Raw genomic sequence first — 57671 nt, 5'->3', positions numbered from 1 at the left:
ATGTTCCTTCTTAAGCAAAGGTCCTGTTTCTATGTACGGACTATTATTACCTTTTTTAATCGCATTTGGTGTAGTTTTTAAATACAGAGATTTAAAATCTAAATGGAAGCCACTTCTTTTAATGTTGATTGTGGCATTTCTAGTTTCCGCTTCCTGGAGTCTATATGTTTACTTTTTTGATACCCATGCTGTATCCAGGATCACAGAAAAGGAAACCGGCAGATGGCTTGATTACCATACACGACCAATCTATTATTACTGGAGCTTTGTGATACAGACAGGTATCTGGACGATTCCTGCGTTTGTAGGTTTGTTATATCCTTATTTAAAGAACAGGGTATTTAACAAGAAGGGATATAAATTCACATTATGGTGGACACTCGCCTCGGTAGTACTCTTATCAATTATTCCTGAAAAGAAAGCGAGATATCTTCTACCTGTTTTAATACCGCTAGCTTTGAATACAGGTTTTTACATTGAATACCTTTTCAGAAGGTTTGATATGATGCCGAAAAAGGAAAGATTGATAGTCTATTTTAATTTTTCTTTGATCGCCGTAATTGGGCTTATTTTCCCATTTTTAGGTTACTATTTTTTTAAGGATCAATTTACTGAAATATGGCCATGGTTTCTGTTAACTTCAGTTTGCCTTGTTTCTATTGGGATATTGATCTTCTATTACCTAAAAAAGAAAAAGATCAAACCAGTTTTTTATCTAACTGTATGGTTTGTGATCTGCGTTATTTTCTTCGGATTACCCATTGTCAAGAAACTGGAGTTAAACCCGTCCTACAAAAGTATTTCTGAAGTTGATATGTATCTAGAGAAAGATCCTATGCCGTTACGAGAATTTAGTGGTTTCACACCGGAATTTGTCTGGGAGTATGGTGAACCAATTGAAGCAATTAAAAATGGAGAAGATTATAATATTCCACAAAGTGAAAAGTTTCTGCTACTTGCCACAGAAGCCGATACTCCAGAAGTAAAATCAATTTTTTCAGAATATACAATTGAAAAGATCGATGAGATCAATATGAACGCAAACCCAAATAATCATCGAGACAGATTATTCAGAAATTTATTTTTAATAAGTAAGCAATAAGCCTAAAAAATATATACAATGATCAACTATCCCATTAAATTCAAGCCAATTCTTCAGGAAAAGATATGGGGAGGAAATAAGTTAAGAGATATCCTGAACAAGGAAACAGATAAGGAAAATGTTGGTGAAAGCTGGGAGATCTCTGGAGTAAAGGATTTTATTTCAGAGGTGCACAATGGAAGTGAGGCGGGTAAAAGCCTTAAAGAACTTATTGCGGAATATCAGGCTGATCTTGTTGGAGAAAAGATCTATGGCCAGTTTGGGGAAGATTTTCCGTTGCTTATTAAATTCATCGATGCGAAAACCGATCTTTCGGTACAACTGCACCCAAATGATGAGCTGGCAAAACAAAGACATAATTCTTTCGGCAAAACCGAAATGTGGTATGTGATGCAAGCTGATAAAGGTTCTGAACTGAACATTGGATTTAAGAAGAATACCGATAAAAAGGAATATTTAGATCATCTTGAGAATGGGAAGATTCTTGATCTCCTAAATTTTGAAGAAGTGGAAAGAGGAGATTCCGTTTTTATAAATACTGGTAAGGTTCATGCAATTGGAGGAGGAGTTCTGCTTGCAGAGATTCAGCAAACTTCCGATATTACTTACAGGATCTATGATTGGGATAGGGTAGATGCAGAAGGAAATTCCAGAGAATTACATACGGCATTAGCTATTGATGCGATAGATTTTGAAAAGAAGGATGATTATAAACTGGAATACGATCAAAAAGAAAATGAATCTTCAGAAATAGCTTCCTGTGAATATTTTACCACTAATTATTTTCCGGTAAATGGTAAACTAGATAAGGATTATACCAAACTGGATTGCTTCGTAATATACATGTGTGTAGATGGAGTAGCTAAAATATCCATAGATGGTAATTCGGAGATAATTAAAAGAGGAGAAACTTTACTAATTCCGGCAAAGACCGCAGAAGTAAATATTGAAGCAGAAAACGCGGAACTTCTGGAGGTTTATATAAAGTGATCCAGAAGTTCCGGTATTCAATTTTAAAATTTCAGTATTGAATCTATTTTTTTCAATTCAGCTTCACTGAAGCTGATATTATTGATGGCTTCAATGTTATCTTCTAATTGGGAAACTCTGCTTACACCTACCAGAACAGAAGTGACTCTATGATCTTTTAAAAGCCAGGCTACAGCCATTTGAGCCAAACTTTGCCCACGATCTTCAGCTATAGCGTTTAATTGTTTTATTTGGTCAACTACCTCCTCAGTGATTTGAGATTTATCCAAATAACTTCCTTCGGTAGCTGCTCTTGAATCTTCTGGAATACCACCAAGATATTTTGAGGTGAGGATTCCCTGTTCCAAAGGTGAAAAAACGATACTTCCAATTCCAATATGTTCAAGAGTATCCAATAATCCATCTTCTACCCAACGATCCATCATATTATATCTTGGCTGATGAATAAGAAAAGGTGTTCCCAGCTCTTTTAAGATCTTAGAAGCTTTCTGGGTATCTTCAGCGCTATATTGTGAAATACCAACGTAAAGAGCCTTTCCCTGTCTTACTATCTGATCTAAAGCGCCCATAGTTTCCTCTAGTGGTGTTTCAGGATCCGGACGATGATGATAAAATATATCGACATAATCCAGTCCCATGCGTTCAAGAGATTGATCTAGACTGGCAATTAGATATTTTCTGGAGCCAAAGTTTCCATAAGGTCCCGGCCACATATCCCAACCTGCCTTTGTGGAAATGATCAACTCATCTCTGTATTTCTTGAAATCTTCTTTAAAGATCTTTCCGAAATTCTTTTCTGCAGTACCATAAGGTGGCCCGTAATTATTTGCCAGATCAAAATGAGTTATTCCATTGTCAAAGCCTGTTCTGAGCAAGTTCCGAGCATTTTCAAAATTATCATTATCCCCGAAGTTATGCCATAATCCCAGTGACAGAAGAGGAAGTTTTATTCCGCTTTTACCGCATCTGCGATATTGCATTTTCTCATATCTGTTTTCGTTGGCTATATATGGTTTCATATTTAAATTTTAGAAAGGCAATTTAATAAATCTGATTTACAGTTAAGGTTTAACTTTAAATGAAAAAAGGCATTACAACTATTGTTATAATGCCTTCAGATAATTTATGAGATAGTTCTAGTTCCTACTAAAACTAAGGCTTGCTGTATCTCCATTTTCATCCATTTCGAGAATTAAATTGATCTCTGAACTGGTCGCGGAAATAACATCATAGTTTCTGGTTAATTCACCTAACTTACTATTTGAAGTGAAGAAAATATTGAAGTCAACATCATCATAAGAATCAAATTCACTGCCTGAATCATTATTGATTCTCCAGGTTCCTTCAGTTTGATCTATCGTTGATGTAGCTGAAAGGTTGTTATCTTCTTCAAATACAAAGGAATAATCTTCGTAGGTCGCTGTTTTGTCTGAACCGTTTAAGGTAAAGTTAGTGACCTGCCATTCGCCATTTTTTACAATAACGTTTAATTCCTGGGCTTCAGCGGTAGAAAGGTCGATATCATCCATATCTGCATCACAGGAAAGTAGGGTTAAAACTGTGAAAAAGGCCAAGACAATTTTAAATCTTTTCATAGGGTATAGGATCTTTTTGTTTGGTTTAATGGGAACGTAAAGTTAAAAATCCTATTGTGTTTATTTAAGGAAATTTTAAGAATTAACATTTAAATTTACAGCTATTACTTTTTGAAGACATTTGTAATACGCTAAATATCAGACTTCATAAGGGTTCTAAGGATTTTTATCGTTAATTTTATTTAAATATGGAATTGAGAAATAAATTCCAATTCTAATGGATGAACTTCTATAATAATTAGAATACGCTATTATGAACTTAAAATCGATATTTAAAATACTTGTCTTTTTAAGCATTTTAGGTTGCAAGGAATCTAAGCCTGAAAATGATCAAGTAAATGATTCTCCCAACAATTCTACATTAAACATAATTGGAAATTATGTTTCAGATTCATACAATAAAAGGGATGAGGGGTATGATTGGCTAGCCATAAATATCCAACAGGTTTCATCTGAAAATTACCAGCTAAAAGTCCGATCCAGAGCGGATAAAAAAAGGCCAACCTGTTTGATGGATCTTTCAATCAACAAAGTTTCAGAAGGGGAATATTCAGGAATACTTCAGGGTAAAAAAATCATGGTCGATTTTTCTAAGGATAGCCTCAGAATTTATCCTGAAAATAAATCTGGAGAAGCGGTCTTATCTTTTTATTGTTCCGGAGGAGCTACCGTGGCCGGTTCATATTCAAAAATTACATCTGAAATTGATCCAGATCAGGTTGATAAGACTTTATATCACAAAAATTTGATGCTTCAAAATATAGGGTTCATCATTAAAAGTATTCAGGATGAAAAAGAAAAGGTTTTACAAATTCAGCCATATGGGCTTTCTATAAATAATGATTTGGTGAGCCATTCATTTAAGGGTAGAATTAAAAATGCTGAAATTGAAGATCTCAACTCCGATGGATATCCAGAAATTCTTGTTTATATAGTAACACCAGATAATTTTGGAAAGGTGATTGGTTATTCTGTAAATAATGGAAAATCCATGAGTATGATATACTTACCAGAAATTCAGGACAATGCTGATTTTAAAAATGATTATCAGGGTTTTGATGATTTTGCAATCGCAGAAACGAGTTTGATAAGAAGATTTCCGGTTTATAATAATTCAATTAAAACCGATACGATCAAACAGATCGTTTACAAATTAAAAGATGGCGAAAATAGTAGAAAATTTGAAATTGAATCCGTAGATATTTATAGTTTGAAATAACCGAGGATTCAAGTTTAACAAGGGTTTATATAAGTTTGAACGATTCTTTTATAATTTCACCAAAAAAATTTCGCGATCTTTTTAATAAAGATCTTTTGAAGGAATTGGTGGAATCATGAAGTTGATCAAAGTATTAAAAACCAGCAATGGTTACGAAGTAAAAACATTACTTACCTATAAGTTTTTTGGAAAACAATTTTTTTCTCGAGAACAGACTTTTGTAAAATCTGAGGAAGAAGAATATTGGACTGTTCCTGGTACCGGTTCAAAAGTTTCCATGGAAAAGCAACTGCGATTGGAAAAGTGGCTAAAAGATCATAGGAAATTTATTGAAAAAAAATAATCACATATTTCAATCTTTAATCTCATATTTAAACAACTGATTTACAGTTTTTTTTATTCTCCTGCAGAATTAATTCCTCACACCAGGTTCTTATATAATTATCCCATCATTATGAAACCTCAAGCTAAAAGAGAAAATGATTTAAGATTGTTTTTTTCTTAATAAGTTCGATTCTTATAACATTTATATCAATTGTATAAATTCCGCATGTAATTACCATTCAGTTAATTGAATCATAGTTTGGTTAATTATTTTTAAGCTTACAATCGCTAAAATTTGTTTAAAATTCCCCTAATTGTTTAGACTCGCGATTTATTTCCAATAACTTAGTACAGATTAACCAATCAAAAACTAATTAAAATGAGTAAAAAGAAAAATTTTGCCCGCTTCGGAATGGCGGCTAAGGGAGCTGTTTATTGTTTAATTGGCGTGCTAACTGCCTTAGCAGCCTTTGGAGAAGGAGGTCAAAAAGCAGGAGGTAAGGGAGCCATGCAATATTTAGCTCAGCAGTCTTATGGGCAGATCATGCTCGTAATTCTAGGTTTAGGCCTTTTAGGATACGTATTCTGGCGTATGTACCAGGTTTTTGCTAATCCTAAGGGTTTTGACGATGATGCTAAAGGTTATGGTAAGAGAGTTGCTTTTTTTATTAGTGGTCTTATCTATGCAGGATTTTCCTTTTATGCATTAAAACTTGCTTTTGGAAGTAGCTCAGGAAGTTCTGGAGGTATGATGGGTTCTTTAATGTCAGGTTCTAATGGTGATACCATTGCTATTATCATCGGAATAGGAATGGCTATTAAAGCCATTTACGACCTTTATAGAGCTTACTCTAATAAATTTAGAGAAGAGGTTGAAGAAGCAGGAATGGACAGAAAGGAACAGAAAACTTTAATTAATGCTGGTAAAGTTGGTCATACAGCCAGAGGTGCAGTTATTGGTTTGATGGCATATCTCACTTTAAGATCAGGTCTTTCAAGTGGTAATAAGATCAGTACTACTACAGATGCATTTAGTTATATCCAAAGTGAATTTGGTTCTGTGGTGTTGGGAATTGTAGCGATAGGATTTGTTGCTTATGGCGTGTATATGCTGATTAAAGCGAAATATCCTGCAATTAGTGTTGCAAGCCTCAGGTAAATAACAATTAATTCATAAATAAAAAAGCCTGTTAATCAATCGATTAACAGGCTTTTTTAGTCGGGGTGGCAGGATTCGAACCTGCGGCCTCCTGCTCCCAAAGCAGGCGCGATAACCGGGCTACGCTACACCCCGAATAATTATTAATGTTTTTAGTCTTTTCCGTTCCAAATTACTTAAAAAAGCAGCCGGGAAGCGGAGGAAATTTATCCCGATTCTTCACGCTGAAAAAGAGAATAAAAAACCGCAGACTAAAAATCTAGCGGAGAGACCGGGATTCGAACCCGGGCATCCAAGAAGGATGACAGCTTAGCAGGCTGCTGCATTACCACTCTGCCACCTCTCCGTTATTTAAGAACTTCGCAAGTATTTTTGCGGTTGCAAATGTAACTTTTACTTATAAACCATCCAAACCTTTTATTTCTTTTTTGCTCTAAAATCTGGAATTTTCGGTAGGTGTTTTTTTATCAAACTTATCTTCAGAACTATAGGATTAGAAAATATTAAATTATTTTTTTGAATATTTTCAAATTCAAATTTTAAAAACCTGTTATTTGATATAATATGGTTGATTTTATGATAAATTGGTTTACTCTAAATTCGTACACCTAATCTTATTCCTCCCCAGGTTTCTTTTCCACCAGTAGTATACTCTTTTGAAATTTGAGTTCTGGTATATTCGAAATAGAAGCCGCCAGTTTTCAAAGTTATACCAAAATCAATCCTTGATTTTATTTTCTCTATATCTGAAGAGTCTATAACGTAAATGCTTTTTTTATTAAATAATCCACCTTGAAGACTCGCATCAAATGCTACAGCATATAATTTAGGATTAGCGTACAGGTAGATTTGAAATTTAGAATTTCTACTTTTTAAAGACGATGGAGTTTTTATAAGACCAATCATACCTGAAAGTCCTGCAGATAAATCTGTATAAAGGCTGCCTAGTCTAAAACCCGTATCAGAATTTATCAATAGAAAATCTTGAAAATTTATAATTTGCTTTTCGTAATTGATCTCGTAATTCAAGAGAAGATCATTAGTAATTTGATTCTTCCATCCAATAGGTTCCAGATTATCTATGATCCTATGAACGAAGCTCTGACCTTCTTTCCCTAGGGCAATTGGACCTAAAACACCAATTAAAAATGAAGAATAGAATCTTGATTTTTTCTGAAAATTATCATTTATCTGAAATGATTTTATATATAATGCCGCGGCAAATGGTTGATCACCAAACTGTATTTTATCATTCCCAATCACGCTCGGTGTAAAGGTCAAATGTTCAATACTTAATCCATATTTTTTCTCACTGTTTTTATTAAAAAAAAGAATATTCAATGGGTTTCTTTTAAAGGTTGGGTGGACAACTTCTAGAGTAATTCCCTGGGTATAACCATGATCTGAATCGGTAAAGACATCATTATCATAATTCAATCTAATATATTTTTCAGAAGGGAAATCTCTATAAATTGTTGTATTCGAGAATTTCTGAGCATTTAAAGATTCAGATAGAAATAGGGATAGTATAAATGAAATTATAAATCCGATTTTTCCTGATTTAATTTTTTTCAAATGATTAAGCTGTTTGTTCTTTTTGAAGAACTCTATGTAGACTGTGCACTGCTTTCTCATGATTTCTTACGAATGGATTTTTCTTATCCCATACATAACCAGCTAAAACTGCGCAAATCTGCTCTTTAACCTGCGGGCTGGGATCTGGATGAAAAAAGATATCCTGTAGTTTACCAGAATACCATTCTTTTACATAGGTTGAAAACACATTTACGCCTTTCTTAATGTATTCCGAATATTCGCTATCCCAATGCACCTCTTCACCATTTATTTCTCTCAATGCAAGCTTAGCCGCTAACAATCCAGATTCGGAGGCAAATGCCACTCCAGAAGAAAAAACAGGATCAAGAAATTCTGCAGAATTACCAGTTAATACAAATCCTTCACCATGAAGATATTTTACGTTTTTAGATATATTATTGATCTTAACAGGCTTGAATTTAAAGGAGTAATTGTCAAACCTATTTTTGTAGTATTCGGTTTGCCTCAACATTTCCTTGAAACCTAACTCAATATTTTCATCAAACTGTTCAAACCAGCTATTTGGACCAACAAAACCAAGACTTGAATCACCATTAGAAAAAGGTATGTACCAGAACCAGGTTTCGGTATTAATGATCTCAAAGGTTATCTGATTCCCTTCAATTCCCTTAGGTCGTGAGTTTTCTTCAATATGTGTGAAAATTGAAGAATGATCATAAATTTTTGGAGGTGCCTCAAGATCTAAATGTCTTGCCAGAACACGTCCAGATCCACTGGAATCTATAATGAAATTAGTAGAAATTTCCTTTTCAACACCATCTTTATCCTTTGTAATAATGGTCCAGAGTTCGTCTGTGTGCTCAACTGAAGTCACTTCGGTTTCAAATCTTATATCTACACCTCGTTGTGTAAGATCATCAGTTAAAACCTTATCAAAATCGGCTCTGGGAACCTGCCAGGTCCAATCCCAGCCATCCCCGAATTTTTTACTGAAATCAAATTCAGCTACTTCTTTATTTTTAATAAACCGCGCACCAAACTTTTTCTGATAATCCTGTTTTTGAAGAATATCGAGAAAACCTGCCTCTTCAAAATTATCCATGCATTTTGGAATAAGACTTTCCCCGATAGTAAATCGTGGAAATTTCTGTTTTTCAAGAATTAAAGCAGAAATATTATTCAGCTGGAGATATCCGGCAGCGATGCTACCTGAAGGACCAGCACCAATAATTACAATGTCGCGATTTTCTTTTTTCATCTGTAGACAAACTTAAAGAAAACTAGTTATTGAATCGCAAGTCTAAATTAAAAAAGCCCCGATTGATGATCAGGGCTTCCTGAGATATAAGCAAATGATTAGTCTATAATTTCTGATGGTGGTTAATTATAGTATACTTTATACAAAGTTTCTAACATTCAGTAAATTATGACCAATCGATTTCAAATGTAGGCTTAAGAACTGTAATTATTAGACATACTGAAGATTGCTAACTATTATTTAAAATTTGAAATTATTAATTAAGAATAAATTCAACTTCTCTTAAAATTAACGCTAAATCAATGGAAAACCTGTTAGTATCTTCTAATATCATATTCTAACTTCTTCAGTCTTTTCTATTAATTATGCTACATTTGTTAAAAGATTTAACAGTGGTCCCGAACCTATAATTTCTAGCAGAAAAGTATATGCTGAACTTAAATAATGCACTCAATTTTGATGATTTTTACAAGGTTCTTTTTGAAAATGAAAAGATTGAACTTGGGAAGGAATCAGAATCTAGAATTACTGAAAGTTTTGAATTTCTAAAAGACTTTTCCAGAAATAAGATCATATACGGAGTAAACACCGGTTTTGGTCCCATGGCTCAGTATAAGATTAATGATGAAGATAAGATCAAACTACAATTGAATCTAATTCGAAGTCATGCTTCTGGTGCTGGCGATTTGATGCAGCCAGATTATGTGAAAGCTCTTATGTTGGCCAGGTTGAATACTTTATGTCTTGGAAAATCTGGAATTCATAAATCTGTTGCTTTAAGCCTAATTGAGTTGATCAATAACAATATTACTCCGGTAATTTTTGAGCACGGTGGAGTAGGAGCTTCCGGAGATCTGGTGCAGTTGGCTCATCTCGCTTTAGTCCTGGTTGGGGAAGGTGAAGTGATTTATAAAGGAAAGCGTAGGGATACAGTAAGTGTTTTTCAGGAATTGGGAATCAAGCCCGCCGAGATTAAGATAAGAGAAGGTTTGGCTGTTATGAACGGGACATCAGCGATGACCGGAATCGGGATCGTAAATCTAATCTATTCAAAACGTCTTTTAAAATGGGCGGTATTTTGTAGTTCTGTGATAAATGAAATCGTTCAGGCTTATGACGATCACCTTTCAGAAGAATTGAATTCAGCAAAACTTCATCCCGGTCAGCAGAAAATTGCGAAGGTAATGAGAAAACATCTTTCCGATTCAAAGCTTACCCGCGACCGTAATGATCATTTATATTCCAATGGAGCTGATAAGAATACATTTTTCAAGGAAAAAGTTCAGGAATATTACAGTTTAAGATGTGTCCCACAGATACTCGGGCCGGTATCAGATACTTTAGATCATTCTCTCAAAATTCTTCTAGAAGAAGTAAATTCAGCTAATGATAATCCAATAATTGATGTGAAAACAGAACATGTATATCACGGTGGAAACTTTCATGGGGATTATGTTTCCCTTGAAATGGATAAGCTTCGCCTGGCAATCACCAAAACTTCTATGCTTGCTGAAAGACAATTAAATTACCTATTGAATGCAAAGCTGAATGATATTCTTCCACCCTTCGTTAATATGGGAACTTTAGGTTTGAATTTTGGAATGCAGGGAGCGCAATTCACAGCGGTTTCAACCACTGCTGAGAACCAGATGCTTTCAAATTCGATGTATGTTCATAGTATCCCGAATAATAATGATAATCAGGATATTGTGAGTATGGGTGCGAACTCAGCGAATATGACCAAAAAGGTGATCGAAAATAGTTTTGAAGTTCTTTCTACAGAACTTGCAACTATCATCCAGGCTTTATATTATCTGGATTTTGATGACAAATTATCTTCCGCGACTAAGCAGAGACTGGAGGAATTGCGCAAGATCATTCCGCAGGTCCAGGAAGACAGACCTTTATATAAGGAAATAAGCGAACTGAAAGAATATTTAAGAAATAACGAGGCATACTAATTATGAAGTACGCATTAGTAACGGGAGGTTCAAGAGGAATTGGAAAAGCGGTTTGCTTAAAACTTGCAGAAGAATTAGGTTGTAATATTCTTTTAAATTACAATTCAAACACAAAGGCTGCGGAAGAGACGAAGAAGGAAATTGAAAAATATGGAGTTACCTGTGATATTTTAAAATTTGATGTTTCCGATAATAAATCAGTTAAGGAAGCTGTTGAAAAATGGAAAGCAGATCATCCCGAAGCAAAAATCGATATTCTGGTAAATAACGCAGGCATTACTAAAGATGGTCTTTTCATTTTTACAAATGAGGAATCATGGAATTCTGTGATCGACACTAGTCTGAAGGGTTTTTATAACGTTACACAAGCAGTTCTAAAAGACATGCTTCGCGCGAGGTATGGGCGAGTGATCAATATCGTATCGCTTTCCGGTTTAAAAGGTAATCCCGGCCAGGTGAATTATTCTGCTGCCAAGGGCGCTATGATCTCGGCTACCAAAGCTCTTGCTCAGGAGATAGGTAAAAGAAAAGTTACGGTGAATGCCGTCGCTCCTGGTTTTATTCAGTCAGATATGACCAGGGATTTTGATGAGAATGAGCTAAAAAAGCATATTCCTTTAAATCGATTTGGTGAGGCTGAAGAAGTGGCCAACCTGGTAAGTTTTCTGGCTTCAGAGAAATCATCTTATATCACCGGTGAAGTGATCAATATTAACGGAGGATTATATTCATAGATCTATGGCAACATGGAAGGGAAAATCGCGAGGTACACTTTTAGGCTTCAAGATCTATGTGCAAATTATCAAAAAGGCCGGGCTTTATTCAGCATATTTCGTACTTCTTTTTGTAGCACTATATTTCATTTTCTTTTCCTTTACATCTACCAAAAGCACTTATTATCTTTTTAAAAAACGGTTAGGTTATTACCCAATTCGTGCAGCATTTAATGTGTATCGCAGTTATTTTACCTTCGGGAGAATTCAACTGGACAGGATAGCCATCACGAGTGGGTTAAAACATAAGTTTACTTTTGAATTTGATGGAGTAGAACATATCGAGGAGCTTCTTAATCAGAAAAAAGGAGGGATTTTGTTAACGGCACATATTGGCAATTTTAACCTTGCAAAACATTTTTTTGAAGAGCGACATTCAGATGCTATTGTAAATCTTGTTGTTACAGACTTCGAACATCGCCAGATCAAAAATTATTTGGAATCAGTAACCGGGACGTCAGAAGTGAAAATCATAGTTCTGAAAGATGATCTTAGCCATATTTTCTTTATGAAAGAAGCCCTGGCCAATAATGAATTACTTGTTTTTGCAGCCGACCGGTATTTAAAACATTCCAAAACATACAAATCAGAGTTTTTAGGAGAACAGGTTAAGTTTCCGCAAGGACCCTTCAAACTTGCAAGTAGAAACCAGATCCCGGTGTTGTTCGTTCATTTAATGAGAGAAAAGAATTTTCATTATCATTTTTATGCCAGGCCATATAAACCTTCTGAGTTCACTGCTCAGGAAATATTAAAATCTTATCTTGACGATCTTGAAAATATGGTAAAAAAATATCCTCATCAGTGGTACAATTACTACGATTACTGGAACGACTTTAGTTAATTATGGCAGAAAACCTATTGCATCATCCTATTACCTCTCATGAGGAGATCATTAACCTTATTCCGCAGAAAGAACCTTTTGTATTGGTGGATACGCTTTATGAATATACTAACCTTACCGGAGTTACAGGTTTTACGGTGCCGGCAGGACATGTACTTTTGGATGAAAATAAACTTGCTGAAAGCGGATTAATTGAACATATGGCACAAAGTATGTCTTTGCATCGTGGGTATCAGGGTTCGTTAAGCGGACAAACAAAACCTAAAACAGGATTTATTGGAGTTATAAAAACGGTAGAAATTTTTGGATTACCAGAAGTAGGTGAGAAATTAAAAACTTATGTAGAGATCCTCCATGAGATCATGAATGTGACTTCAGTTTCCGCCAGAACCGAAAATGAATTGGGGCAGGTGATTGCCACTTCAGAAATGAAAACTGTTACCGTAGAATGAGTAAATCTGCGTTGAAATCAACCATCAAATTAAAAGTTCGTTTCCACGAGTGCGATCCCTTGCAGATCGTATGGCACGGGAACTATTTTAAATATTTTGAGGAAGGCAGAGAGGAATTCAGCAAGAAACATGGAATTTCCTACTTAGATGCAAAAAAGAATGGATTCGCCACGCCTATCGTCAAAACTTCATGCGAACACAAATTTCCACTGAAGTATGGAGATGAATTTGAAGTTGAAACTACTTTTATCAATTCTGAAGCTGCCAAAATTATCTTCCATTATAAGATCTTCAATTCAGGAAAATTAATTTGTACAGGAGAGACCATCCAGGTATTTACTGATAATAATTCTGAATTGGTCCTTAACAATCCATCGTTTTTCTTAGATTGGAAAAAGAAAATGGGATTGATTAAATGAGCATGAACTATCTTCTAGGCGATTCAATAATTTCTCCTTTAGGATTTACTACCGAAGAAAATCTTAAGGCTATTCGTAATTCTGAATCGGCATTAAAACTTCAAAATAACTCAAGGTTTTTTGAAGATGGATATTATGCGAGTCTTTTTGATAATGAAATAATTGATGAAAAATTCAATACGATAGGAAATCCTTTTTCCTATACCAAATTGGAGAAATTAATGATCCTGTCTGTCAATCAAGTGCTGGATCAATACCCAAATCTAGATTTATCTGAAACCGGTCTCGTAGTTTCTACGACTAAAGGAAATATTGATCAACTGGAAAAAGAACAATTTTCACCAGATCGAATTTTTCTCTGGAAAATGGCGCAAGTGATCGCTGATTTCTTTGGAATCAATAAAAAACCGGATGTAGTTTCCAACGCTTGCATTTCAGGTGCACTTGCAATTAAAACAGCGAACGATCTTATTGCCGCTGGAAGATTTAAATACGCGATCGTAGCCGGAGGAGATCTGGTTTCAGATTTTGTTCTTTCAGGATTTCAGTCATTTCAGGCAATAAGCGATCAACCTTGCAGACCTTTTTCCAGCGACAGAAAAGGAGTGAGTCTGGGAGAAGCTGCTGCAGCAGTTTTAGTTGGACCTTCAGCATTAGAATCCGGAGAAAAAGTGGAATATATTGATGCCGTTACGGCCAACGATGCAAACCATATTTCCGGTCCCAGTAGAACAGGCGAGGGCCTGTTTCAAAGTATTTCCAGATTATTGAATAGAAATAAAATTGAGGCAAAAGAGATAAATTATCTATCAGCTCATGGTACTGCCACGATCTATAATGATGAAATGGAAGCCATTGCTTTTAATCGTGCTGAATTAAGTCATGTTCCGGTAAATAGTTTAAAAGGATTTTACGGGCATACTTTGGGAACTTCAGCCTTAATCGAAACTGTTATCACCAAACATAGTCTGCTGAATAATGAATTATATACCTCGCTTAATTATACCGATTCCGGAGTTTCACAGGAATTGAATATCATTAGGGAAAATAAATCCGAAGAACTGGAAATTGCTCTAAAAACTGCTTCCGGCTTTGGAGGCTGTAACCTGGCAATGCTTTTGAAAAAAGATAGATAATGAAGCAGAAGCTATTCATAAAAAAATCAGTTATTATTCGAGAATCAAAGGTTTTCAGAAATAAGAAACTTGTATTTAGAAATAATGAAGATTTAAGTCTATCCAAATTTTTGAAAAGTATTTATAAAGACCAGGAGCTTAAATATCCCAAATTCTTCAAAATGGATGCCCTTTCAAAATTGGGTTATTTAGGTGTAGAGATATTGACTTCAGGGAATATTCAGGATAAAGAAACGGCGCTTGTCTTTGCCAATTCAGCTTCCAGCCTTGAGACGGATTCTGCTTATGCAGATTCCATGAAAGAATTTCCATCGCCTTCACTTTTTGTTTATACTTTACCGAATATAATGCTGGGAGAAATCAGCATCAGGCATCAGCTTAGATCTGAAAACATTTTTCTTGTTTCCGAAGAATTTGATGGAAGCCTTTTTATAGATTATTCCAGGACTTTATTTCAACAGGGAAAAGTGGAAAACGTGCTTTGTGGTTGGGTTAACTTGCACAATAATGAATATGATGTATTTTTGTGGGAGATTGCCCTTAGCGGCGGAACCGATTTTAACGAAGAGGAGCTAAAGAAATTATACTTACCTACACATGAGTGACCTGCATACCGAATTAAAAAAAAGCATTATCGAACAACTTAACCTTGAAGATATGGAGGTGAGTGAAATTGAGAATGATGAACATCTTTTTGGAGATGGTTTAGGTCTTGATAGTATCGATGCGCTTGAACTTATAGTGCTTCTTGAGAAGGATTACGGCATTAAATTAACCGATCCTAATCAGGGCAAAGAGATCTTTAATTCTATTAATACCATGGCCGATTTTATAGAGAAAAACAGGACCAGGTAATATATGAGAGGCGTTGCCATAACCGGGATGGGAATTATTTCTGCTATTGGTAGGAATCTGGAACAAACCCATTCGGCTCTTAAAAATGGGAATGACGGAATTTCTTTACCTGAAATTCTTAAGACCAACCATACCAATTTACCGGTAGGCGAGATCAAATTATCAAATTCTGAATTATCTGCTACTCTGGAATTACCAGAAAGTCATTCTTATACTCGAGCATCTCTACTTGCTGTTTTTGCGATAAAGGAGCTACTTAAAAATTCCGGCTTTGATCATTTTCCTGAAAACACCGGTTTTATTTCGGGAACCAGTGTTGGCGGTATAGATAAAACAGAACAACATTTCAACGATTACCAGGACGGTCCTGAATATCGAAAATATATCCAGGCCCAACATCCGGGTTTTACTACTGAAAAAATAGCAGAATATTTTGGGCTGAAGGGGATGGTCACAACCATAAGTACAGCATGCTCGTCTTCTGCTAATGCCATAATGATGGGAGCTCAGTTAATTGAATCTGGTAAATTAAAGCGAGTGATTGTTGGAGGAAGTGATTGCCTTACAAAATTTACCTTGAACGGATTCAATTCTCTAAAGATCCTTTCTCAAAACAAGAATCGTCCATTTGATAATGATCGTGACGGGCTTAATCTTGGAGAAGCTGCTGGGTATTTATTGCTTGAAGCTGATGAATACACAAAGGAAAAGAAGATCTTAGGTCGTGTGATAGGTTATGGGAATGCAAATGATGCATTTCATCAAACGGCATCTTCGGAAAATGGAGAAGGTGCTTTTAAAGCAATTTCTAAAGCTTTAAAGAAAGCCAATATTTCGATGAGTGAAATAGATTATATCAATGCTCATGGCACCGGTACAAATAATAACGATCTTTCCGAAAGTGTGGCATTAAAAAGAGTTTTTAATGAAACTTTGCCTGAATTCAGTTCGACCAAAGCTTTTACCGGGCATACTCTCGGAGCTGCCGGAGCAGTAGAAGCGATTTTCAGTTTGCTTTCTATCCTGAATGGAGAAATCTATCCGAACCTGAATTTTCATTCAGAAATGAGCGAGACAGGTTTAAAACCAGTAACTAACTTTCAAAATAGAAAAATTAAAACGGTGCTTTCAAATTCCTTTGGATTTGGAGGAAATTGTACCTCTCTAATCTTTCAGAAGGATGAGTAGAATCTATATCAACGGCATATCATCCATTTCTTCTCAGTCTGAAAACATTTTTAAAGGAGAAGAACCTCAGGTTTATAATGAAAATATTTTACCTGCATTAGATCAAGATTATAAGTCTGTCATAAAGCCAATGATGCTCAGGCGGATGTCCAAAGCGGTTAAAATGGGTCTTTTTTGCTCAAAAAAGGTTTTGCAAGAAGCCGGGATTGAAATGCCAGATGTTATCCTAGTCGGGACCGGGCAGGGATGTATGCAGGACACCGAAAAGTTTATGACTAGCATGCTGGATTCAGAAGAAGGTCTGTTGAGTCCAACTTCTTTCATCCAGTCAACCCATAACACTGTTGGTGGACAGATCGCACTGGATTTGAATTGTAAGGGCCACAATATGACTTTTACGCAGAATTCAGTTTCTTTTGAAAGTGCATTAATAGATGCTTTACTTCAGGTAAAGGAAGAAGATGTTCAGAATATTCTGGTGGGTGGCGTAGATGAAACATCCCCTGAATTTACAGGCTTTCAGAAGCTTGACGGTCAGATAAAATCTGAAGATATTAGAAATACTGATCTTTTTAAATCTGAATCTCTTGGAACGATCATTTCAGAAACTGCAGCTTTCTTTTCCTTAGGTACAGAGAGATCTTCAGCTCCGTACGCTGAACTGAAAGATGTGGAGATCATAAATTCGATGGAGGTTTCAGAAATGGAAGCATACGTAACTAAGTTTCTGCAAAAAAATGATCTTTCAGTTTCAGAAATTGATGTGATCATGTTAGGTAAGAATGGAGATATACGCTTCGATAATTATTATGAAGAATTGCAAAAAGGTATATTTTCTGGGAAATTGCAAGTTGGATTTAAACATCTTGTAGGAGAAAATAATGCTGTTTCATCTTATGCATTCTGGCTGGCTTCAAAGATTCTGAAAGAAAAAAATATTCCTGAAATATTTAAATTGAATACTTTAAATTGCGATAATCCCAGAAATATCCTGATCTACAATCAGTATCTGGGAAAAAATCACGGATTAATTCTTTTACAAAGCCTTTGATCTTTAAACTGATTAAAATCTCTTTTGCAATTGCTGTACTCGCAGCGATCCTGCTTTTCTATTTTCAATTATGGCCTTTCTGGCCAGTTCTTTTGATCATATTGGTTTACGCTATTTTGATTCTTATTCTTTCTACGAATGTTCAGCTTAATTTTTTTGTAAAAGCTTATAATAAAAACCCTGATTTTTCTCAGAATGTGATTTCTCTAAGCTTTGATGACGGGCCAGATGAAAACACTTTGAAAATTCTTGATATATTAGATCAGTATGATGCAAAAGCAGTTTTCTTTTGTATTGGCAGAAAGATCAAAGAACATCCTGAAATATTTAAAGAGGTTATAAATAGAGGTCATATCGTAGGTAACCATACTTTTTCACACACTCGAAAAATGGGTTTCCTCGGAAGCCGTACGATTCTTAATGAGATCAAAAAATGCGATGAGATCGCTGATGAAATAGGAGAAGTGAAAATGAATTTATTTCGGCCGCCTTTTGGGATCATAAACCCTAAAACTCAACGAGCATTGAGCAAGACAGGACATAAGGTGATTGGCTGGAATATCAGACCCTATGACGCCATCACTAAATCTCCAGAAAAGATTTTGCAGAGAATCACAAAAAAGATTAATAGGGGAGACGTGATACTTTTACACGATAATATGCCTAATACGGCGCCTATATTGGAACAGTTATTGGTTATTTTAAAGCAACGAAAAATCGGCATTGTTAGAGCCGATAAATTATTTGATATTCATGCGTATAATTAAACTTTGCATATTCCTTTTCAGCATTAACATGCTGGCTCAGAATGGTACTTTAAATAATTCCGAAAAGCAGGCTTTTAAGGCCAGTGTCATCCAAAAATCGAACGATATTAATAGTTTCTCTGCTGAATTTTCTCAGAAGAAACACATGAAAACCATGGATGGTAGTCCCGAAAGTGAAGGCAAGGTGTATTATAAATCTCCAAATACATTAAAATGGGAATATACAAGCCCTTATGATTATCAGCTGCTTTTTAAGGATTCAAAATTATTTATTGTAGAAGAAGGCCAACTTTCAGAAGTCGATCTTACTTCCAATAAGCTTTTTGATAAAATGGGAGAGCTGGTAGCCGGAAGCGTGAACGGCAAGATCCTGATGGCCGATAAGGATTTCGATATAACTTATCATCATGCCGGTGAAAATGTGAAAGCACTTATTATTCCCAAAGATGATAGTCTTCGAGGTATGTTCAAGGAAATCTGGATCAATTTTAATCCGGAGCTTCTTATTAGATCTGTGAGACTTATAGATCCATCTGGAGATTATACCGAGATCTCAATGAAGAATATCAAAATTAATCAGCCGATTCCTTCTTCAGTTTTTCAAAACTAAACTATCTTGCTCTTTCTAAATTTTATTTATGATTTTGGAAGGTTTTTATGAGGTATCAAATACCGCGCTGGCGGGGGATGATGCTATTACTACTTTAAAGGTAAATAAGGATCACGATATTTACAGAGGCCATTTTCCGGGCAGACCCGTTACGCCAGGTGTTGTTCTCATGCAACTTTTCAAAGAAGATGCTGAAAGGATCTTCGATAAAAAACTTCAACTGGTTAGAGCCGATAACGTAAAATTTACCGCTGTTTTTGATCCTACTCAGGATAATGAACTTATTCTTGAATCAAATCTTACCGAAACAGGTGAATTCATAAAACTTAGGGGAGTGGCGAAGAATAAGAACGGTATCGTTTTAAAGATCAGCTCCCTATTTAAAGCCTGCTAATTCTTTGTTCTTGTTATGTTTCTCGCTGAATAAATAATACTTTTGCAGTAAATGATTTCAGAGTGAAAAAAGAGCCGGTTTTTCAAAGAAGATTTGAAGATCTTAAATGTTGCGTGATTGTACCTACCTACAATAATGCGCATTCTCTTGATAGTTTTTTAGCCGATCTGAAATTGTATACGAATCACATTATCATTATTAATGATGGTTCAACCGACGCGACTGCTGAAATTCTTGAGCAGCATCCTAAATTTCATCATAAACTTCATGCTGAAAACAAAGGAAAAGGGATGGCTCTAAAAACTGGTTTTCGCTATGCCGATGAATTAGGATATGATTATGCCATTACCATAGATTCTGACGGTCAACATTATCCAGATGATCTTGATGTTTTTCTCACAGAATTGGAATCGAAGAAAGAGGAGGATGCTGAATTATTACTGGTTGGTGACCGAAATATGGGGCGTGATGGTATTCCAGGAAAAAGCAGTAAAGGTAACCGCTTTTCAAATTTCTGGTTTCTCGTTGTTACGGGAATAGAGCTTTATGATACCCAAAGTGGATACAGACTTTACCCGGTAAAACTGATCAATTCTCTTAAACTAATCACCTGGAAATTCGAACTGGAAATTGAGGTATTGGTAAAAGCAGCCTGGAAAAAAGCAGAAGTCAGGAATATTCCTATTAAAGTGCTTTACCAGGAAGGGGAAAGAGTTACTCATTTCAGGCCTTTCTGGGATATAGTAAGAATTGTTTTGCTTTATATGTGGTTCGTGTTGGTAAGTTTCTTTTACATCCATCCAAGAAATAAATACCAGGATTTTAAGAATAAAGGTTTCAAAAGATTCTGGAGAGAAGATATTATTAAAAGTCAGGAACCACCACATAAAAAGGCAGCTGCTATTGCTTTAGGTATTTTCGTTGGTATCTCACCATTCTGGGGAATCCATACTTTACTGGTTTTTACGCTGGCCGCTGTTTTTAGATTAAATAAGGTTATAGCCTTCTTATTCTCCAATATAAGCATACCGCCTTTAATACCTTTTATAATTTACGCCAGCTATCAGGCTGGATCATTGATCACAGGAAAGGGTTTCGATTGGGATCTTAAACTTCATAAATTCGATTCTGGTACCGATGTTTTTATGGGCCTATGGCAATACATTATGGGAAGTTTCGCCCTGGCGATTGTCATGGCAATTAGTCTTTGGATTGTATTTTATTTTTTATTTTCGGTCTTTAACCAAAAGCAGGTGGTCAAACCTTAATGCACAAAGCTTTCTACAATATTTTCAGTTATCTGAAAAACCATAAGATCATCGGTTTTTCCATACTGCTTGCGTATACCATTTTCATTTCATTTTTTGCCTGGAATATCAATCTTGAGGAGGATATTACAAAGCTTATTCCATCTGGGGAAAAGCAGCAATTGCTAAAGAAGATCTTGAAGGAAACTGATTTTTCAGATAAGCTCATAGTTAGTATTTCTGCGGAATCTGAAGAAGTAAACCCCGATTCTCTCGTGCTTTATGCGAATGAATTTACTGATATTCTTGAAGAAGATTATGCAGATTATATCCTTGAGATTAAAGGGAAAGTTCCAGAAAAAGACATCAAGCAGATCTATAATTTCGTTTATGGAAATCTCCCCATTTTTCTGGATGAATCAGATTATTCAGAAATTGAAAACAGACTTTACCGTGATAGTATTAATGATCGTATAGCCTCCGGATACAGACAATTGATGTCACCAACAGGCTTTGTTACCAAGGATTACTTTTTGAGTGACCCTTTGAATTTTACTAATCTGGGGCTTGCTAAACTTCAGGAATTACAAGTAGGCGATAATTTTAGTATTTATAAGAACTACCTGGTTACGAAGGATAAGAAAAATATCATTCTATTCCTGGATCCCAAATTTCCTGCTTCTGAAACTAATCAGAACCAGATATTTATAGATTCACTTCAAATTACTGTTGACGGATTGAACCAAAGTTATTCAACTGTAAAGGCTAGTTACTTTGGAGGTGTTTTGTATTCTTTGGCCAATGCAAATCGAATCAAAAGTGATATTCAGCTTACTATGGGAATCGCAATAAGTCTGTTATTACTTTTACTGATATTTTTTTACCGTAAGATTTACGTTCCGTTATTATTATTCCTTCCCAGCATGCTGGCCGGAGTGTCAGCGATCGCAGTGCTTAGCATTTTCAAAGAAAGTGTTTCAGCGATTTCTTTAGGAATTGGTGCTATTCTTTTGGGTGTCACCCTGGATTATGCGTTGCATATTTTAACGCATTTCAGAAATAACCGGAATGTAAAGCATTTGTATCGCGATATTACCAAGCCTGTTTTGATGAGCAGTATCACAACGGCCATTGCTTTTTTGTGTCTTATCTTTGTGCAAAGCGAGGCTCTTAACGATCTTGGGATTTTTGCTGCAATAAGTGTTTTATTATCCTCAGTTTTTGCCCTCACTTTAATTCCTGTTTTTTATAATCCGGGAACTGAAAAAGCTGAGAAGAGTACTTTTCTGGATAAAATTGCTTCTGTTGATTATTCCAAGCTTAGACCTTTGGTAATTGGGGTGGTCGCTGTGTTTATCGTGTCGATATTCTTTTTCAATAAGGTTGAATTCAATAATGACCTTTCTAAATTGAATTATAAGCCTTCTGAAATAAAAAAGCTGGAAAAAGAGCTTGAAGCCCTTGCCGGTAGATCGGGCAAAAGTGTTTATATGGTTGCATACGGAAACACTGTAGATGAGGCCTTACAACAGAATTCTAAGTTGTATCAGCGCCTTCAGGTATACGAAAATGATGGTCTCATTAAGAATTTCAGTAGTATTGGCGGAGTGATCCATTCTACGACTACTCAGGCAGAAAAGATCGAAAACTGGGACTCTTTTTGGTTAGAATCAAGAAAGGATAGCACAAAGGCAGACCTGATAAGTGTCTCTTCGGAATATGGTTTTAGGCCTGAAACTTTCGATAAATTCTACGATCAACTAAACACAGATTTCAAAACTATCGGACTCAACGATTATAAAAACGCTGGTTCATTATACCTCGACGATTTTATTTCTGATGGAGAAGAACTCGCTACCGTTACTAGCACTGTTAGCTTGGAGGAGGAGAAATCTGACGAATTCATATCGAATTTCGAGGATGAAACTGGGGTGTTCGCTTTAGATCGAAAAGCTATGAACCAGAGTTTCCTGGGAAATCTAAGAGCAGATTTTAATAAACTGATCATGATCTCTGTCCTGGCGGTTTTTATCGTTTTATTGATTTCTTATCGAAACCTGGAAATTAGCCTTTTCACTCTATTGCCAATTGCTATAACCTGGATCTGTGCGTTGGGAATCATGGCAATGCTGGATATTGAATTCAATATTCTGAATATTATCATCTCAACGTTCATTTTTGGATTAGGCCTGGACTACAGTATTTTTATTACCAATGCCTGTCTGAACGAATATGAAACCGGAAATTATGAATTGAAAACTTACCAGACCTCGATTCTAATTTCAGTGATCACAACTTTATTAGGAATGGGAGCTTTAATATTTGCTCAGCATCCGGCTTTGAGATCTGTTTCGGTCGTTTCAATAATCGGAGTTATAACTGCGGTTGCTGTGAGTTTTGTTATTCAGAGAGCGATTTTCAGGAAATTGATATTGAATAGAACTAATAGCGGTAAGGCGCCGTTATATTTGAGAAAACTTGGGGATTATAAAGGAAGGATTAGTCAGAGTGAAAGTGAAAAACTATATCGTAAAAGAGCCGTTATGGATAATTTTCGATATAAATCATCTTATTCTTTGGTGAAAAAAAGATTTAGAATTGTAAGGGAGAAAAATCTAAGAATAAGCAGGTATATTGAGGATGGGGAAAGTATTACGGTGATCAATTCAGGTTACGGAATTATTCCTCTATTCTTATCTTATAAATTTGAAACTTCTAAGATCCATGCTTTTGAATCTGATATGGATTCTATGAATATCGCTAAAAGCACTGGTAGAAGCAGGACTTCAGAAATCAAGTTCTATAATGAACTGGAAAATCTTCCGGAAACCAAAGTTTATGTGATCCATGGAAATTTCGAACAGGAAAAAATGCTAAAAGACATTATCCAGAGAAAAGCAGAGAAGGTGATCTTTATAGATTCTGATTTCCCGAACAGGTGGCTGCTTGATCTTAATTTCGAGATTATTTACCGTCAAAATAATATAATGGTCTTTAGAAAAGCTGAATAGATGAATAATAGGTTTCTTCTAATATTATTTCTTTTTGCCAGCCTGGCTTCTTGCGGCGTAAAAAAAGCCATGCAACAAAGGCCAGATATTTCAGGAATCGAAAAGATCGATACTACGCGATTTCAACATAGCGAGACCTTTTATAGCCTTGGTAAAAATAAGCTTTATCAAAATAAGCAGGGTATCTGGGAACTTTATTTAGAAGGTGATGCTCTGGAGCGAGGGGTCGCTAACGGAAATCTTACCAGAGAGCTTATCCATCATCAGGAAATCGCTTTTATGAATAAGCTTCAGGAAATGGTGCCTTCAGAAAATTATCGTGGGTTTTTGAAATCTGTCGTTTCCTGGTTCAATAGAAAAATGTATTTGCATGTCCCTGAAGAGTATAAACAGGAGATTTACGGTGTTTCTCGCTATGGCTTAGAGCGTTATGATGAATTTGCTCCAGGATACGTTAGGATGCTTTATTTTCACGGAGCTCATGATATTGGGCATGCCTTACAAGATCTAATGCTCGTTGGCTGTACATCCTTTGCTGCATGGGATTCGAAAACCGAAGATGGAGAATTGCTTCTTGGGCGAAATTTTGATTTTTATGCCGGAGACGAATTTGGGGAACAGAAGATTGCCGCCTTTGTAAATCCGGATTCCGGAAATAAATTCATGATGTATACCTGGGGCGGAATGATAGGTGCGGTAAGCGGAATGAATGAAAAAGGGATCACTGTCACGATTAATGCCGGAAAATCGAAAATGCCATTTATGGCTAAAACTCCAATTAGTTTACTGGCTCGTGAAATTCTGCAATATGCATCTACTACAACTGAAGCTATAGAAATCGCTAGAAAACGAGAGGTTTTTGTTTCTGAATCTATTATGGTTGGAAGCGGTGATGAAAAGAAAGCAATTCTTATAGAGGTTTCACCAGCAAATTTTGGGGTTTATGAAGTTGAAAATTCAGATCAGCTGATTTGTAGCAATCATTTCCAAAGTGAGCCGTACCTTGATGATAAAAGAAATTTAAAGGCGATTGAAGAAAGCCATTCTAAATATCGCTATGATAGAATGTCAGAACTGGTTTCTGAAACAGAAAAGCTTGATCCAGAAAAAGCAGTTTCTATTCTTAGAAATACAGAAGGGATAAAAGAGGACAAAATTGGTTATGGCAATGAAAAGGCGATAAATCAGTTGCTTGCACATCACGGTATTATATTTAAACCTGAAAAACGAAAGGTATGGGTTTCTTCAAATCCCTACCAAATGGGCGAATTTGTTGCCTACGATCTGGATGAAGTCTTTAAAAAGTTTGAAAATGGACTGGTTTCAAATTCGGTCGCAGATGACGAATTGAATATTCCGGAAAGTGAATTTCTTCAGACAGACTCTTTCAGGAAGTATGAAGAATTCAGAAAATTGGAGATTGAAGTAAATGAACAGTTTTCTAAAGAAGAAATCGTTGAAAAAGAAAAAGCAGAAAGGCTGGTTCAATTAAATCCAGATTTCTGGGAAGCATGGTTTCTCGCCGGGAAGATTTTTTATCAACATGAGGATTATAAGAATGCGATCATTCATTTCAAACAGGCCAGGAGGAGAGAGGTAACCACCGTTCCAGATCTGGAGTTATTAAATAAAATGATCAAAAAAAGCTACCGTAAATTATAATATGAGCGAATTATATTTCCATAATTTCGAATATTTAAAAGCTGCGCAATGGGAATTGCTAAAAAAACAGCTGGAATATAGTGCTGCCAATTCTCTTTATTATCAGCGATTGTTTGAAGAGAAGTCAATATATATTAATGACATAAAATCATTTGAAGACCTTCATCAAATACCCATCACCTCGAAAGAAGACCTGCAAGGTAGTAATGAGGATTTCATAGCAGTTCCAGAAGAAGATATTATTGATTATGTGACTACTTCTGGTACACTTGGTAGTCCGGTGAATTTTGCCCTGAATAATGCCGATCTTGACCGACTAGCTGAAAATGAATTTCGTTCATTTAAGCTGACTGGATTAACAAAAGCAGATAAAGTTCAGATCACTACCACGCTGGATAGAAGGTTTATGGCGGGTTTAGCTTACTTCTTAGGTTTAAGAAAATTAGGCGCAGGAATTATTAGAACGGGTAGTGGTTTGCCACAATTGCAATGGGAAAGTATTGAGAGGTTTAAACCTAATTACCTGGTAGCTGTACCTTCATTCCTAATTAAAATGATCCAGTTTGCTGAAGATAATAATATCGATTTCAGGAACTCCTCAATCAAGGCTGCAATATGTATTGGAGAACCCTTAAGAGATCAGGATTTTGATCTTAATGCACTGGGCAGAAAGATCACTGAGAAATGGGATATTGAACTTTTCTCAACTTACGCTTCAACCGAAATGTCTACGGCATTTACTGAATGTACTGAGCATAAAGGGAATCATGTTTTATCCGATCTTATTTATATAGAAGTTTTAAACGAAAATGGTAAGCAGGTGAAGCCTGGGCAAACCGGGGAATTAGTAGTCACTCCTTTAGGAACCGAGACTATGCCATTATTGCGATTTGCTACAGGTGATATGCTTACTTATTACGAAGGAACCTGTACTTGTGGTAGGAATACCATCAGGTTGAGTCCTGTAATAGGTAGAAAACAACAAAAGATCAAGTTGAAAGGCACTAGTCTTTATCCGCAGCATATCATAGAAGTCCTGAATTCTTATGGCAAGATGGACTCTTTCGTGATCGAAGCTCGATTGGATGATCTTAGGAATGATCAGGTTCAGGTTCTAGTCCCGGATTCATTTACTGAAATTGAAGAATTAAAGGATTATTTCAGGTCTAATCTAAATGTGAGCCTCGATATAAAAAGAATTGGTTTGGATGAATTACGAAAACTTAGGTTTTCTAAAGCAAGCAGGAAACCACAGGTTTTTAGAGATCTTAGATAATTAAACCTTCTTACAGCTTATAATGATCTTCTCATCATAGATGTTTGTGGTAAAGAAAATATATTCACTACCACCATCTTTGATCTTGAACTTTTTTCGAATATTTTCAACTGAATCAGGGAAATTACGAATAGTTATATTCGCTTTTTTATTTTTAAAGTATCGCTTTAATTCTGACGGTTTAAATTGCTTTATTTCAATAATTTTAAAAATTCTTCCAGGAAATTTTTTTAGATCTCTTGATGTGTATAAATGAGAATGCTGATGAAGCTTCTTGGTGTTTGTTTTAACAGCTATAGAATCAAAAAGTCCGCTTTTCATTATAGCAGCATTTGGCTCATATAAATAAGTTTCCGGTAGGCTAAATTCTGTGGGATCATCAGTCAAATAATCATCTCCTGAAAATTCCTGAATTCCATCTTTTTCAAAATTAATGGTTTTGATAAGAGGTTCATCGCTGTAATTCTTCCCTAGTATCCACAACAGTTCTTTCACTTCGTTTCTAACCGCAACTATGTGAACTTCTTTTATGTGTTGTAATTCATTTATTCCCGCAGTAACATCAAGAATAGGAGAGCTTTTCACCATCAAATTACCTGACTTACTAAAAATCAAATCCAGGTTTTCAGGAATATTCGGTTCGCAATCCTCAAATTTAAAAACTTTTCCGCCGGCATCATCTCTTCTAGCCGGATCGGCGTAGGCCCAGTCGAATCTTCTAGTACTTTTCTTCAGTATTTGTAAACCATCACCACTATTCACCGAAATATTCTTCGTCTTAAGCTCTTTAAAATTATGTTCGGCGACTAGTGCTAGGTCACTATTCAGCTCACAATAGGTGAAATCTTTGAAATTCTGAGAAAGGTAATAAGTGTCAATTCCCATTCCGCCGGTTAGATCTATTCCATTATCGCCTTCGACAAGAGATGCCTTATATTTTGCGGTAATTTCAGAAGATGTCTGCTCAAGATTAAGTTTTGGCGGATAGAGGATATTCGGATTCTTATAAAATTCTGGAAATTTCTTCTCTGCAACCTTTAGGCCTTTGATCTGTATTGCGATTTCCTGTATGCTTATTTTGTGAAACGGACTTCCCTTGAGAATAAGCGATGGCAAATCCTTTTTACGATTATCCCTGATGAATTTTGAAACTTCAGGATCAAGGAGTGCCTTATTCAGCATACTATTGATTTTAAAGGTCTCTGGTAAGTCTTTTTACGATCTTATATTCGCTTAGAGTCTCTTTAGCGATAACTTTAAGGGCTGTGTAAAAAGGTACAGCCACAACCATTCCTGTAATTCCGAACATAAGTCCAGCTATTAAAATGATCAGGAAGATCTCCAATGGATGGGATTTCACACTGGCACCGAATATCATTGGCTGAGAGATAAAATTATCAATCAACTGGCAAATACCGTATCCAAGCATTACATAGATCAATCTTGGCAGAATGACGCTGCTAAAGTCGGCACCAAGGAAGCTTGATATTACAAATAATGCCATTAGTATTCCTGCAAGTAATGGTCCCAGATAAGGCACAAGGTTTAGAAATGCGCAGATAAAGGCGATTGCGATGGGATTATTGATCTCGAATACTGATAGCAGAATCGTATATAAAACGAACAAGACTGCGATCTGCATGGTTAAACCAACGAAATATCTTGATAGGAGAACTTTAATTTTGTTGAAAACTCTCTGGAATTTCTGCTCTTCTCCTCGGTTAGCAAAAACCAAGATACTATTCAGCATTAATTTGCTGTCCTTTAAAAAGAAGAAGGAAATGAATAATATAGAAAATACAGCAACCAATGTAGCACCCAGAATACCGAATACATTATTCAGAAATTGTGGTATCAGGCTTACATCAAAGTTTCTAATAAACTCGCTTCTTTTAAGGCCTTCAATGATATTGATCTCTTCAACTCCAAGGTAATTGTTCACCTGCTGGTTCAAGTCGTTCAAATCGCTCTTAAAAGCCTCGATATCTATCTGTCCCAGGTATTTACTCTGCTCAATGATGATTGGAACAAAAACGAATATCACTCCAACAAAAATAGCAAGGACCATCACGAGCACTGTGATTACGGCGATCTGGTTTGGAAAGCGAAGTTTGTTCCGAAGAAAAATCACAATTGGTCTTCCAATAAGTGCGATCACTCCCGCTACCGCTACATAAACGATAACAGATTGTACTTCCCATAAAAAATAGAGCAGAAGTACGATACCAATCATGATACCTGTCGCTCTTAGAATTCCATTTGCAAAATCGTGTGCTTTCACAGCGTAAATATATTATTTCTTATCAAACTTGTTGAATGCTTTAGTAATTTCATATAACGCGATTCCAACAGACTGTGCCACATTCATACTACTATTTTCGCCAAACATTTCGATATGATAATAATCTTCACATAGACCAAGCACCTCTTCACTAATTCCATGTCTTTCATTTCCAGCGACTAGCAAAATTTTATTCTCATTTTCTAAAACAAAATTTTCTATAGATTGACTTGTAGAAGTAATTTCAATGGCAACAGTTCTATAACCTTGATTTTTTAATTTATTTACGCATTCTACGGAATCTTCTTCAAACTCGAAGTTTACGGTATTATGAGTGTTTCTAGCAGTTCTTTTAAGTCGGTTACTTTTTAAGTTGGGTTCACTTCCGCAGAAAATTATTTTCTGAATTCCAAAAGCATCGGCTAGTCTCAACATGCTACCTAAATTTGCTTCACCAATTATATTGTCCAGTAAGAGGAGGATGGGAAATTCTTTTTTTTGAAAGTTGGATTCGTTGTGTGTAAGTTGATCTATCAATTCTCGAAGGCGTATTTGATAATATTTGCACCCATTTTAAGGGCTTTAAGTCTATCTTCCTCAGGATCATTATGAACTTCAGCACTTTCCCAGCCATCACCAAGATCACTTTCAAAAGTAAACAATAGGATCAGTCTGTCCTTTTCAAAGATTCCAAATGCCTGCGGAGGTTGGGCATCATGTTCATGAATTTTTGGAAGTCCATTTGGAAATTTATAGGCAATTGAAAATACCGGGTGATTAGAAGCTATTTCAGTTAATTCCTTATCTGGAAAAAGTTTTTTGATCTCCTTTCTTACATATTCATTCATTCCATAATTATCATCAATATGTAGAAAGCCGCCACTAAGCAAATAGTTTCTAAGATTCTCAATTTCATCAGGACTAAAGATCACATTTCCATGACCCGTCATATGCACAAAAGGGTATTGAAAGATATCAGTACTACCAGGTTCCACAGTTTGTGGCTTCGTATCTATTCTGGTATTAATATTTGAATTACAGAATTTAATTAAGTTAGGTAATGCTGTTGGATTTGAATACCAATCGCCACCTCCATTATATTTGAGTACCGCAATTTCCTGTGCATGAATTACGAATCCAATAATCAAAAAAAATAAAAATAATGGAAGCTTGAAATGGTTCATTATAATTCCTGGTTTTTCATTGCAACGGTGTGACAGGCTACGATTGCCGCCGTTTCTGTCCTTAAGCGACTATCACCTAAACTAATTTGATCCCATTTATTTTTCAAAGCTAATTCAATTTCTTCCGGGCTAAAATCACCTTCCGGGCCAATTAAAATATTAACTTTTTGCGATGAATATACTTTCTTTTGAAGATATGGTTTTTCCGCTACATCTTCACAGTGAGCGATCATTTTAGCGCCTTCCAGGTCACGATCCATTAATTCATTGAAGTTAACCGGTTCATTTAATACTGGAAAACTTAAATGAAGCGATTGTTTCATAGCACTTAGCAACACTCTTTCGTAACGCTCTAATTTCACTACTTTTCTTTCACTGTGATCACAAATTACCGGTGTGATCTCGTGAACTCCTATTTCCATAGCTTTTTCCAGAAACCATTCATATCTATCGTTCATCTTGGTAGGAGCAACGATCATATGCAGATAATAGGGCGGAGGGGCTTGCTTCTCAAACGATAATATCTTAACTACACATTGCTTAATATCTGCCTGAATGATCTCCGCGGAAAATAATAATCCTTTCCCATTAGTGATATTTAATAAATCACCTTCTTTTTTTCGAAGAACCTTGACAATATGTTTGCTCTCATCTCTGGGAAAAGTAACCAGTTCATCTTTTTCAGAAATATTAGGATTAAAGAATAACTGCATATTAAATTTTATATCTGGATTGGGCGGTAACAGAAAAGTCTGCAAAATCTTCCTTCAGAAATTTATGATATCCTGCAATTCCGATCATCGCCGCATTGTCTGTTGTATATTCAAATTTAGGAATAAAACATTTCCAGCCCCATTTTGTTTCAGCATCTCTAAGCGCCTGCCTAATCCCGCTATTTGCCGAAACACCGCCCCCAATAGCAACCTGGTTGATACCGGTTTCTTTTACAGCTTTCTTGAGTTTATCTACCAATATACCAATGATTGTATATTGAATGGAAGCACAGATGTCCTTGAGATTCTTTTCAATAAAATCAGGATCTTTTTTAGTTTCTCTCTGAACGAAATAAAGCACTGCGGTTTTGAACCCACTAAAACTGAAATTTAAACCATCAACCTTCGGTTTTGGAAATTTGAAGGCTTTTGGATCTCCTTCTTTGGCATATTTATCTATAAGCGGTCCTCCTGGATATGGAAGGCCAAGGATTTTTGCGCTTTTATCAAAAGCTTCTCCTACGGCATCATCCATAGTTTCACCAATGACTTCCATTTCAAAATAATCTGAAACCTTTACAATTTGCGTGTGACCTCCGCTAATGGTCATTGCTAAAAAAGGAAATTCAGGTTTGTCAAATCCGTCTTCCTCTATGAAGTGAGCCAGTATGTGTGCCTGCATATGGTTTACTTCTATTAAAGGAATGTCTAATCCCATAGCTAAAGACTTGGCGAAAGAAGTTCCTACCAGCAAAGAACCCATCAATCCGGGACCACGTGTAAAGGCAATTGCAGAAACATCTTTTTTATCGATATTTGCCTTCGCAAGTGCCTGATGGATCACAGGAACAATGTTTTGTTGATGTGCTCTTGAGGCTAATTCGGGAACTACTCCTCCATATTGTTGATGAACTGCCTGAGTTGCAACAATATTAGAAAGGATTTTTCCGTTGCAAAGTACAGCAGCAGCTGTATCATCACAGGAAGATTCAATAGCAAGAATGTTGATTTTTTGATCTGGCATCAGAAATTATTGGACTTAGAAGTTGTAAATTAGACGCAAAGTTAAAACATAATAACGTATCAAAAAATTCTGGAAAATACTAACTAAAACGCTGGTTGCCCTCGTTTTGTTATTCATAATTTTATTGATAGTGTTTTCTATTCCTGCAGTTCAAACTTCTGTAGCTAAAAGACTTACTGATTCCTTGCGTGAGAAGAATGATGTAAACCTATCTATTGGTCGTGTCTCTATTGGCTATTTCGGAAATATTAAACTTAACGAGATCTATGTTGAAGATCATCATGCAGATACCTTATTAACTGCAAGAGAGATTAGATCTTCCATTATAAGTTTCACCAATCTTATTAACAATTCACCCAATCTAGGCGATACCCGTATTGATGGCCTTAACATGCATATGCGGAGATATAAGAACGAGGATAAAGATAATCTCGGAATTCTTATTGAAAAGCTTAGAAAAGAACCTACAGGAGATTCCTCTCATTTTGAACTTCATGCTGAAAATGTTCAGATACTGAATAGCAGGTATAGTTATATCGACGAAAACCTGGACAAACAGGATGTTGTGGTGGTTGATAACCTCAGCATTTTTGCAAATGAATTACAGATAGATGATGAGAATATAGATATTGATATAGGTAGTTTAAAAGGTTATGAGCATCGCGGAATTGAAATTGACAACCTTGCCACTCAATTTCATTACGACCCAAATAAAATGAATCTGGTAAATATGACCTTGCAAACTCCAGGTTCATTAGTAGATGCAGATCTTTATTTTACCTATGAACTTTCAGACTTTTCAGATTTTGAGAACCTGGTGCAGGTGGAGGCAAATTTCAGAGAAAGTATCTTATCGAGTAATGATCTAAAGGCCTTCTATGATGGCTTTGGCGATGATCAACTCCTGAAATTTCAAACTAAACTTACTGGTACTTTAAATGATTTTCATCTGGCAGATTTCCGGTTACAGGGATTTGATAGAACAGAGATCTACGGCGAATTTCAGGTGAAAGGTTCATTTTCAGACAATCCCGATGATTTTAGTTTCGATGGAAGTTATTCAGATTTCAATACCAACTATTACGATATGGTAAACTTTCTTCCTGGCGCTTTGTTAGGAAAATTACCTGAAAATCTTCGTGATTTTGGAAGTGTGAATATGAAAGGTAATACCTATGTGACCAAAACTTCCCTGGACGCCGATGTTTATTTGAGTAGTCAGTTAGGATCTGCAAATGCCGATTTTGTATTGAAAAATTTTAATAGCTCTTCGAGGTCTAACTATAAAGGAAAATTAGTCTTCAAGAACTTCAATCTTGGAAAGCTGATCAATAATCCACAATTTGGTAAAACTAGTTTTAATATTGATTTTGATGGTGGTGGTTTTGATCGTGAACATCTGAATACCCAATTAAAGGGTTCCATTTCTAAACTTACGTTCAATAATTATACATATTCTGATATTCGGGTAATTGGAAATCTTCGGAATCCTTTGTTTAACGGTTATTTCGTTTCAAACGATCCAAATCTTCAGATGGAATTCAACGGACTGGCTGATGTTTCAGAAGATATTAATGTTTATGATTTTGAAGCTTCCGTAGAATATGCAGATTTAAATGAGTTAAATTTTGTGAACCGTGATAGCATTTCAGTTTTTAAAGGAGATGTGATCATGAACATGAAAGGAACTAATATCGATAACGCCTTCGGAAATATTTTGCTTCTAAACACTTCGTATAAAAACCAGAATGATCTTTATTATTTCGATGATCTGAGCATCGCCTCTAGTTTTGAAGGTCCTATTAGAACAATAACTATCAATTCTCCAGATGTGATCAATGGGGAAGTAACTGGTATTTTTAAACTGAATGAAGTTGGAGCCTTGGTTGAAAATTCAATTGGTTCGATCTATACCAATTACAAGCCCAGAACGATCACAACGAATCAATACATGGAGTTTGATTTTGATATTTATAATCAGATCGTGGAAGTTTTCTATCCTGAAATTGAACTGGCCCCAAATACCTTTATTCGTGGTAGAGTAGAATCTGATGAATCTGAATTTCGCCTCACTTTTAAATCCCCTCGAATTGACATTTTTGACAATATGATCGAGGAGATCAATCTTCAGGTAGATAATACCAATCCTATCTATAATACTTATTTTGAAGCCGATAGTGTTGCCACCGATTTTTATAATTTTTCTGAATTCAGTTTCATTAATGTTACGCAAAGAGATACACTTTTTATTCGTTCAGAATTTAAAGGAGGAAGTAAGAATAATGATGAATTTAACCTGAATCTTTTCCATACGATCAACGAGAACAATAAATCTGTGGTGGGAATTCAGCAATCAGATTTTAAATTCAAGGAAAATGTCTGGTTCCTTAATGAAGAAGACAATAGGAGTAATAAGATCATATTTGATAATAATTTCAGGGATCTTCAAATAGATTCCCTGGTGATGAGCCATAAAAACGAGCAAATTAGGCTGAGTGGTGAAATGCGGGATTCCACCTATAAGAACTTCAAAATGAAGTTCGAAAATGTGGATATTGGCAAGATTACTCCTGATCTTGATAGTCTCGATCTGGCCGGAACCTTAAATGGAGATCTTGATCTTTTACAGGAAGACGGTGCCTATTTTCCAAATACTAATATGAAAATTGATTCTCTTGAAGTGAATGATACGTATATGGGGAATCTTCAAATGGATGTAAAAGGAAATACAGATCTCACTAACTATTCGGTTTATGCTGTTTTACAGAAGGAAGGCCTGGAATCCCTTTCAGCAATTGGAGGAATAAATGTTAGCGGAAATGAACCAGCAATAGACCTCGAGGTGAATCTCAATAAGCTCAACATGTCCATTTTTACTGCTTTGGGGGCAGATGTGCTTACCGATATTAGAGGTTTTGCCTCGGGAAGAGCGTTTGTAACGGGTAATTATAAAAATCCTGATTTTTCAGGAAGTCTAGACCTTACTAAGGCCGGCTTACGAATTCCATATCTCAATGTGGATATCGATTTTCAGGATAGGGCAAAAGTGAATTTAACCAAACAACAGTTCGTTTTTGATAATATTAATATTGTTGATACAAAATTCAATACTCGTGGAGTTCTGGATGGAACCATTTCTCATCGCAATTTTTCTGAATGGTTTCTGGACCTTTCTCTTAATTCTAATAGAATGCTTGTCCTCGATACCGAAGCAGATGAAGATGCTTTGTATTATGGAACGGCATTCATAGACGGAGAGGCGAGTATCAAAGGTCCTACAGACCAATTGGTAATAGACGTTACAGCAGCAACCGAAAGAGGAACTGTGTTTAAGATTCCTTTGAGTGACACTGAATCTGTAGGTGATAATTCATTTATTAGGTTTTTAAGTCCGGAAGAGAAAGCTGCAAAACTAGCAGGTGAAGAATTAGAACTTCCGGAGGTTAAAGGAATTGAAATGATCTTTGATCTTGATATTACCAATGATGCTGAAGTAGAAGTAGTAGTAGATAAAACCAGCGGTAGTACACTGCGTGGTCGTGGGTCTGGTAACTTATTACTGGAGATAAACACCAATGGAAAGTTTAATATGTGGGGTGACTTCATTGTTTATGAAGGGGTCTATAATTTTAAATATGCCGGTCTGGTTCAAAAAGTATTTACGGTGGAATCTGGCGGAAGTATCAATTGGGATGGTGATCCAACAGATGCTCAGTTAGATGTAAGCGCTGTTTATTCCTTGAACGCCAACCCTGCAGTATTACTAGAAAATCCTTCTGTAAATCGTAAAATTCCGGTTGATGTGGTAATTAATCTGCAGGGAGACATTGAACAACCGGATATTGGTTTCGAGATAGATTTTCCAAGTGCAAGTTCTACTGTAAAATCGGAGTTGCAATATAGGATTGATGATAGAGCAACTACAGAGCTTCAGGCATTATTCCTGGTTACACAAGGTACTTTTTATAGTGAATTTGGTCTGCGTGGAGCTGCTATCTATGGGACTTTAGCCGAAAGAGCTTCGAGTATCGTTAATGATATTTTCGCCGATGATGATGGTAAATTCCAGGTTGGAGTGAATTACGTTCAGGGAGACAGGACACCAGATCAACAAACTGTAGATAGATTTGGATTAACCTTATCTACTCAAATTTCAGATCGAGTGATCATCAACGGCCAGGTTGGGGTGCCTATTGGTGGAGTTACGGAGTCTGTTATTATTGGTGATCTGGAAATCGAATTTTTACTGAATGAAGACGGAACACTCCGAGCAAAGGTTTTTAATAGAGAGAACAATATTCAGTTCATTGGTGAAGAGATCGGCTTTACCCAGGGAGTGGGACTTTCTTATAATGTAGATTTTGACACATTTAAAGAATTGATCAGAAAGATCGCCAATACGGAGTTAGTAGATCCAAATTCAGAAATTGAAAGAAAAGAATCTGCAAAATCCATGGCGCCAGATTACATGAATTTTACACCTGCCGACGATAATTAGAATTTTAATATTTAATTTATCAGCATTAATTTTCTTCATTATAATTTTGGAGGAAATAAGGCTATTAGCTGGTTTCTTTAAATTTAGTTTGTAGATTTAAGTTTCAATTGAATTTTATATGAGTAAGAAAGTTAGACGAATTGGAGTGATGACTTCTGGTGGTGATTCTCCCGGAATGAATGCAGCAATTAGAGCGGTTGTAAGAACCTGTGCATATTACCATACAGATTGTGTGGGTTTCTACAGAGGTTTCCAGGGAATGATCAATGGTGAATCAATCAACCTGAATGCTAGAAGTGTTCGAAATATTGTAAACCAGGGAGGAACCATCCTGCAATCTGCACGGTCAAAAGAATTTCTTACTGAAGAGGGCAGGGCTAAAGCAGCTAAGAATCTTAAGGATGCTGAAATTGATGCAATGATCCTTATTGGTGGAGACGGGACATTTAGAGGCGGACAGGTTTTTAGTAAGGAACATGGAATTCCTGTAATTGGCGTTCCCGGAACAATCGATAATGATATTTACGGAACCCATTATACCATCGGCTACGATACGGCTTTGAATACGGTGGTTGAAGCAATTGATAAGATTCGTGATACTGCCAGTTCTCATAACCGACTTTTCTTTGTGGAAGTAATGGGGCGTGATGCAGGTTTTATTGCCTTAAATAGTGGAATTGGAGCAGGAGCTGAAGAAATTCTTATTCCAGAAGAAGATCTTGGTCTGGAGCGTTTACTGGATTCTTTGGAGCGAAGTAGAAGAGCCGGAAAAACTTCAAGTATCGTCGTGGTTTCTGAAGGTGATAAAATTGGTAAAAATGTTTTTGAGCTTGCAGACTATGTGAAAAAACATCTTCCTTATTACGATGCCCGGGTTACAGTTTTAGGTCATATTCAAAGAGGTGGAAGGCCAAGTTGTTTTGATCGTGTTCTTGCCAGCAGACTATCTGTAAAAGCGGTTGAACTTTTGCTTGACGGTAAAAAAGACCTGATGGTTGGAATGCTGAATAATGAAATGGAATCCTGTAGTCTGGATCAGGCCTTAAAAGGCAAACACAATATCAATAAAGATCTATTAAGAATTTCTGAAATACTATCTACTTAATATGAAGACGATTGCAATCATTGCGCATGATGGAAAAAAACCTGAAATGGTTCAATTCCTGAATGAAAACAGGGAAATTCTTGATTCAAAGCAGTTGAAGATTATTGCAACCGGAACTACCGGTTCAAAGACTGAAGCTGCAGGCTATCAGGTAGAAAAATTATTATCTGGTCCTTTAGGCGGTGATGCACAAATCGCCGCTAGAATAGCTGAAGGCCTTGTGGATATGGTGATTTTCTTTAGAGATCCTATGGACAAACATCCTCATGAGCCAGATATTTTCATGCTTATGCGGCTTTGTGATGTACATAATGTTCCTCTTGCCACAAATCCGGCAACGGCGAGATTACTTATAAAAGGACTGTAATCTTTAGAATTTCACAGCGATCGCGCTGATCTCTACATTTACAAATTTCGGAAGATTGGCAACTTCAACAGTCTCTCTTGCCGGAGCGTTTTCAGATCTGAAATATCGAGAATATACCTCGTTGATCTTTCCGAAGTTATTCATGTCACTAATAAAAATAGAAGTTTTTACCACATGATTTAGATTAAGACCTGCTTCTAAAAGAATAGCCTTTAAATTTTCAAGAACCTGGATTGTTTCATTTTCTAGGTCATCTATTTTAAGTTCACCAGATTCAGGATCAAGAGCTATCTGACCTGAAATATACAAGGTGTTTCCGGCGAAAATAGCCTGATTATATGGGCCTATTGGAGCTGGAGCTTTATCTGTCTGTACTACTTTTTTCATGCTCAGTATATTTTCGGTTAATTTCTCTATAGTGTTCTATCCCTATCTCTTCGTTGTTCGTATTTGATATCGCTTAGGATACTAGATTTAATTCTGATTAGGAAATTCCAGGATTTTCGGTTTCCAAATGGTACCCAGCTAAAACTCATTAACCAGCTATCCAAATCTCTTTGAAATCTAAGCTGAGTTGGAGTTACGCCATTATTTACTACATCATAGCCAGAACTTACTCCGACTTTCCATTTAGGTGCTAATTCTACATTACCGTTGAACATTATTGAATGCGCAGAAATTTCACTTTGCCTTGCGTTATTCGAATAGTTCATGGAATAAGCAAGTCTTACATCCCAGGGAATCTTGTAGTTATACCAGGAGCTTTCATTCTCATCTTCTTCACCTTCAAACGGATCTTCATCAAATAATTCTCCATCCGGTCCCATCCCTTTTCCAAAAAGATCATCTGGTCTACCACCATTTCTAAAGGTTTCATTTTCCAGTTCATCTGTTTCTTCCTCATTTCCGCCTTCAAAATCTTCATTAGAGAATGAATACCCGAAGTTTACAGTACCATTTGTAAGCCTGAATAAACTACCTCCATTTTCAATATTCAGCTTATCTATTCTTCTGTTATTGTTATCCAGCGCATAAACGTCCAGGTTACCGCCAAAGTTTATGTCGAGTTTATTCTTTACTATCGGAATAGATCCACGAAGTGAAATAGGGGACAAATTTAAAGAGTCTCCGGCCAGGTTATATCTTGTGCTAATACTAAAGTTATTAAGTAAAGTGATCTTTTTGGGTTCCGTAGCTGTGCTATCCCTGTCACGAACTTTTGCCTCAAACGTATTACTTAAACTTAATCCCAAGGAACTGGAAAAATTCTGACCAGGCGCTCCGTAGAGAGTACCGGTGAATCTGGAATAATCTACCAGTTCAATAATATCATCAGTTGTAGGATCATCCCTTTCATAAGTATCATAATATTGATCGAAAGCAGGATTAATATTATAACTTATAGACGGCCGCATCACATGCCTGATCGCCTGAATCTTTTTATCTTTTCCGAAATTCTTTAAACCGTATACGGTGGTACCTATACTAGCATTAAAATTGTAGGTTCTATATGAATCAAAACCGCTAACGGTGTCAATAACCACTTCATCGATCACTGGATCGTAATTTCTTTCAAAAGTTTTAGAAACCCAGGTTTCTTCATAACTGGTTCCTGTACTAACACTTAAGAATTTAAATAATTTAAAATTCGTTGATAATGGAATGGAATGCTGAGCTCCTAATCTGGCATTTCTGAACATTTCAGGCTTAAAGAAAAGAGAATCCACCGTATTCATCTGGTTTTCTCCTCTTAAATTATACTGAAAATTGATATTCTCAATTATCCCGTTTTTAGCTCCTCCCTGGGGAGCAAAAGGATATATTCTGGACATACTTAACTGAAGTATTGGAAGGCTCAGGTTAACTTCGCCACTTCTGGTATTTTGTGAGTGTCTGGCTGCAAGACTCAGGTTTACCTGTGGTTCTCCCGGAAAGGTTTTGCTGTAAGACACCGAAGAACTTAAAGTGTTATTAAGGTAATTTCCAGTGTTTGCCTGGTTTATGGATTCTGCGTAATATTCACTACTACCGAGGTTTACCGAAGCTGAGAACCTTGAAGTTGGATTGGCTTTTGCATCCTGGCTATGTGACCACTGAATGTTATAACTAGATCTTTCGCTGAAATCAGGGAAACCTCTCTCACTATTGAAAAGCTTTTCATACCTCACACGGGCATTACCTCTATATTTATATCGCTTAGCATAATTAGATGAAAATTCCAGGGTATAGGAACCGTTGGTGTAATAACTTCCCAGAGTTAAAAGATCTACATAATCACTAATAGCAAAATAATAACCACCGTTCTGAAGGTTATAACCGTACTGCCCATCTCCAAAAGATGGAATTATAAATCCTGAAGTCTCTTCATCTGTAAGCGGAAAATAACCGAAGGGAAGACCTAATGGCGTTGGAACATCAGCGATATACATGTTCACTAATCCTGAAACGATCTTCTTGTCCGGGACAAATTTTATTCTTCTCGCGTAAAAGAAATAATCAGGATCATCAACATCTTCAGAAGTTGTGAACCTAACATTCTTCATAAAGTAAACCGAATCGTTTTCACGTTTGGTCACCATACCTTTTACATTGAATTCAGACTCCTGTGTTCTCGAATTATATACCAGTGCCCGTTGTGAATTGAAATTAAACCTGATAGAATCTGGTTCTACTTTACGCTGAGCCTGAGTAAAAATGGGTTTTTGAGAATAGGCGTCTGTAGAATCCTGGATCCCGTAAGCATAGATCTCGTTCTTGGCATTATCTATAATAATTAGTCCGGCTTCAATGGTCATATCCCCATAAACTACCCTGGCTTCATTATATAGGTACATCTTATTCTCCCGAGGACTCAACCTCATATAGTCCTTCGCTTTATACTGAACAACATCAGTTAAAAACCTTGGTTTTCTTATACTATCGGTCTTAACTGTATCCTGAACCTGGAATTGTTCCGAAATTTCCTCAGAATTTACGGCAGGGGCTATCGAATCCTTTTCCGCCTCTACAGGAATAGACGAATTTTCGCCTTCCTGCGGGTATAAAACAAGGGAAAAGAACAGCGTGAAAACTAAGCAAAAAAGACTATTAGGGATATTTGTTTGCAATGCTTTAAGTGCTATTTTTGTACAGATTGGCTTGCTTTTTGCAAATTCAAAATTACATATATTTTTTTAGCTGAGTTTTGAGAGTGCAGCAAAATATTAATTAAAATATTCACCCCACAATAGCGTTAGCTTTTTATGAGAACGAACTTACTTAAACTTTTCGTATTCACAATTGTCTTATTCAGTCTTTCTAATTCAGCCTTTTCTGCAGAAATACCGCCGAATAAGGATGAATTTGTTGTTGTTTTGGATGCCGGTCATGGAGGTAAAGACCCTGGTAACATGGGGAATGGCTTTAAGGAAAAGGACATTGCGCTGAGTATTATTCTTAAGATTGGAAAGTCATTAGAAAAGTATGAAGGTGTTAAAGTTGTTTATACCAGAAAGACCGATGTGTTTGTTGAATTGTTCGAAAGAGGAAAAATCGCCAATGAAGCAAATGCAGATCTTTTTGTTTCTGTACACTGTAATTCTCATGGTTCTCAGGCCAAAGGAACTGAAACTTTTGTTCTAGGTTTGAATAGAAATGAAACGAATTTTGAGGTTGCAAAAAAGGAGAACTCAGTGATTTACCTTGAGGAAAATTACGAGGTTACATATGAAGGTTTTGATCCTAACTCTCCGGAATCTACTATAGGTCTTACCATTATGCAGGAGGAATATTTAGATCAGAGTATTTTGCTTGCAGACCTGGTTCAGAAAGAATTTACAAATGATCTTAAAAGAGTGAATCGTGGCGTAAAACAAATGGGACTTATCGTATTGCATCAAACCTATATGCCTAGTGTTCTTGTAGAAACCGGTTTTCTTACTAATAACCAGGAAGGACCTTATCTAAATAGTGGAAGAGGGCAGGATGATATGGCCAGAGCAATTACTAAAGCTATTGTAAAATATAGTGAGACTATAAATTTAAATCTCCTGGAAACAATCGCTAAAAGTCATCCTTTAGAATCTGGAAAAGCACAGCCTCAGGTTGAAAAACATCAGGTATATGAAGATGTTGTTTTCCGGGTACAATTGGCTGCAGGTTCAAAAAAAATAGATCCAAAACCTTACAATTTTAAAGGCCTTAGTGATATAGATAGAACTAAGGAAGGCAAGTTGTACAAGTATTACTACGGAGAAACTTCAGATTATCTTCAAATAAAGCGCCTTCATCAGGATGCTATAAAGAAGGGATATACAACTAGTTATATTGTTGCATTCAAGGATGAGCAAAAAATCACGGTTAATGACGCGTTAAAATCTAAGCTTAAATAGAATGTCTTTTCTATTTTTATTTCTAAATTTGTGCGTATTCATTAAAAAATTTGCTTTTGAAATATTCCAGAGAGGTCAAAACTGCCTTACTAGCTATTACTGCAATAGTTATCTTAATTTTCGGTTATAGTTTTCTGAAGGGAGAAAATCTACTGGACAACAGTCGAACCTTCTATGCAGTCTATGATGATGTTGAAGGATTATCGCCATCTTCAGAAGTTACCATTAATGGTCTTAAGGTTGGACAGATCACCAGTATCGATTTCTTGAATCGTTCTGGAGATCTATTAGTAACCTTTACCGTAAAGAATGATTTTCAGTTTTCTAAGAACAGTCAGGCACAGATCTATGGTGGTGGTATCATAGGTGGTAAATCTTTGGCAATTGTTCCGGAATACAACGAGAATGTTGAATGGGCTAAAACAGGTGACACACTTCCTGGTGGAAAAGAAGAAGGTATCATGGAGCTTGTTAACGATAGGCTTACTCCGCTTCAGAATAAAGTGGAAGGAACAATCGTAAGTGCCGATTCAATGCTTACCGCTATCAATGAAATTCTTGATGATTCTACACGAAATAATATCAGAGGAACTTTTAGAAATTTAGATGCTACCGTTTCTTCTTTTAGAGTAACTGCAGATGAACTACAGGGAATCGTAAAAGGTAATTCAGAAAAACTGGACAGAACTTTTACCAATCTTGATGAGATGTCTACGAACTTCAATAAGTTTTCAGACACGCTTACAAATATGAATATTAACAAGATCACTAAAGATCTTGAAAAAGTAATTGCTGACTTTGAAGGAATTTCAGACAAACTGAACAATGGTAATGGGACAGCGGCAAAACTTATCAATGACCCGGCGATTTATAATAATTTAGACAGAGCTACCAAACAAATGGAACAGCTGCTTCAGGATATCAAATTAAATCCTAAGCGATATGTTCACTTTTCAGTATTTGGTAAAAATCCGGGACCATACGAGGAACCGAAAGATTCTTTAAAATAACCAACCATGCAAATTGTTGCGCAGATTTTATTTGTGATTGCCCTTGTGGCGGGAATTGGCTTTTTTGCCAGGAATATTAAAAGAGTTATTAGAAACGTGAAACTTGGAAAAGAAGTGGATCGTTCTGATAATTCAGGCGCCAGATTTGCTAAAATGGCCAAGGTTGCCATGGGTCAGAGCAAAATGGTTAAAAGACCAATTGCTGGTTTTCTCCACATCATTGTTTATGTAGGTTTTATCATTATTAATATTGAAGTTCTGGAGATCATCATTGATGGTGTTTTTGGAACCCATAGAATTTTTGCTTTCATGGGCGGTTTCTATGATGTATTGATAGCGAGTTTTGAAATTCTGGCTTTTCTTGTATTTGTAGGTGTGATCATATTCTGGATCAGAAGAAATCTAACGCATATTAAAAGATTCTTAAGCCGTGAATTGAAAGGCTGGCCAAAAAATGACGCTAATTATATCCTGTATTTTGAAATGGTATTAATGATACTATTTCTTACCATGAATGCAGCTGATTATCAATTGCAGTTGAACGGAGCAGATCATTATGCTTCAGAAGCCGGAATCATGGGTAGTTTTCCAATTAGCCAGTATTTATTGCCTCTACTTGATGGAATGAGTAATGCTACGCTAATAATTATTGAAAGAACAGCATGGTGGCTACATATCCTAGGCATTTTATTCTTCCTGAATTACCTGTATTACTCAAAGCATTTACACATTCTGCTTGCATTTCCGAATGTTTACCTATCAAAGCTTACTCCACAAGGAGAGTTTGATAACCTGGAATCTGTAAAAAAGGAAGTTGAATTAATGATGGATCCTAATGCTGATCCTTTTGCAGCTCCTGCAGAGGGTGAAGACGAAGGAGAACCGGATAAATTTGGAGCTTCAGATATTTTTGACCTTAACCAGGTTCAGTTATTGAATTCATATACCTGTACAGAATGTGGACGTTGTACTTCAGAATGTCCGGCAAATCAAACAGGAAAGAAATTATCTCCAAGAAAGATCATGATGGATACTCGTGACAGGGTAGAAGAAGTAGGGGAGATCATCAATAAAAATGGAAAATTTGAAGATGACGGTAAGAAATTACTGGACGATTATATTTTAAGAGAAGAACTTTGGGCCTGTACTACCTGTAACGCCTGTGTAGAAGCTTGTCCTATTGGCATAGATCCGCTTTCAATCATATTAGATATGAGAAGATATCTGGTTATGGAAGAAAGCGCCGCTCCTAATGAACTGGCCATCGCGATGACCAATATTGAAAACAACGGAGCACCTTGGCCATACAATCAAATGGATCGTTTGAACTGGGCCGAAGAAAATAAATAAGAAATTTAAGAATACAATAAAGATCAACAATATGGCAGAAGCACTAAAGGTTCCTACAATGGCCGAATATATGGCAGAAGGTAAAAAACCGGAAGTATTATTCTGGGTTGGTTGCGCAGGAAGTTTTGATGACCGCGCAAAGAAAATCACGAAAGCCTTTGTGAAATTATTACAGCAGGCCGGAGTGGATTTCGCTGTACTTGGAACTGAAGAAAGCTGTACTGGAGATCCTGCAAAAAGAGCTGGTAATGAGTTTCTTTTCCAGATGCAGGCCGCTACGAATATTGAAGTTCTTAACGGTTATGAGATCAAAAATGTGGTAACAGCATGTCCTCACTGCTTTAATACCCTGAAAAATGAGTATCCTGCTTTAGGTGGAAATTACGATGTAATGCACCACACCCAATTTTTAAAAACCCTTTTAAATGAAGGAAGATTAAAAGTTGAAGGTGGGAAATTCAAAGGAAAAAAGATAACCTTCCACGATCCTTGTTATTTAGGTAGAGCTAATGGAGAATATGAAGCTCCAAGAGATCTTTTAAGAAAATTAGAAGTAGAGCTCGTAGAAATGCGTAAATGCAAGAAAAACGGACTTTGTTGTGGAGCTGGTGGTGCACAAATGTTTAAAGAGCCAGAGCCAGGAAATAAAGATGTGAATATCGAAAGAACTGAGCAGGCGTTAGAAACTCAGCCAGAGATCATTGCTGCGGGTTGTCCATTCTGTAATACCATGATGACTGACGGTGTTAAGAACAAGGAGAAAGAGGACAGCGTGGCAGTTATGGATGTGGCAGAAATGATCGCTAATGCCGAAGATCTTTAAAAAATTCCAAAAGTTAAATCACGGTACTATATTTGACCTAATGGCTAAATAAATTAGATTTGTAACAACTCAATTTTAGCCCTTATGTTAGTACCCTTTGAAAGCCTTCCCGATAGTTCCAGAGTCTGGATTTATCAGGCGAACAGGTCTTTTACCCAGGAAGAACTTCAGGAAATTTCAAATAAACTTGATATGTTTATTGAAAAATGGACTGTTCATGGTTCAGATCTTAGAGCTTCCTACGAAATAAAATACAATCGTTTCATTATTATAGCCCTTGATCAGCAATTAAATGCTGCTTCAGGTTGCTCTATAGATGCTTCTGTTCAATTCATTCAGCAATTAGAAAAGGAATATAACGTTGATCTTTTAGATAAGATGAATGTTTCTTATAAGCAGGGAGAATTTGTAGCTTATAAAAGCCTGGCTGATTTTAGAAAAATGGCGAAGCAAAGAGCTGTCTCACCAAATACTATCGTTTTTAATAATCTTGTAAATAATAAAGCCGAATATCTTTCAGACTGGGAAGTTCCGGCATCTGAAAGTTGGCATAAACGTTTTCTGAATTAATGAATTTGAAGCAAGCCCCAAGGTTTTATACGTTTATAATTCTCTTACTTATTTCCTTTCACGGAATTTCACAGGTAAAAAGCCCATTATTTGTCAAGGATCATCCTCAGCAGAAGAAATGGGTGGATAGTGTCTACAATTCCATGAATTTAAAGGAAAAGGTTGGCCAGTTGTTCATGGCCAGTATCTGGTCTAAGAATGAAAATGAAGCTGACAGCATCAGGAAAAAGATCAGGGAAAATTATATTGGCGGACTTATTTATTCCAAAGGTGGACCTGTTAGGCAGGCTCAGCTTACTAATGAATTTCAGGAAATGTCTAAAGTCCCATTGCTTATTGGGATGGATGCTGAATGGGGATTGGCAATGAGGCTTGATAGTACATTTGCCTTACCCTGGAATATGACCTTGGGAGCTATTCAGGATAATCAACTTATTGAAGAAGCTGGAGCTGCTATCTCGAAACATACCAGAAGATTAGGAGTACACTTCAATTTCGCTCCCGTTGTAGATATAAATACCAATCCTGATAATCCAATTATCGGAAATAGATCTTTCGGTGAAGATAAGATCAATGTAACCGAGAAAGCTCTCGCTTTTATGAACGGGATGCATAGAGAGGGTGTTTTAAGTAGCGCCAAGCATTTTCCTGGTCATGGCGATACAGATTCAGATTCGCATAAAACATTACCAACGGTCAATTTTTCCTCGGAAAGAATTGATGAAGTAGAGCTGTACCCTTATAAAGAACTAATTCCTGAGGGTTTAAGCAGCGTCATGGTAGCTCATTTAAATGTTCCTGCTTTAGATCCAAATGGAAAACCTGCATCACTCTCGAAAAATATTATATCGGGAATTCTGAAAAAGAATATGGGCTTTAATGGCCTTATTTTTACAGATGCGCTGGATATGAAAGGGGTTTCTCGAGATAAAGAGCCCGGGGAAGTAGATCTAGAAGCATTCCTTGCCGGTAATGATGTTCTTTTAATGAGCGAAGATATTGGGAAAGCTTCTGAAAGTATTATTCAAGCAGTAAATTCAGGTATAGTTACAGAAGAAAGACTGGAGCTTTCGGTTAAAAAAATCCTTTACGCCAAGTATAAAGCTGGCTTAAATAATTTTAAACCGATTAATACGAATTTCCTGATCGAAGAACTATATACTTCAAGAGATGAGGCGCTTTTGGAAAAGCTTTTTGAAAATGCCATTACACTGGTGAAGAATAATAAAGCAGTAGTTCCGGTTAAAAATCTTCAGAAACAAAAGATTGCTTATGTGAACTTTGGTGATGATGATGGAAGTCCGTTTCTGGAACAAATGAAAAGATATGCTGAAGTAGATTGGATAAAAGCAGTAAAGCTTCCTGAATTACTAGAAAAGCTAGAGGCATATAATTACGTGGTGATTGGCTTCCATAAATCTAATAGTAGTCCGTGGGCGTCTTATAAATTTTCAGATAAAGAACTCGTATGGCTTCACGAGATCGCCAGGAAGAACAAAACTGTGTTGTCTCTTTTTACAAGACCTTACGCGCTCTTAGATGTAAAGAGTTTTGCTAATCTGGAAGGTATTGTTGTTGGCTATCAAAATCATCCTGTAGCTCAGCGAAAAGTTGCTCAGGTGCTATTTGGTGCAGCACCGGCAAAAGGTAAGTTACCGGTAAGTATCAAAAATGAATTTCCGGTAGGTACAGGTTTCAATACAAACAATGTAAACAGGTTAGCCTATGGGTCTCCGGAAAGTGTGGGGATGAATTCTGCTAAATTAAAGAAGATTGATAGCATTATAAATTATGCGATAGACAAAGAGATGACTCCAGGTGCACAGATTTTGGTAGCCAGGAAGGGAAAGGTGATTTATAATAAAAATTTCGGATTTCAAACCTACGAAAAAGATATTCCGGTTACAGATACTACGGTTTATGACCTTGCTTCCTTAACTAAAATTCTTGCAACGCTTCCACTTGTTATGGAACTTGATGAGAAAGAGGTGGTGAATTTTGATACCAAACTTGGTGATCTGTTACCGTCTTTTAAAAACTCAAATAAGAAAAATATCAGACTTCAGGATATGTTAATGCATTATGCAAGATTACAAGCCTGGATACCTTTTTATATTTCAACCTTGGATCCTAAAACCAAGAAACTTTCAGATAAGTATTATAGTGATATACCATCAGATGAATTTAATACGAAGGTTGCTGATAAAATGTATATCAGAAAAGATATAGGAGATACCATTGTAAATACCATTCTTAAAAGTGATCTTGAAAAACGACTACAGTATAAATACAGTGATCTGCCTTATTATTTATTGAAGTACTATTTAGAGGCTTATTACGACACATCTTTACAGAATATCACTCAGGAACATATTTATAAAAAATTAGGAGCTAATTACACGGGATTTCTTCCAAGAACAAGGTTTGACAGCTTACAGATCGCACCAACTGAAAACGACCAGCTATGGCGCGGACAGGTAGTGCGCGGTTATGTACACGACCAGGGAGCGGCTATGCAGGGAGGAATTGGCGGTCATGCCGGGCTTTTCAGTACAGCGAATGATGTTGCCAAAATTATGCAGGTCTATTTAAATGGTGGATCTTATGGTGGTGAAAAGTTTTTGGACAAAGAGACTATAGACAAATACAATACCTGTTATTATTGTGAGGATGATGTAAGGCGTGGAGTAGGATTCGACAAACCACAACTCAAGGATGTAGGACCAACCTGTAATTGTGTTTCTATGATGAGTTTTGGACACAGCGGATTTACTGGGACTTTTGCCTGGGCAGACCCTGAAGAAGATATTGTTTACGTATTTTTATCTAACAGAACTTATCCAGATTCAAATAATAGAAAGCTTATTCGTGAAGATATAAGGTCTGAGATCCAGAAAGTGATTTACGAATCTATAGATTATTAACCGATGAAAATTGCCATTGTATGTTATCCTACCTTCGGAGGTAGTGGAGTTGTTGCTACTGAACTGGGCTTAGCCCTTTCCCGAAGAGGACATGAAGTTCACTTTGTAACATACAAACAACCGGTGAGACTGGAGACTATTTCCAGTCATATAAGATTTCACGAAGTAAATGTTCCTGAATATCCATTATTCCATTATCAACCCTATGAACTGGCTTTAAGCAGTAAACTGGTGAATGTTATAAGAAATTATGGAATTGAAGTGCTTCATGTACATTATGCGATTCCGCATGCCTATGCAGGATATATGGCGAAAAAGATGCTTGAAGAAGAGGGAATAAGTATACCTATGGTTACCACACTTCACGGTACAGATATCACCTTAGTTGGGAATCATCCATTTTATAAGCCTGCAGTTACATTCAGCATCAATAACAGTGATTTTGTCACTTCGGTTTCTGATAGTTTAAAGGAAGATACCATGAAATTCTTTGAGGTTCGAAAAGAGATTGAAGTTATACCAAATTTCATTGATGTTTCGAAATTCAAACAAAAGACTTTTACCGATTGTCAGAGAGAATTGATGGCGCATGATGATGAGAAGATCATTACTCATGTTAGTAACTTTAGAAAAGTGAAGCGAGTAGAAGATGTGGTAAAGGTTTTCTATGAAGTCCAGAAAAACATCAAAGCGAGATTGATGATGGTTGGTGAAGGTCCTGAAAGAGAAACTGCTGAAAAATTGGTTCGAGAATTAGATATTAGAGATCGTGTTCTTTTCCTCGGTCAGAGTAATGAGATCGATAAGATCTTATGTTTTTCAGACTTATTTATTCTGCCTTCTGAAACTGAAAGTTTTGGATTGGCTGCACTTGAAGCTATGGTTCACTCGGTTCCTGTAATATCCTCTAATACAGGTGGTTTGCCTGAAGTTAATGTTGATGGTTATTCAGGCTATCTGCATGATGTTGGAGATGTGGAAGCTATGTCCAAAAGTGCTATTTCCATTCTAGGCAATAACGATAAATTAGTGATGTTCAAAAAACAAGCTAGAGAAGCCGCAGAGAAATTTGATGTCAACCAGATTGTCCCTATGTACGAGGATCTTTATGAAAAAGCTCTGGTAAAAGCATAAAAAAAGTGGAGACGTTTTCATCTCCACCTTTTCCTTTCTTAAACCTATTCAAGAAAATCTAAAACTGATATCTGATTCCGAATGCGATATCCGGAGTAAATTCATCGTGATCGTGATAATCTGAAAATCCAATTTCTGGTCTTAGATCAAGGGAAATAAGTAAAGGAATATCAAAATTATATTCGATACCTATATCTCCTGCGATCAACGCGAAAAGTCCGTCATCGTGGTCAAAATCGTCATTATGTCTGTTATCATCATAATTACCAAGACCTGCACCAGCACCAACGTACCAGTTAAATCCACCTTCAATATTCCATACCCACTGGTAAAGACCAACTAATTTTATGGCGTCATAATGGTTACCATCTCTCCATCCTAGATCGAATTCCAGACGATTATTATTATCGCCAACTGCTCTTTGATAAGAAACTTCAGCACCAACACCGCCTCCGTCTCCAATTCTAAGACCCAGGGCATTTTCAGAAATTTCCTGAGCTTTAACCTCGCTAAAGAAAACAGCTCCAATTGTGAAAGCTGCTAAAAGAACTATTTTTTTCATGTTTGATTTTTTTGTTAGATGAACACAAATTTATGTCGATTCCCTTTACAACAACGTCTGTGGGAGCAAATGTATTGTTAATATTAATTAAAAAACTGTTAAGTAGGATCAGATAAAACCTCTAAATTTGAGTATGGAAATGAACAAAAACCTGCAAAAACTTTCTGGTGAGCTAACTGGAAAATTACATTATGATGAACTATGGAAACGTATCTATGCTACAGATGCTTCGGTTTACCGTGAAATTCCATTAGCTGTCGCATTTCCAAAAAATGAGGATGATCTAATTAAACTAATCGGCTTCGTAGGAAAACATCACACATCACTTATTCCAAGAACAGCCGGTACTTCTCTGGCTGGGCAGTGTACAGGTAATGGGATAGTGGTTGATGTTTCCAAACATTTTACAGACATCATTAAAATTGATGCTAAAAATAAGAGAGTTATAGTACAACCAGGTGTTATTAGAGATGATCTGAACAGAAAACTGCATAAGCATGGTTTATTCTTCGGTCCAAATACATCAACTTCTAATCGTTGCATGATAGGAGGTATGGTTGGTAATAATTCCAGCGGTACAACCTCCATTAAATATGGAACTACCAGAGATAAGCTTGTTTCTTTAAAAGCAATATTAAGTGACGGATCCAAAGTTGAATTCAGAGATCTAAACAAATCTGAATTTGATAAAAAACTGAAGTTAGATAATCTTGAAGGTGAGATCTATCGCTTGCTTTTTAAACAACTAGAAGATAAATCAATTCAGGAAGAAATATTACAAAATTATCCCCCTGCAAGTTTACATCGTAGAAATACTGGTTATGCGATCGATGAGCTTTTAAGTACCTCCATATTTAAAGAAACTGATATTGCTTTTAATATAGCCAGATTAATTGCTGGAAGTGAGGGCACCCTGGCTTTTATTACAGAAATTACATTACAACTGGATGATCTTCCTCCACAATATACTGCGATGGTAGCAGCTCATTATTCCAGTATTGATGCGTGCATGCAAGCCGTTGTTCCAGCAATGGGACATTCCCTTTATACTTGCGAAATGATGGATAAGGTGATCCTGGATTGCACCAAAGAGAGTTTAAAGTATAGGGATAACCGGTTTTTTATTGAAGGTGATCCCCAGGGAATCTTAATGTTGGAATTGCGATCAGATTCTGAAGTCGAGTTGCAAAATAAGGTAATTGATCTTTTAAAAACCCTGCAGGAATCTGATCTTGGTTATGCATTTCCAGTACTGTACGATGAACAGATAGACCTGGCTCTGGAATTACGAAAAGCAGGACTTGGATTACTTGCCAATTTAAAAGGTGATAAAAAAGCAGTTGCCTGTATTGAAGATACTGCCGTGGCCTTACCGGTGCTGGCAGATTATATTTCAGATTTCAGCAAGATCATGAAAACTTATGATCAACAGGCGGTTTACTATGCTCATGCCGGTGCTGGGGAAATTCACTTAAGACCAATCTTGAACCTTAAAAAATCTGAAGATGTAAAACTTTTCAGAAGTATTACCAGGGATGTTGCAGAGCTTGTGAAGAAATATAACGGCTCTTTAAGCGGGGAACATGGCGATGGAAGAGTTAGAGCAGAATTCATTGAATTAATGTTCGGTAAAAAGATCTATGAACTTTTAAAAGAAGTAAAGTTCGTATTTGATCCAAAGAACATTTTCAATCCCGGTAAAATTGTTGAAGCTCCAGCGATGGACGAATCTCTGAGATATACTAGAGATAGAACCGAGCCGGAAATAGAAACCATCATGGATTTTTCTGATGCCGATGGAGTTCTAAGGTTGGCGGAAAAATGTAATGGAAGTGGAGATTGTCGAAAATCTGTAGAAGCAGGTGGCACCATGTGTCCCAGCTATCGTGCCACAAAAGATGAAAAAGACACTACGCGTGCTAGGGCTAATGCTTTAAGGGAATTCCTAACCACTTCAGATAAATCGAATCGATTTGATCACCAGGAATTAAAGGAAGTGCTGGATCTATGTATTAGCTGTAAAGGTTGTAAAAGCGAATGTCCGTCCAATGTCGACATGGCAGCTTTAAAAGCCGAATTTCAGCATCAGTATCACAAATCTCATAAGCCAAGTTTCAGAGATAAAGCATTTGCTAATATCACTCAACAGAACGAAAGAGCTTCAAAATTGCCGAAGCTTTCTCGCTTTGTAATGACTAATAATTTCACTTCCGGAATGGCAAAGAAATTGCTTGGTGTGGCGAAAGAAAGGGAGTTGCCGGTAATAGCCAAGCAAACCTTAAAGCATTACTACGCTAAGAATAAAGGTAAATTTGAGTTGAATAATCCTATTAAAACGGTATTTATTTTCAATGATGAGTTTACTAATTATCTTGATGTTCAGGTAGGAAAAGATGCAATAAACCTTCTGACTAAACTTAATTATCAAATCAGGATCATTGATCATCCAGAAAGCGGTAGAAGTCAGATTTCTAAAGGTTTCCTTGATAAAGCCAAAATTCTGGCGAATAAAAATATTGAGATTTTCAAGGATTTAATTTCAGATGAATCTCCACTATTAGGAGTTGAACCTTCAGCTATATTAAGCTTTAGAGATGAATATCTTCGACTTGCAGATAAAAAAGAAGCAGCACAGAAACTGGCTAATAATAGCTTTATTATTGAAGAGTTTTTAAAACAAGAAATAGCAAAAGGGAACATTACCTCGGAACAATTTTCTAAAAAACATGCAACGGTAAAAATTCATGGCCATTGTCATCAAAAAGCACTTTCTAATGTTTCCAGAACTTTTGATATTCTGAATCTTCCTACGAATTACAAAGTTACTATAATTCCTTCCGGTTGTTGTGGAATGGCAGGTTCATTTGGCTACGAAAAAGAGTATTATGAAATCAGTATGCGAATTGGTGAAAATTCCTTATTCCCGGCCATACGAAAAGCGGGAGAATCGGTGATCATATCAGCTAATGGGACTAGTTGCAGGCATCAGATCAAAGATGGAACTGGCCGTATCGCTCATCACCCGGTTAGCATTTTAAGACAGGCATTAAAAAAGTCCTAATTTCAATGTTAATACTTCTTTAAATTTTATTGCCCGCCTCACTAAAACCTTAACTTTAGCCGTGATAAAGCGCACCCAGGAATGAATAGTAATTTATGATGAAGCAGGACCTCCGAATTAAGGAGTTGGAGCAGGAATTAGCAAAAAGAGAAGAGGAGATTGAGCAGCTGAAAAATAGAAACTATGCCTTGGCAGATTCTATAAGCGGTCTTAAGGATGAAGTCTACAAATACGAAGAGTTAGTTCATTCTTCTAAATCTTTAATTGCAATCTTCATGGGTGAAGATCATGTGATAGATATCGCAAACGAATCGATAAGAGAAGTTTGGGGAAAAGGACATGATGTGATTGGCAAACCTCTATTGGAACTTCTTCCAGAATTAAAAAGTCAGGGAATAAAGGAATTGCTTGATCAGGTTTATCAAACAGGCATTGCTTACCACGCTGATGAATTACCAATTGAATTGGTTATAGACGGCAAACCCGAGATCCGTTATTTCGACTTTACATATCAGCCGCAGAAAAATATAGATGGAGAAATTATAGGTGTAGCAGATATAGCCACAGATGTCACTAAACAGACACTTTTAAATAAAAAAATCAAGAAAAATGGGAAGGAATTCAGGGAACTGGTGAATTTCATGCCTCACAAAATAACCCATTCAGATCCTGAAGGTAATACTTTATATTGCAATCAAAGCTGGCTGGATTATACAGGTAAAACCGAAGAGCAATTCATCGAAGAGCCCTGGACAAGCTTAATTCATCCTGAAGATAAGGCAGAGACCGAAAAAATGGTCGGGAAAAGTCTTGGAGATGGTAGTGAAATAGATCTTGAAGTAAGACTACTTGATTATAATGGTGAATATAAATGGCATCTTTGCCGCGCTACCTGCGTAAAGGATGAAGAAGGAAATATTAGTTCCTGGATAAGTTCCAGTACAGAAATTCAGAAATTAAAAGAAGAGGAAGAACTAAAAGAAGGCTTTTTGAAGCTGGTAAGTCATGAACTTAAAACTCCGGTCACTTCTATAAAAGGATACGTTCAATTATTGTTATCAATTCTTTCAAAGGAATCTTCGGAAGTAAATAAATCGGTATCTGTAAAACCATACCTTAATAGAATAGAGACCCAGGTAGAAAGATTGATCAGGCTTATTTCAGAAATGCTGGATCTATCCAGAATAGAACAAAACGAATTAAAATTAAAACCTGAAACCTTCAATATCAATCAACATGTTGAAGAAATCATTGAAGATATCACTTTTTCGAATAAGGAAATTCAGATAAAACTGGATAATCATTTCGAATGTGATGTAAGCGCAGATAAAGACAGAATTGGCCAGGTAATTATTAATTTTATTACTAACGCCTATAAATACTCGCCTGAAGATAATAGGGTAGATGTGAAAATATGGAAATGTGATGACGAATTTGTGGCAATTACGGTATTAGATCACGGTATTGGAATTAATCAGAACGAAATTCACCAGATATTTAAAAAATTCTACAGAGTGCCAGGCGATAGAGATGAGACCTATGCTGGATTCGGAATAGGATTATTCCTGTCCAACAACATTATTGAAAGACATAATGGAAAGATAAATGTGAAAAGCGAATTTGGAAAAGGATCTGAATTCACTTTTACCTTACCTATAAAACAAACTAACTAAATGGCAAAAATCCTAATTGTTGATGACGACCAAACTATTGGTTTCATGCTTAGAGATATTCTTGAATTTAACGGTCATACGGTAACTGTTTCCCAGCAGCCCAGAAAGACTAAGGAGAATATTTTAGAGAATGATATTGAACTCATTTTATTGGATAAACTGATATCTGGAGTAGATGGTACCGATGTATGCGCACAACTAAAGCAGGATGAAGCCGTGAAAGACGTGCCTATTCTTATGATGTCTGCATTACATAATGTAGGAGAAATTTGTAAATCTGCCGGTGCGGTAGATTTTATTTCGAAGCCATTTGATATGGATACCCTTGTCGCCAAGATTGACGATATTCTGGAGAAATATCCATCTAATTAACTGGCAAAAATTGTAGTTGCGGCAACAAATGGTTTAGAAGCTCTTTCTTCTACGATATCACTGTAGTGAACGAGCTTCCATTTTTTGTTCTCATATTCCAGCGAGGTTAGGTTTTCAACCCAGTCTCCAGAATTCAGGTAGAGACAAGTACCGTTATTCAGCACCTTTCTCACGATTCTAGGCTGATGAATATGCCCACAGATGACAAATTTATAACCTTGTTGTATCGCTAGTTCTGCCGCAGTAGTTTCAAAGCTTGAAATGAATTTCTTGGCGCTTTTTACGCTATTCTTAATTCTTCCGGATAAGGAATATTTTCTACGTCCGCTTTTTACGAGCACCCAGTTTAATAATTGATTCAGAAGGACAAGAAGGTCATAACCCCAGCCGCCAAGTTTGGCAATCCACTTTGCATTCTGAATAGAGACATCAAATATATCTCCGTGAAAGAACCAGGCCTTTTTACCATCCAGATCAAGTATTAGTTTATCCAAAATTTGAATATTACCGAGTTTGGTATTACTAAATTTCCTGAGCATTTCATCATGATTCCCAGTTAGGTATATAATTTCGGTTCCTTTTGTGCTAAGATCAATGAATCTTTTAATGACTTCAAGATGATCATTATGGAAATAACTTTTTCTGAACTGCCAGATATCAATAATATCACCGTTCAGGATCAACTTTTTAGGTTGAACCGTTTTAAGGTAATCCAAGAGTTCCTTGGCGTGACAACCAAAAGTACCTAAATGCACATCTGAAATTACGACTATTTCCGGCTTTCTTTTTTTCAATATTGTAGAATCAATTTTATTGCAAATATTGGCTATATCATCTCTTTATGGCTTAGCGAAGAATTAAAAATTGTTTACCAAATGTTTAAAATGAAAGCTATTTGTTATCCTAACATTAAATAGCATTCCATTTTCAAATATGTTCTTAAAAAATTACATTTGTTCAAAATCCTTCTGATGCTCGGAAATTCCTTTGGTAAAATGTTCAAACTAACCACTTTTGGCGAGTCACATGGTGTCGCAATTGGTGGTGTTATAGATGGGTGTCCTGCCGGTCTTGAAATTGATGTTGAAAAAGTTCAATTAGAATTGGATAGAAGACGTCCAGGACAATCTGCTATTGTTACCCAGCGTAAGGAACCAGATACGGTTGAATTTCTTTCGGGTATCTTTGAAGGAAAGTCTACCGGAACTCCTATTGGCTTTATAATTAAGAATGCCAATCAGAAATCAAAGGATTATTCTCACATTAAGGACACGTATAGACCTTCACATGCAGATTACACCTATGATGAAAAATATGGAGTAAGAGATTACAGGGGTGGAGGAAGATCATCTGCACGTGAAACTGCCTGCAGAGTGGTCGCTGGAAGTATTGCTAAACAAGTACTGCAGAAAGTTCAATTCAATGCATTTGTTTCTTCTGTTGGAAAGCTTGAACTAAAAAAAGATTATACCGAACTTGATTTTTCAGAAATAGAAAAAAATCCGGTACGCTGCCCAGATCCTGAAATGGCCAGTGAGATGGAAGCTTATATCAAGGAAATAAGGGCTGATGGTGATACTGTTGGAGGGACAGTTCAATGTGTGATCAAAAATGTACCTAAAGGCCTTGGCGAACCTGTTTTTGATAAACTTCATGCCGAATTGGGAAAGGCCATGCTTTCGATAAATGCCGTAAAAGGCTTTGAATATGGAAGTGGTTTTGAAGGAACAAAAATGAGAGGAAGCGAACATAATGATCATTTTAACCAGGATGGTTCCACTCTAACCAATCTAAGCGGAG

General features: G+C 36.4%; 50 protein-coding genes and 2 tRNA genes (2 of these 52 running past the window's edge). 36 read left to right on the top strand and 16 right to left on the bottom strand.

Annotation, left to right across the window (positions count from 1 at the left end; genetic code table 11):
• Nucleotides 1-1102, top strand: the 3' portion of a protein-coding gene (locus RE431_RS06850) for an ArnT family glycosyltransferase (protein WP_309561222.1). Its footprint begins 515 nt before the window's first position; only the last 1102 of its 1617 coding nucleotides appear in the window; the start codon falls outside the window, past its left edge; the stop codon is at nt 1100-1102.
• Nucleotides 1103-1120: 18 nt separating this feature from the next.
• Nucleotides 1121-2092, top strand: coding sequence for a type I phosphomannose isomerase catalytic subunit (locus RE431_RS06845; RefSeq protein ID WP_309561221.1), 972 nt, complete (start codon nt 1121-1123; stop codon nt 2090-2092).
• A 23-nt stretch (nt 2093-2115) separates the two neighbouring features.
• On the opposite strand, the gene mgrA is transcribed toward RE431_RS06845, so the two are convergent.
• Together mgrA and RE431_RS06835 are read right to left on the bottom strand one after the other, a co-directional pair.
• Entirely contained in the window at nt 2116-3111 is a 996-nt protein-coding gene (gene mgrA / locus RE431_RS06840; RefSeq protein WP_309561220.1) for an L-glyceraldehyde 3-phosphate reductase, read from the bottom strand.
• Between the two features lie 117 nt (nt 3112-3228).
• Nucleotides 3229-3687, bottom strand: a complete 459-nt coding sequence (locus RE431_RS06835) for a hypothetical protein (protein WP_309561219.1) — start codon at nt 3685-3687, stop codon at nt 3229-3231.
• A 253-nt stretch (nt 3688-3940) separates the two neighbouring features.
• Between RE431_RS06835 and RE431_RS06830 the strand changes: the two genes are divergently transcribed.
• The 3 genes from RE431_RS06830 (at nt 3941) to RE431_RS06820 (ending at nt 6389) form a co-directional block, all read left to right on the top strand.
• Nucleotides 3941-4906 (top strand): hypothetical protein, encoded by a 966-nt coding sequence (locus tag RE431_RS06830; RefSeq protein WP_309561218.1) that lies wholly within the window; start codon nt 3941-3943, stop codon nt 4904-4906.
• Nucleotides 4907-5021: 115 nt separating this feature from the next.
• Nucleotides 5022-5249 (top strand): hypothetical protein, encoded by a 228-nt coding sequence (locus RE431_RS06825; protein WP_309561217.1) that lies wholly within the window; start codon nt 5022-5024, stop codon nt 5247-5249.
• A gap of 360 nt (nt 5250-5609) precedes the next feature.
• Nucleotides 5610-6389, top strand: a complete 780-nt coding sequence (locus RE431_RS06820) for a DUF1206 domain-containing protein (RefSeq protein WP_309561216.1) — start codon at nt 5610-5612, stop codon at nt 6387-6389.
• Between the two features lie 60 nt (nt 6390-6449).
• Here the strand turns inward: RE431_RS06820 and RE431_RS06815 are convergent.
• The 4 genes from RE431_RS06815 to RE431_RS06800 all read right to left on the bottom strand — a co-directional run bounded on the left by RE431_RS06815 (nt 6450) and on the right by RE431_RS06800 (nt 9204).
• Nucleotides 6450-6524, bottom strand: a tRNA-Pro gene (locus RE431_RS06815).
• 128 nt (nt 6525-6652) lie between these two features.
• Nucleotides 6653-6735: transfer RNA gene (locus tag RE431_RS06810), tRNA-Ser, on the bottom strand.
• A gap of 248 nt (nt 6736-6983) precedes the next feature.
• On the bottom strand, nt 6984-7964 hold the full coding sequence (locus RE431_RS06805) for a lipid A deacylase LpxR family protein (protein ID WP_309561215.1): 981 nt from the start codon (nt 7962-7964) through the stop codon (nt 6984-6986).
• A gap of 4 nt (nt 7965-7968) precedes the next feature.
• Nucleotides 7969-9204, bottom strand: coding sequence for an NAD(P)/FAD-dependent oxidoreductase (locus RE431_RS06800; RefSeq protein WP_309561214.1), 1236 nt, complete (start codon nt 9202-9204; stop codon nt 7969-7971).
• Between the two features lie 428 nt (nt 9205-9632).
• On the opposite strand from RE431_RS06800, the gene flxA reads away from it, so the two are divergent.
• The 17 genes from flxA to flxY all read left to right on the top strand — a co-directional run bounded on the left by flxA (nt 9633) and on the right by flxY (nt 26850).
• The gene (gene flxA / locus RE431_RS06795) at nt 9633-11165 is read left to right on the top strand and encodes a flexirubin biosynthesis tyrosine ammonia-lyase FlxA (RefSeq protein WP_309561213.1); all 1533 of its coding nucleotides are present in this window, start codon (nt 9633-9635) and stop codon (nt 11163-11165) included.
• Nucleotides 11166-11167: 2 nt separating this feature from the next.
• Nucleotides 11168-11899 carry a flexirubin biosynthesis SDR family reductase FlxB gene (flxB, locus tag RE431_RS06790; protein WP_309561212.1) on the top strand — a complete coding sequence of 244 codons (732 nt, stop codon included), beginning with the start codon at nt 11168-11170 and terminating at the stop codon, nt 11897-11899.
• Nucleotides 11900-11903: 4 nt separating this feature from the next.
• On the top strand, nt 11904-12782 hold the full coding sequence (locus RE431_RS06785) for an LpxL/LpxP family acyltransferase (protein WP_309561211.1): 879 nt from the start codon (nt 11904-11906) through the stop codon (nt 12780-12782).
• Between the two features lie 2 nt (nt 12783-12784).
• The gene (locus RE431_RS06780) at nt 12785-13234 is read left to right on the top strand and encodes a hotdog family protein (RefSeq protein ID WP_309561210.1); all 450 of its coding nucleotides are present in this window, start codon (nt 12785-12787) and stop codon (nt 13232-13234) included.
• Nucleotides 13231-13653: an acyl-CoA thioesterase gene (locus RE431_RS06775; RefSeq protein ID WP_309561209.1), complete on the top strand. Its 423-nt coding sequence runs from the start codon at nt 13231-13233 to the stop codon at nt 13651-13653. The genes RE431_RS06780 and RE431_RS06775 overlap by 4 nt, the downstream gene beginning before the upstream one ends.
• The gene (locus tag RE431_RS06770) at nt 13650-14789 is read left to right on the top strand and encodes a beta-ketoacyl synthase N-terminal-like domain-containing protein (protein ID WP_309561208.1); all 1140 of its coding nucleotides are present in this window, start codon (nt 13650-13652) and stop codon (nt 14787-14789) included. The genes RE431_RS06775 and RE431_RS06770 overlap by 4 nt, the downstream gene beginning before the upstream one ends.
• A complete protein-coding gene (locus tag RE431_RS06765) occupies nt 14789-15394 on the top strand; it encodes a 3-oxoacyl-ACP synthase (protein ID WP_309561207.1) in 606 nt (201 codons plus the stop codon). The genes RE431_RS06770 and RE431_RS06765 overlap by 1 nt, the downstream gene beginning before the upstream one ends.
• Nucleotides 15387-15644, top strand: coding sequence for a phosphopantetheine-binding protein (locus tag RE431_RS06760; RefSeq protein ID WP_108171490.1), 258 nt, complete (start codon nt 15387-15389; stop codon nt 15642-15644). The genes RE431_RS06765 and RE431_RS06760 overlap by 8 nt, the downstream gene beginning before the upstream one ends.
• A 3-nt stretch (nt 15645-15647) precedes the next feature.
• Nucleotides 15648-16832 (top strand): beta-ketoacyl-[acyl-carrier-protein] synthase family protein, encoded by a 1185-nt coding sequence (locus RE431_RS06755; protein ID WP_309561206.1) that lies wholly within the window; start codon nt 15648-15650, stop codon nt 16830-16832.
• A complete protein-coding gene (locus RE431_RS06750) occupies nt 16825-17883 on the top strand; it encodes a beta-ketoacyl synthase chain length factor (protein ID WP_309561205.1) in 1059 nt (352 codons plus the stop codon). Before RE431_RS06755 ends, RE431_RS06750 begins: the two co-directional genes overlap by 8 nt.
• Nucleotides 17880-18650, top strand: a complete 771-nt coding sequence (locus RE431_RS06745; protein ID WP_309561204.1) for a polysaccharide deacetylase family protein — start codon at nt 17880-17882, stop codon at nt 18648-18650. The genes RE431_RS06750 and RE431_RS06745 overlap by 4 nt, the downstream gene beginning before the upstream one ends.
• Nucleotides 18637-19260, top strand: a complete 624-nt coding sequence (lolA2, locus tag RE431_RS06740) for a flexirubin biosynthesis/transport protein LolA2 (RefSeq protein ID WP_309561203.1) — start codon at nt 18637-18639, stop codon at nt 19258-19260. The genes RE431_RS06745 and lolA2 overlap by 14 nt, the downstream gene beginning before the upstream one ends.
• A gap of 28 nt (nt 19261-19288) precedes the next feature.
• Nucleotides 19289-19654 carry an ApeI family dehydratase gene (locus tag RE431_RS06735; RefSeq protein ID WP_309561202.1) on the top strand — a complete coding sequence of 122 codons (366 nt, stop codon included), beginning with the start codon at nt 19289-19291 and terminating at the stop codon, nt 19652-19654.
• A 62-nt stretch (nt 19655-19716) separates the two neighbouring features.
• On the top strand, nt 19717-20922 hold the full coding sequence (locus RE431_RS06730) for a DUF2062 domain-containing protein (protein ID WP_309561201.1): 1206 nt from the start codon (nt 19717-19719) through the stop codon (nt 20920-20922).
• Complete coding sequence (locus RE431_RS06725) at nt 20922-23912, top strand: MMPL family transporter (RefSeq protein WP_309561200.1); 2991 nt, start codon at nt 20922-20924, stop codon at nt 23910-23912. Before RE431_RS06730 ends, RE431_RS06725 begins: the two co-directional genes overlap by 1 nt.
• Complete coding sequence (locus RE431_RS06720) at nt 23913-25574, top strand: C45 family peptidase (RefSeq protein WP_309561199.1); 1662 nt, start codon at nt 23913-23915, stop codon at nt 25572-25574. It abuts the gene before it with no gap.
• A 1-nt stretch (nt 25575) separates the two neighbouring features.
• The gene (gene flxY / locus RE431_RS06715; protein WP_309561198.1) at nt 25576-26850 is read left to right on the top strand and encodes a flexirubin biosynthesis putative acyl-CoA ligase FlxY; all 1275 of its coding nucleotides are present in this window, start codon (nt 25576-25578) and stop codon (nt 26848-26850) included.
• Here the strand turns inward: flxY and RE431_RS06710 are convergent, their stop codons facing one another.
• The 6 genes from RE431_RS06710 to tsaD form a co-directional block, all read right to left on the bottom strand.
• A complete protein-coding gene (locus RE431_RS06710) occupies nt 26851-28032 on the bottom strand; it encodes a class I SAM-dependent methyltransferase (RefSeq protein ID WP_309561197.1) in 1182 nt (393 codons plus the stop codon).
• Nucleotides 28033-28042: 10 nt separating this feature from the next.
• The gene (locus RE431_RS06705) at nt 28043-29131 is read right to left on the bottom strand and encodes an AI-2E family transporter (RefSeq protein ID WP_309561196.1); all 1089 of its coding nucleotides are present in this window, start codon (nt 29129-29131) and stop codon (nt 28043-28045) included.
• Between the two features lie 12 nt (nt 29132-29143).
• A complete protein-coding gene (locus RE431_RS06700; RefSeq protein ID WP_309561195.1) occupies nt 29144-29566 on the bottom strand; it encodes a TrmH family RNA methyltransferase in 423 nt (140 codons plus the stop codon).
• A 98-nt stretch (nt 29567-29664) separates the two neighbouring features.
• The gene (locus tag RE431_RS06695) at nt 29665-30315 is read right to left on the bottom strand and encodes a DUF4159 domain-containing protein (protein WP_309561194.1); all 651 of its coding nucleotides are present in this window, start codon (nt 30313-30315) and stop codon (nt 29665-29667) included.
• Nucleotides 30315-31028, bottom strand: a complete 714-nt coding sequence (locus RE431_RS06690; protein ID WP_309561193.1) for a 16S rRNA (uracil(1498)-N(3))-methyltransferase — start codon at nt 31026-31028, stop codon at nt 30315-30317. Before RE431_RS06690 ends, RE431_RS06695 begins: the two co-directional genes overlap by 1 nt.
• A gap of 1 nt (nt 31029) precedes the next feature.
• Nucleotides 31030-32052, bottom strand: coding sequence for a tRNA (adenosine(37)-N6)-threonylcarbamoyltransferase complex transferase subunit TsaD (gene tsaD, locus RE431_RS06685; protein WP_309561192.1), 1023 nt, complete (start codon nt 32050-32052; stop codon nt 31030-31032).
• Between the two features lie 130 nt (nt 32053-32182).
• On the opposite strand from tsaD, the gene RE431_RS06680 reads away from it, so the two are divergent.
• From RE431_RS06680 to RE431_RS06670, 3 genes are all read left to right on the top strand, one after another.
• Nucleotides 32183-36550 carry a translocation/assembly module TamB domain-containing protein gene (locus tag RE431_RS06680; protein WP_309561191.1) on the top strand — a complete coding sequence of 1456 codons (4368 nt, stop codon included), beginning with the start codon at nt 32183-32185 and terminating at the stop codon, nt 36548-36550.
• A gap of 118 nt (nt 36551-36668) precedes the next feature.
• A complete protein-coding gene (pfkA, locus tag RE431_RS06675; protein WP_309561190.1) occupies nt 36669-37655 on the top strand; it encodes a 6-phosphofructokinase in 987 nt (328 codons plus the stop codon).
• Nucleotide 37656: 1 nt separating this feature from the next.
• Entirely contained in the window at nt 37657-38022 is a 366-nt protein-coding gene (locus RE431_RS06670) for a methylglyoxal synthase (protein WP_309561189.1), read from the top strand.
• A gap of 3 nt (nt 38023-38025) precedes the next feature.
• Here RE431_RS06670 and RE431_RS06665 read toward each other — a convergent pair whose 3' ends face one another.
• A complete protein-coding gene (locus RE431_RS06665) occupies nt 38026-38409 on the bottom strand; it encodes a RidA family protein (RefSeq protein WP_309561188.1) in 384 nt (127 codons plus the stop codon).
• A 26-nt stretch (nt 38410-38435) separates the two neighbouring features.
• Nucleotides 38436-41129 carry a putative LPS assembly protein LptD gene (locus tag RE431_RS06660; protein ID WP_309561187.1) on the bottom strand — a complete coding sequence of 898 codons (2694 nt, stop codon included), beginning with the start codon at nt 41127-41129 and terminating at the stop codon, nt 38436-38438.
• Between the two features lie 135 nt (nt 41130-41264).
• Here RE431_RS06660 and RE431_RS06655 point away from each other — a divergent pair, with 135 nt between their 5' ends.
• The 7 genes from RE431_RS06655 (at nt 41265) to bshA (ending at nt 50203) form a co-directional block, all read left to right on the top strand.
• Complete coding sequence (locus tag RE431_RS06655) at nt 41265-42392, top strand: N-acetylmuramoyl-L-alanine amidase family protein (protein ID WP_309561186.1); 1128 nt, start codon at nt 41265-41267, stop codon at nt 42390-42392.
• Nucleotides 42393-42448: 56 nt separating this feature from the next.
• Nucleotides 42449-43402: an MlaD family protein gene (locus RE431_RS06650; RefSeq protein ID WP_309561185.1), complete on the top strand. Its 954-nt coding sequence runs from the start codon at nt 42449-42451 to the stop codon at nt 43400-43402.
• A 6-nt stretch (nt 43403-43408) separates the two neighbouring features.
• Nucleotides 43409-44752, top strand: coding sequence for a (Fe-S)-binding protein (locus RE431_RS06645; RefSeq protein WP_309561184.1), 1344 nt, complete (start codon nt 43409-43411; stop codon nt 44750-44752).
• A 31-nt stretch (nt 44753-44783) separates the two neighbouring features.
• A complete protein-coding gene (locus tag RE431_RS06640; RefSeq protein ID WP_309561183.1) occupies nt 44784-45575 on the top strand; it encodes a (Fe-S)-binding protein in 792 nt (263 codons plus the stop codon).
• Nucleotides 45576-45659: 84 nt separating this feature from the next.
• Nucleotides 45660-46145 (top strand): ABC transporter ATPase, encoded by a 486-nt coding sequence (locus tag RE431_RS06635; RefSeq protein ID WP_309561182.1) that lies wholly within the window; start codon nt 45660-45662, stop codon nt 46143-46145.
• On the top strand, nt 46145-49069 hold the full coding sequence (locus tag RE431_RS06630) for a serine hydrolase domain-containing protein (RefSeq protein WP_309561181.1): 2925 nt from the start codon (nt 46145-46147) through the stop codon (nt 49067-49069). The genes RE431_RS06635 and RE431_RS06630 overlap by 1 nt, the downstream gene beginning before the upstream one ends.
• A gap of 3 nt (nt 49070-49072) precedes the next feature.
• Nucleotides 49073-50203: an N-acetyl-alpha-D-glucosaminyl L-malate synthase BshA gene (gene bshA, locus RE431_RS06625; RefSeq protein ID WP_309561180.1), complete on the top strand. Its 1131-nt coding sequence runs from the start codon at nt 49073-49075 to the stop codon at nt 50201-50203.
• A gap of 58 nt (nt 50204-50261) precedes the next feature.
• Here bshA and RE431_RS06620 read toward each other — a convergent pair whose 3' ends face one another.
• Nucleotides 50262-50765 (bottom strand): hypothetical protein, encoded by a 504-nt coding sequence (locus RE431_RS06620; protein ID WP_309561179.1) that lies wholly within the window; start codon nt 50763-50765, stop codon nt 50262-50264.
• Between the two features lie 139 nt (nt 50766-50904).
• Here RE431_RS06620 and RE431_RS06615 point away from each other — a divergent pair, with 139 nt between their 5' ends.
• From RE431_RS06615 to RE431_RS06605, 3 genes are all read left to right on the top strand, one after another.
• On the top strand, nt 50905-53826 hold the full coding sequence (locus tag RE431_RS06615) for an FAD-binding and (Fe-S)-binding domain-containing protein (protein WP_309561334.1): 2922 nt from the start codon (nt 50905-50907) through the stop codon (nt 53824-53826).
• 95 nt (nt 53827-53921) lie between these two features.
• On the top strand, nt 53922-55499 hold the full coding sequence (locus RE431_RS06610; protein WP_309561178.1) for an ATP-binding protein: 1578 nt from the start codon (nt 53922-53924) through the stop codon (nt 55497-55499).
• On the top strand, nt 55500-55871 hold the full coding sequence (locus RE431_RS06605) for a response regulator (RefSeq protein WP_309561177.1): 372 nt from the start codon (nt 55500-55502) through the stop codon (nt 55869-55871).
• Here RE431_RS06605 and RE431_RS06600 read toward each other — a convergent pair.
• Entirely contained in the window at nt 55868-56665 is a 798-nt protein-coding gene (locus RE431_RS06600; protein ID WP_309561176.1) for a UDP-2,3-diacylglucosamine diphosphatase, read from the bottom strand. The two genes, RE431_RS06605 and RE431_RS06600, sit on opposite strands and share 4 nt — an antisense overlap.
• A gap of 177 nt (nt 56666-56842) precedes the next feature.
• Here RE431_RS06600 and aroC point away from each other — a divergent pair, with 177 nt between their 5' ends.
• Nucleotides 56843-57671, top strand: partial view of a chorismate synthase gene (gene aroC, locus RE431_RS06595; RefSeq protein ID WP_309561175.1) — the 5' portion only. Its footprint extends 236 nt past the window's final position; only the first 829 of its 1065 coding nucleotides appear in the window; it begins with the start codon at nt 56843-56845; its stop codon lies off the right edge, out of view.

This window comes from Christiangramia sediminicola (assembly GCF_031344135.1).
GTDB lineage: Bacteria > Bacteroidota > Bacteroidia > Flavobacteriales > Flavobacteriaceae > Christiangramia > Christiangramia sediminicola.
Note: the sequence above shows the minus strand (reverse complement) of the source record. Positions and strands in the feature narration are given on the sequence as shown.

Coding starts and splice junctions, on each gene's coding strand:
- pfkA (WP_309561190.1), top strand. CDS start 36,669: ATGAGTAAGAAAGTTAGACGAATTGGAGTGATGACTTCTGGTGGTGAT.
- RE431_RS06775 (WP_309561209.1), top strand. CDS start 13,231: ATGAGTAAATCTGCGTTGAAATCAACCATCAAATTAAAAGTTCGTTTC.
- RE431_RS06735 (WP_309561202.1), top strand. CDS start 19,289: ATGATTTTGGAAGGTTTTTATGAGGTATCAAATACCGCGCTGGCGGGG.
- lolA2 (WP_309561203.1), top strand. CDS start 18,637: ATGCGTATAATTAAACTTTGCATATTCCTTTTCAGCATTAACATGCTG.
- RE431_RS06780 (WP_309561210.1), top strand. CDS start 12,785: ATGGCAGAAAACCTATTGCATCATCCTATTACCTCTCATGAGGAGATC.
- RE431_RS06655 (WP_309561186.1), top strand. CDS start 41,265: ATGAGAACGAACTTACTTAAACTTTTCGTATTCACAATTGTCTTATTC.
- RE431_RS06750 (WP_309561205.1), top strand. CDS start 16,825: ATGAGTAGAATCTATATCAACGGCATATCATCCATTTCTTCTCAGTCT.
- mgrA (WP_309561220.1), bottom strand. CDS start 3,111: ATGAAACCATATATAGCCAACGAAAACAGATATGAGAAAATGCAATAT.
- RE431_RS06845 (WP_309561221.1), top strand. CDS start 1,121: ATGATCAACTATCCCATTAAATTCAAGCCAATTCTTCAGGAAAAGATA.
- flxB (WP_309561212.1), top strand. CDS start 11,168: ATGAAGTACGCATTAGTAACGGGAGGTTCAAGAGGAATTGGAAAAGCG.
- RE431_RS06785 (WP_309561211.1), top strand. CDS start 11,904: ATGGCAACATGGAAGGGAAAATCGCGAGGTACACTTTTAGGCTTCAAG.
- RE431_RS06640 (WP_309561183.1), top strand. CDS start 44,784: ATGGCAGAAGCACTAAAGGTTCCTACAATGGCCGAATATATGGCAGAA.
- RE431_RS06710 (WP_309561197.1), bottom strand. CDS start 28,032: ATGCTGAATAAGGCACTCCTTGATCCTGAAGTTTCAAAATTCATCAGG.
- RE431_RS06645 (WP_309561184.1), top strand. CDS start 43,409: ATGCAAATTGTTGCGCAGATTTTATTTGTGATTGCCCTTGTGGCGGGA.
- RE431_RS06630 (WP_309561181.1), top strand. CDS start 46,145: ATGAATTTGAAGCAAGCCCCAAGGTTTTATACGTTTATAATTCTCTTA.
- RE431_RS06760 (WP_108171490.1), top strand. CDS start 15,387: ATGAGTGACCTGCATACCGAATTAAAAAAAAGCATTATCGAACAACTT.
- RE431_RS06620 (WP_309561179.1), bottom strand. CDS start 50,765: ATGAAAAAAATAGTTCTTTTAGCAGCTTTCACAATTGGAGCTGTTTTC.
- RE431_RS06755 (WP_309561206.1), top strand. CDS start 15,648: ATGAGAGGCGTTGCCATAACCGGGATGGGAATTATTTCTGCTATTGGT.
- RE431_RS06720 (WP_309561199.1), top strand. CDS start 23,913: ATGAATAATAGGTTTCTTCTAATATTATTTCTTTTTGCCAGCCTGGCT.
- RE431_RS06725 (WP_309561200.1), top strand. CDS start 20,922: ATGCACAAAGCTTTCTACAATATTTTCAGTTATCTGAAAAACCATAAG.
- flxY (WP_309561198.1), top strand. CDS start 25,576: ATGAGCGAATTATATTTCCATAATTTCGAATATTTAAAAGCTGCGCAA.
- RE431_RS06610 (WP_309561178.1), top strand. CDS start 53,922: ATGATGAAGCAGGACCTCCGAATTAAGGAGTTGGAGCAGGAATTAGCA.
- tsaD (WP_309561192.1), bottom strand. CDS start 32,052: ATGCCAGATCAAAAAATCAACATTCTTGCTATTGAATCTTCCTGTGAT.
- RE431_RS06690 (WP_309561193.1), bottom strand. CDS start 31,028: ATGCAGTTATTCTTTAATCCTAATATTTCTGAAAAAGATGAACTGGTT.
- RE431_RS06700 (WP_309561195.1), bottom strand. CDS start 29,566: ATGTTGAGACTAGCCGATGCTTTTGGAATTCAGAAAATAATTTTCTGC.
- RE431_RS06770 (WP_309561208.1), top strand. CDS start 13,650: ATGAGCATGAACTATCTTCTAGGCGATTCAATAATTTCTCCTTTAGGA.
- RE431_RS06695 (WP_309561194.1), bottom strand. CDS start 30,315: ATGAACCATTTCAAGCTTCCATTATTTTTATTTTTTTTGATTATTGGA.
- RE431_RS06835 (WP_309561219.1), bottom strand. CDS start 3,687: ATGAAAAGATTTAAAATTGTCTTGGCCTTTTTCACAGTTTTAACCCTA.
- RE431_RS06605 (WP_309561177.1), top strand. CDS start 55,500: ATGGCAAAAATCCTAATTGTTGATGACGACCAAACTATTGGTTTCATG.
- RE431_RS06665 (WP_309561188.1), bottom strand. CDS start 38,409: ATGAAAAAAGTAGTACAGACAGATAAAGCTCCAGCTCCAATAGGCCCA.
- flxA (WP_309561213.1), top strand. CDS start 9,633: ATGCTGAACTTAAATAATGCACTCAATTTTGATGATTTTTACAAGGTT.
- RE431_RS06615 (WP_309561334.1), top strand. CDS start 50,905: ATGAACAAAAACCTGCAAAAACTTTCTGGTGAGCTAACTGGAAAATTA.
- RE431_RS06670 (WP_309561189.1), top strand. CDS start 37,657: ATGAAGACGATTGCAATCATTGCGCATGATGGAAAAAAACCTGAAATG.
- RE431_RS06635 (WP_309561182.1), top strand. CDS start 45,660: ATGTTAGTACCCTTTGAAAGCCTTCCCGATAGTTCCAGAGTCTGGATT.
- RE431_RS06820 (WP_309561216.1), top strand. CDS start 5,610: ATGAGTAAAAAGAAAAATTTTGCCCGCTTCGGAATGGCGGCTAAGGGA.
- bshA (WP_309561180.1), top strand. CDS start 49,073: ATGAAAATTGCCATTGTATGTTATCCTACCTTCGGAGGTAGTGGAGTT.
- RE431_RS06825 (WP_309561217.1), top strand. CDS start 5,022: ATGAAGTTGATCAAAGTATTAAAAACCAGCAATGGTTACGAAGTAAAA.
- RE431_RS06765 (WP_309561207.1), top strand. CDS start 14,789: ATGAAGCAGAAGCTATTCATAAAAAAATCAGTTATTATTCGAGAATCA.
- RE431_RS06830 (WP_309561218.1), top strand. CDS start 3,941: ATGAACTTAAAATCGATATTTAAAATACTTGTCTTTTTAAGCATTTTA.
- RE431_RS06800 (WP_309561214.1), bottom strand. CDS start 9,204: ATGAAAAAAGAAAATCGCGACATTGTAATTATTGGTGCTGGTCCTTCA.